Raw genomic sequence first — 57671 nt, 5'->3', positions numbered from 1 at the left:
ACGCGACAAGCTGATCAACGTCAGCCTGCGCGCCCCCGACAGCGAGCGGGTCGATCCGGGCCGCCTGGCCACGCTGGCCATGCCCACGCCCAACGGCCCGGTGCCGCTGGGCAGCCTGGGCCAGGTGCGCTACGGCCTGGAATACGGCGTGATCTGGGAACGCGACCGCCAGCCCACCATCACCGTGCAGGCCGACGTCAAGGCCGGCGCGCAGGGCATCGACGTGACCCACGCCATCGACAAGAAGCTGGACGCGCTGCGCGCCGAACTGCCGGTGGGCTACCGCATCGAGGTCGGCGGCCCGGTCGAGGAAAGCGCCAAGGGCCAGTCGTCCATCAACGCGCAGATGCCCATCATGATCGTGGCGGTGCTGACGCTGCTGATGGTGCAGTTGCAGAGCTTCGCCCGCGTGCTGATGGTGGTGCTGACCGCGCCGCTCGGCCTGATCGGCGTGGTGGCCGCGCTGCTGCTGTTCGGCAAGCCGTTCGGCTTTGTCGCCATGCTGGGCGTGATCGCGATGTTCGGCATCATCATGCGCAACTCGGTAATCCTGGTCGACCAGATCGAGCAGGACATCAGCGCCGGGCACAAGCGCGTGGACGCCATCGTCGGCGCCACGGTGCGGCGCTTCCGCCCCATCACGCTGACGGCGGCGGCCGCGGTGCTGGCGCTGATCCCGCTGCTGCGCAGCAACTTCTTCGGCCCCATGGCCACGGCCTTGATGGGCGGCATCACCAGCGCCACGGTGCTGACGCTGTTCTTTTTGCCCGCGCTGTACGCGGCCTGGTTCCGCGTGCGCCACGACGAGCGCGAGGAGCCCGAAGGCGTGCCGCCCGGCGCCCACGCCGGCGACAACGTAGAACGAGGAGCCTGACGATGTCCCTCCGTCTCCCGACCCCGGCCTGGCGCCTGGCCACCCTGCCGCTGCTGCTGGCGCTGGGCGCCTGCGCCTTCGCCCCCGACAGCAAGCCGCCGGCGATGGCGCAGCCCGCGCAATACGGCGTCGAAGCGCTGCCCGCCGCCGGCGCGCCGGCGCAGGGCGTGGCCCAGCGCTATGCGCGCGACGGCCGTCCGGTGCCCGAGTGGTGGAAACGCTTTGGCTCGGACGCGCTCAACGCCATGGTGGAAGAAGGCCTGGCCAACAGCCCGGACCTGGCCGCGGCCGAGCGCAATCTGGCCGGCGCGCGCGAACAGTTGCGCGGACAGGTCAATTCGTCGCTGCTGCCATCGGTGGATGCCGGCGCCGACGTCTCTCGCAAGCGCGCGCTGACCATGCCGAACCTGCCGCAACCCACGGCGCTCTACAACGTCTTCACCGGCCAGGTCCAGGCCAAGTACGACCTCGACCTGTTCGGCGCGGCGCGCTTCGAGAACGTGTCGCGCGCGGCCCAGGTGGAACAGCAGGCCTATCAGCTCGAATCGGCGCGCCGTTCCCTGGCCGGCAACATCGTCACCGGCGCCATCACCTCGGCGTCGCTGGCCGAGCGGGTGGCGTTGACCGAAAAGCAGGTGGTGCTGGCGCGCCAGGTGGCGCGCGACACCCAGCGCCGCTACGAACTGGGCTCGGCCTCGCAGAACGACGCGCTGCAGGCCGACCAGGACGCCGCCACGCTGGAAGCCTCGCTGCCGGGCCTGCGCGCGCAATGGCAGGCCACGCGCCACGCGCTGGCGGTGCTGATGGGCCGCAGTCCGGATCAGGCCCCGCCGGACCTGGCCTTCGCCATGATCGCCGTGCCCGAGGAGGTGCCGGTGCTGGTGCCGTCCGAACTGCTGGCGGCGCGGCCCGACATCCACGTCGCCGAGGCCGTGCTGCGCGCGGCGGCGGCCGACGTGGGCGTGGCCACGGCGCAGTTGTTCCCCAGCCTGTCGCTGTCGGCGTCGATGGGCAAAGGCGGCTTTAGCTGGCCGACGGCATTGTCGGGCGCGGGCTCGATCTGGGCGGTGGGCGCGTCGCTGACGCAGCCGATCTTCCACGGCGGCGCGCTGCTGGCCGAACGCAGCGCCGCCAAGGAGCGCTATGAGGCGGCGGTGCTGCAATACAAGCAGACCGTGCTGACCGCCTTCCGCGACGTGGCCGACACGTTGGCGCAACTGGAGGCGGACGGTCAGGCGCTGGCGTCGGCCGAGGCCTCGCGCCGGGCCGCGGAGCAGTCGCACCGCAACACCGCCAACCGCGTGCGCCTGGGCGCCCTGGCGCCCTACACCGCGTACGCCAGCGAACAGCATTACGTCGCGGCGCGGGTGCGGGAAGTGGAATACGCCAATGCCCGCCTGACTGAAACGGCGGCGCTGTTCCAGGCGATGGGTTCGCCGGTGCGCGCGCCGCAAGCGTCGGCGCAACGGCCCAACGAAGGTGCGGCGGCCAGTCCGCAAGCGGCTCAACCGCAGCAGCAGCAGCAGCAGCAGCAGCAGCAGCAGCAGCAGCAGTAGTGACCGCTACGCCGCGCTGCCCGCGCGGCGCCCACAGGCCCCCGGCGCCTACGGCGCGGGGGCCTGTTCCTTGATGCGGGTTGCCAGCGCCAGGGACTCGATGCGCCGCGCCGCCGCCTGCAGCAGCGCCGTGGTCTTGTCCTGCGCGATGGTGTTGAGCCGGGTCGCCAGGAAGGTCACGGTCAGCGCGCCGAAGATGCGCCGGTCTTCCTGGAACACCGGCACCGCGATGCCGGCGCGTTCCGGCGAAATCTCGCCCACCCCCAGATACGCCCCCCGCACCCGGATCTCGTCCAGGTGGCGGATGAACTCGGCCTGCGTCGCGCCCAGGCCCGCGGCCTCGACGTCGGCGGCATGCCCTTCGTAGAGTTTGCGCTGGTCCTTGCGCGGCAGGAACGCGAGGATGGTCTTGGCGGTGGCGCCGCGGAACAGCGGGTGGGCGCGGCCGCGGCCGTGCGGGATGCCGAGCGCGTCGGGACCGCGCTCGTGGTGGATGTTGAGGATCCGCAGGCCGTGGATGACGCTGAGCAGCACGTCGCCGCCGACCTGGTCCACGACCTCTCGCATGATCGGACGGGCCACGCCCAGCACCGGATCGCCGTCGATGATGAGATGGTCCAGCTCGATGATGCGCGGTCCCAGCTTGTAGCCGCCGCCCGTCATGCGCAGCAGGTAGCCCAGGTCCGACAGGTCGCGGATGTAGCGATAGCCGGTCGGCGCCGAGTAGGACAGCTTGGAGATGATCTCTTCGGCCGTCAGCACCGGCGTGGCCAGGCTGAAGAGGTCGAGGATCGCGAGGGCGCGCTTCAGGGTGGACATGGAATCGGCGGACATCGGGCGAGGCGGAATCGGCGCAGCGTATCACAGGGATCCCGGAGCCCCGCAGCGCCATAACCCACGGCTATCAGCCCAAGCGCGGCACTTCGACTCATACTATCAGCTTCGTTATTTTTATCATTTATAGATAAAAACTAATTGGTTAAGATTGTTTTTTATCGAATAATGATACTTAAGCAGCAGACCAGCAGACAGAAAAAAGTCCGCGGCCCGCCTCGCCCGGCATGCACATCCAAGGGGAAATCGCATGAAGCAGTCCAGCAGCAGGCCCGGCGGCATCAGCCGCCGGCAATTCATGGCGGCGTCGGCCGCCTCGTTGGCGGGCGCCGCGCTCGCCCGTCCCGGCGCGGCCCGCGCGGCCGGCTACCCGTCGGAACACCCGATCCAGTTCATCGTGCCGTTCCCGGCGGGCGGCGGCACCGACCTGGTGGCGCGGCCGCTGGCCCAGGGCATCGGCGAAGCGCTCAAGCAGAGCGTGGTGGTGATCAACAAGGGCGGCGCGGCCGGCATCATCGGCACCCAGCAGGCGGCGCGTTCGGCGCCCGACGGCTACACCGTCGCGCTCGGCTCCACCGGCACCCACACCGTGAACCAGAGCCTGTACGAGAACATCGCCTACGACCCCATCAAGGACTTCGAGCCGGTCTCGATGGTCTGCTACTACAACAACGTGCTGGTGGTGCACCCGTCGTTCCCGGCCAGGACCCTGCAGGAGTTCGTCGCCCTCATCAAGGCCAACCCCGGCAAGTACTTCTACGGCATCACGCAAAACGGCAGCTCGGCGCACCTGGCCATGGAACTGCTCAAGGCCACGGCCGGCCTCGACCTGCCCGGCGTGCCCTACAAGGGCGCGGCGGCGGCGGTCAACGATTTCCTGGGCGGCCAGTTCCCGGTGCTGATGGACGTGGTGATCAACCAGCAGCAATTCATCCAGGGCGGCAAATCGCGGCCGCTGGCGGTGACGTCCGCCGCTCGCTCGCCCGCCCTGCCCGACGTGCCGACGGTGGCCGAGTCCGGCTATCCGGGCTATCAGGCGATCGGCTGGAACGGCGTGTTCGTGCCCGCCGGCACGCCGCCGGCCATCGTCCAGACGCTCAACGGCGCGGTGCAGAGCGCGCTCAAGCAACCCGCCCTGGCCCAGCTTACGCAGAACGGGCTGGAACTGCACGGCGGCACGCCGGAAGAACTGCGCCGTTTCGTCGCCACCGAAAGCGAGAAATGGCGCACCCTGATCAAGAACGCCAATATCAAGGCCACCTGATGCAAGCCATTCCCTATGGCGTCCCGCTGGACGCCGACGCCAATCCCTGGCTGGCGCTCGACCATGAACTGCGCGCCGAGCGCCGGCGCGCGCCATCGGCCCCGCCGGTGCGGGCCGTGGTGTGCGTGACCGTGCACGTCGACGGCCCCGCCGTCGAGGTCGGCCGCAAGCAGTTCCCCGGCGGGGGCATCCATACCGCCGGCCGCTACGCCATCCGCCGCGGCGTGGCACGCCACCTGGAGATCCTGGCGCGCCACGCCATGCCGGCGACCTTCTTCGCCTGCGGCTACGACGTCGAGCATTACCCGGACACCTTCCGCGCCATCCTGGCCGCCGGCCATGAGATCGCCGCCCACGGCTACCTGCACGAAGCCTGGGACCTGGGCGAGGACGAACCCGCGCTGTTGGAGAAGACCCACAGCCTGATCCAGCAGCGGCTGGGCGTGACGCCGGTGGGCTGGTGTTCGCCGTCGGGCCGCAAGAGCCACCGCACCCTGCCCACGCTGCGGCGGCTCGGCTACCGCTACGACGCCAGCGAAAAGGACCGCGACCGCCCTTACCTGCCGGCCGGCGGCAACGATGACTTCGTCATGCTGCCGAACAACACGGTGTCGCTGGATGACTATCCGTTCTATTTCACCGGCCACAGCCTGGCCGCCGAGGCCTGCGACAACTGGATCGAGGAATTCGAAGCGCTGCGCCAGGCCGAGGGCTACATCCACCTGACGGTGCACCCGAAGGCCGCCGGCGGCTCCGGCACGCCGGCCCGCGCCGCCGCCATGGACCGCTTCCTGGCCTACGTCGGCGCCCAGCCGGACGTGCACTGCATGACGCTGGATGCGCTGGCCCGCCACTGCCTGGCCCGCCCCGACGCCTGGAGAACCGCATGATGGCCACCAAGACCGTACTGGTCACCCTCAACGTGCAGGGGATCGGCCCCGAAGCCGCCGCCCGCCCGGAACACGAGCTGCACGGCCGCGACGGTCACGGCCGCTACACCTATGGCGGCGGCCTGGCGCGGGTGCTGGACATGCTGCGGCGCCAGCAGATCCGCGCCACCCTGTTCTGGCCGGCCTTCGAGGCCGAACGCTGCCGCGACCTGCTGGACCAGAGCCTGCGCGACGGCCATGAGGCCGCCTCGCAGGGCAACGCCTTCGAAGACCTGGCCACGCTGGGCGAGCGCGAGGCCGAGGTGCTGCAACGCGGCCGCGACCGCCTGGCGGCGCTGACCGGCCAGGCGCCGCAGGGCTTTCGCTGGACCGGCGGCGGCTTCAGCCCGCGCACCCTGCCACTGCTGCGCGAGCTGGGCTACCGCTATGACAGCAGCGCCATCGACGACGACGCGCCCTACGCGCTGGACGCCGACGGCGCGCCGGGCATGGTCGAACTGCCCTGGAGCGAAGGCCTATGCGACGCCAGCCATTTCAGCCGCCGCGTCACCCAGGACCGCGCCTATGCGCACCTGGCCGAACAGGGCGAAGCCCTGCTCGCCGCCGAGGGCTACGCCTGCCTGACGCTGCACCCGCGCGCCGACAACGGCGTGGGACGCGCCGCGCGGCTGCAGATGGTCGAGCGGCTGCTCGACCGCCTGCGCGCCGCCGGCGCCGGTTTTGCGCGCTGCGGCGATCTGGCGCGCGAACACGCGGCGCGCCCCTGACGATGCTGCGCGCCCCTGCCGACACGCCTGTCCGCCCGCCCGGCGGGCGGCACCCCGGCAATGTGGCGGCGGTCTGCGCTCACGTCGTGCCAGCGCTTCATCCTCGGGCAAACCCTCGGTAATATTGGCGCCAAAATAAGCTAATATTTTTGCAACATTCTCCCCTTCCCCGACCTCACGGCGCCGCGCGCCGCTATCCGTCCATGACCCAGATCACCCAATTCCCCTTCGTATCGGTCTCCGGTACCCCCGAGGCCCGTGGCCGCGCCTATGGCCAGCAGGCCGCCGACCGCGTGCGCAAGAGCGCCGCCATGTACGGCCAGACGCTGGTCGATCTGGGTTATGACGCCATGGCGCGCACCCGCCTCATCGAAAGCTTCGCCCGCGAGATCGAGAACTTCGCGCCGCACTACCTCGAGGAAATGCGCGGCATCGCCGCCGGCGCCAACGTGCCCTTCGAAGACATCGTGATGGTCAACGCCCGCACCGAAGTCATCGCCAAGGCCCGCGCCGAAAAGAAGAAAGCCGCCGAACTCGAACCGGGCGACGGCTGCACCGGCGCCCTGATCCTGCCGACCCGCTCGGCCAACGGCCGCCTGATCCATGGGCAGAACTGGGACTGGCGCGCCGAATGCGCCGAGACCGCCATCGTGCTGCGCGTGCGCAACGACAACGGCCCGGACATTCTGACCTTCGTCGAGGCCGGCGGACTGGCCCGCAGCGGCCTGAACAGCGCCGGCGTGTCGATCACCGCCAACTACCTGGAATCCGACCGCGACTTCCGCCAGTTGGGCGTGCCGCTGTCGCTGATCCGCCGCAAGGTGCTGGAGCAGGAGCACTTCGCGCTGGCCATCAAGGCTGTCAGCACCACCCAGAAGTCGTGCTCGAACAACATCATGATCGGCATGGCCGCCGGCTTCGGCGTGGACTACGAGTGCACCACCGATGAAGCCTTCCCGATCTACCCGGGCGCCGATGACCTGATCGTGCACGCCAACCATTGGGTCAGCGAAGTCGCCCTGGGCAAGCTGCGCGACACCGGCCGCGCCAGCACCCCGGAGAGCGCCTACCGCGACTGGCGCGTGCGCCGCCTGCTGAACGAAAAGGACAAGCTGACGCGCGAAGACCTCAAGCGCGCGCTGTTCGACGACTTCGGCACGCCCTACTCGGTCTGCCGCCCGCCGCGCCCCGGCAGCCACGACAATCTGTCGGCCACCGTCGCCATGGTCGTCATGGAGCCGGCCGCCGGCCTGATGGAAGTGGCGCCGCTGCCGGCGCTGAACCGCACGTTTACCCGCTACAGCCTGGACGCCGATCCCGAGCTGCTGGCCGCGGCCTGAAGCTTTCCCGGTCCACTGACCGCCGGCGGCGGCCGGATCCCTCCGCCGCCCTCGCAACCCCTGGAAACGCATCGATGAAAACAAAACTCCTGAATACCGCGGTTGCCCTGGCGCTGGGCGCGCTGGCAGGCTCCGCGCTGGCCCAGGCGCCCGCGCCGCTGCGCATCTCGTTCACCGCCGACATCCGCTCGACCGAGCCCGGCGTGAACCGCGACAGCAACAGCGACGCGGTGGTGCTGCACATCGTCGAGGGTCTGGTGGCCTACGGCGAGGATGCCGAAGTGCGCCCCCTGCTGGCCGAATCCATCGACATCAGCCCCGACGGCAAGACCTACACCTTCAAGCTGCGCCAGGGCGTCAAGTTCCACAACGGCGCGCCGCTGACCTCGGCCGACGTGCTCTGGACCTGGCAGCACTACACCGCCGCCAACGGCGGCTGGCGCTGCGCCAGCGAATTCGATGGCCGCGGCACCGTCAAGGTCACCGGCGTCGAGGCGCCCGACGCCCAGACCGTGGTCTACCACCTGGAAAAACCCAGCAGCCTGTTCCTGGCCTCGCTGGCGCGCGCCGACTGTGGCGGCACCGGCATCCTGCAGAAAGCCTCGGTCAAGGCCGACGGCACCTGGGACAAGCCCATCGGCACCGGCCCCTTCGTCTTCGCCGAATGGAAGCGCGGGGAATATGTGCGCCTGACCCGGTTCGCCGACTACGCCAACCGCGACGGCAAGCGCGACGGCTACACCGGCTCCAAGCGCCCCCTGGTCGATGAAGTGCGCTTCGTCATCGTGCCCGACGACTCCACCGCCAAGGCCGCCCTGCAACGCGGCAATATCGACATCATCGAGGACGTCTCCAACAATGACGTGCCGGTGCTGCAAGGCACCCCCAACGTCAAGGTCGCCTACGCGCCGGTCATGAGCATGACCGCGCTGCTGCTGCAGACCAGGGACCCGCTGCTGTCCAATCCCAAGCTGCGCCAGGCCCTGGCCCACGCCATCGACTACGACCAGTTGGCCGCCGCCGTCACCGAAGGCCTGGCCAAGCCCAACAACTCCATCGTCCCGCTGGTCTCGCCTTACCACGACGCCACCCAGAAGGAAGGCTGGAAATACGACCCGGCACTGGCCCAGAAGCTGCTCAAGGAAGCCGGCTACAAGGGCCAGGAGATCGAGCTCATCACCACCAAGCGCTACCCGCAGTCGTACAACTCCGCCGTCATCATCCAGGCCATGCTGCAGGCCGTCGGCATCAACGCCAAGCTGTCCGTGTCCGAATGGGCCACCCAGCTCGACCGCTACAACGCCGGCACCTACCAGATGATGACCTTCCCGTACTCCGCCCGCCTGGACGCGGCGCTGAACTACGAAATGGTCACCGGCGACAAGGCCAAGCAGCCGCGCAAGGTCTGGGACAATCCCGACGCCCAGAAACTCCTGGACGCCGCCTCGGTCGACACCGACCACGCCAAGCGCCAGGCCTCCTTCGACCAGCTGCACAAGCTGTTCCTGGCCGACGTCCCCAGCATCCCGCTCTACAACGGCCTGGACATCGGCGCCTTCCGCACCGACATCAAGGGCTACACCCCCTGGGCCGTGAAGAAGCCGCGCGCCTGGGAAGTGGAGCGCGTGGCGAAGTAACCCGCGCAACGCCAAGCAAAGAGGCCGCGAAAAGCGGCCTCTTTGCATTGCAGCACATGATAGAAAAAAACCGCCCCGGCAACCGTCAAGCTTCAACGGTGGAGTCCGGGGCGGCGTTGGCCTGGCGTGCGCGGGGCGTGTAGATGCGCCCGAGGGAATCTGAAGGAACAGCCGCAGGCTGTGACGAAGATGACGAAGGGGAAGTCCGGAGCGAACGCTCCGGACCGCAATCGTAGCCCCGCGCACGCCAGGCCAACGCCGCCCCGGACGGCCCCAAAAAGAGACCGCCCGAAAAAAGCGACTTACTTGCCAACGATCTTGGTCTCCCAGGCCCGCGGCTTCCCCTCCCAGACCGAAAACCCCTGCACCCGCTTGTTGGTCGCCCAAGCATCCGCCCCGTTATAAAGCACCAACAAAGGCGTCTGCTCCAGCATCAACGCATGCAGTTGGTCAAACAGCTTCTGCCGCTTCGCCGGATCCGACTCCAGGAAACTCTCATCGATCAGCTTCTGCGCCTCGGGATCATCCCAGACCTTGCGCGGCTGCTTGCTCTTGTCGCCCGCGAACTGCTCGAAACTCAGCGCCGGATCGATCCGCGACGAGAACGTGAACGAACTGATCTGGTACTTGCCCGTGTTGTAGCGGTCCAACTGCGTGGCCCACTCCAGCACCTCGATCTTGGCATTGATGCCCACCGCCTGCATCATCGCCTGCGCGATCACCGCCACCTGGTAGCTTGGCACATGCGCGCGCTTGTTGGCGTAGATCACGATCGGCTCGCCCTTGTAGCCCGCTTCCTTGAGCAACTGCTGCGCGCGCGCCGGATCGTATTTGTAGGTGCGCTTCTCGGCTTCCTGGTAATAGGCCGAGCCGGCATACACCGCCGAATTGTTCAACTGCCCCAGCCCTTCGGAAGCCGCCGCCACCACCTGCGGAATATCCAGCGCCGCCGCGATCGCCTGGCGCAGCTTGACGTTCTTTAGCACCGGATCCTGCGTCTGGAACAGCAGCGTGTGCTTGGTGGCGTCGTGCGGGCTCATCACCGACACCGCCACATTGTTCTTCAGCTCGGCCACGTCGGTGATGGTGATCTGGCTCGCGTCGATCGCGCCCGACACCAGGCCGGCCTTGGCGGTCGACGGGTCAGGCACCACCAGGAAGCGGACCTCGTCGGCCAGCGGACGCTTGGCGCCGACGTAACCGTCCGGCTTGTCGCCCGCGCCGGGCGACACGTAGTCCTTGAACGCCGTCAACAACACGTACTCGCCGCGCTTCCATTCCTTGAACTGGTACGGGCCGGTGCCGACCGGCTGCTTCCAGGAGCCATCGGCGTTGACCGAATCCTTGCTCAGGATCGCCGTCATGCCGCAGTCGGTGCGCGCCAGCGAATCGAGAAACACCGCCGACTTGCGGTCGATCTTGATGACGACCGTCTGCGCGTCCGGCGCGGTCACGTCCGTGACCTTCAGGCCGTTGCGGCCGTCGAAGTCGCTGCGGCAGCGCCAGTCCGTCTTCGGATCCATGTAGCGCTGCCAGCTCCAGAGCACGTCGGCCGAGGTCAGCGTGGCGCCATTGTGGAACTTGACGCCGTCGCGCAGCTTGAAGGTATAGGTCAGGCCGTCTTCGGACAGGTCGACCGACTTGGCCAGCAGCGGCGCCACCGTGCCGTTCTCCCGGTAACCCACCAGGCCCTCAACCATGTTCAGCACCACGCCGTCGGTGGTGTTGTCGCGGTTGACGCCCGGATTGGTCGAGCGGATGTCGGCCGGCTGGGCGATGGTCAGGGTGGCGGCCTGGGCCGCGCCCGCGGCGGCCAGGGCCAGGCTGAGCGCGAGCGCTCGGGAAACAGGAAGGTGGTGCATTGTGGAAATCCCCCGGGGGCATGCGGCGCCGGATTCATAACTATATTGGCGCCAAAAATAGCTGCCCATTATGAAGACTTGCGGCTGGGGCGGTATCCGGGGTATCCCTGAAGACGGCCCCGAAATGACCGCGGCGGCCTCCTTTTCAGGAAGGCCGCCGCGAAAACCGGGCCATCGCGCCCACGGGGGGTCAGGAAATGTCCTGCCCGACGTGCTGGGCGATGATCTTCTGCAGGCGCTTGACGTCGCGCGCTTCCAGCGCCTCGACCATGTCGAAGTGCTCCCGCGCCGAGATCTCGATGCGCGAACGCGTCACCCATTCCTTGGCGGGGGCCGCCGGGCCGCGCGCCCGGGTTTCCTGGATCAGCGCCGCCAATTCGCGGTTGGAGCACATGTCGTACATCCCGGCGTGGAACGCCAGGTTGACCTCGTACTGCTCCAGCAGGGTGCCGTCCTGCAACAGCTTGGAAAACCGCTCGGCCAGCGCGCGCAGGGCGCGCACCTTGGCCGCCGTGACGTTGGGCATCAGGTCGGCCGCCGCGCCGGTTTCCAGCAGCACGCGGATGTCGCGGATCTGCAGGTGCTGATCGGGGTCCATCGTATAAACGTGATAGCCCCGGTTCGGGATGTGGGCGATCAGCCGCTTGGCGGTCAATTGATCGAGCGCCCGCCGCACGTCCAGGCGCTTGGCGCCGTAGCGTTCCTGCAGATCGATCTGTTTCAGCCACGCGCCAGGGCCGTATACCCCCGACTGAATATCCAGGGCAATACGGTCAACCAGGCCCGGCTGTGTCGCCGCCGCTTTCGGCATGGACCACTCCCGTGAATCAAATCCAAACCGCGTATTTTATGCATAAGTCCGCGCCGCAACGGAACTTCCGCCCGGCGCGGACCCGTCCCCTCAGGCCGTAACTCGCGACGGCTCCGGCTGGTCCAGCCGCCAGCGCAGGCGCACGCCGCCGGTTTCGGTCGATTCCAGCGCGGGAATCGCCGACAGCAGGCTGCGGGTGTATTCCTCGCGCGGCTGATCGAACACCGTGTCGCGCGTGCCCTGCTCCACGATGCCGCCGTCGCGCATCACCACCACCCGGTCGGCCACCTGTTCCACCACGCCCAGGTCGTGGCTGATGAACAGGCACGAGAATCCGTGGCGCTCCTGCAGGTCGGCGAACAGGTCCAGCACCTGTGCCCGCACCGTCACGTCCAGCGCCGACACCGGCTCGTCGGCAATGACGAAGGACGGCCGCCGCACCACCGCCCGGGCGATGGCCACGCGCTGGCGCTGGCCGCCGGACAGTTCGTGCGGAAAGCGCTTGGCGTATTCCGAGCCCAGGCCGACTTCGGCCAGCACTTCGTCGACGCGGCGGCGCTTGTCGGCGGCCGGCATGTCGACCAGCATGCGCAGGCCCTCGCCCACCAGCTCGCCGATGGTCATGCGCGGGTCGAGCGACGAATACGGGTCCTGGAACACCATCTGGCAGTTCAGGCGGTAGTCGCGCCAGGCCGGGGAACGGCGGCTGACCGGCTGGTCGCGGAACAGGATCTGGCCTGATGTCGGCGCCAGCAGGCCGGCGATGGCGCGGCCCAGCGTGGTCTTGCCCGACCCCGAGCCGCCCACCACCGCCACCACTTCGCGCGGCTTGACGTGCAGGTCGATGCCATTGAGCGCGCGCTTGGCGCCGGTGCGCGAGAACAGGCGCTGGTGGCCGGCGTAATCGACCACCAGGTTCCTGACCTCGACGATCGGCGCTTCCTGGATCGGCGGCCGCGCCGGCAGGCGGCGCGGCATGGCGTCCAGCAGCTTGCGGGTGTAGGGATGCTGCGGGCGCTCGAGGATGCCGGCGGTGGTGCCGGTTTCCAGCACCTTGCCATGCTGCATCACCACCATGCGTTCGGTGTAGCGCGCCACCATCGGCAGGTCGTGGCTGATCATCAGCACAGCGGTGTTGTGCTCGCGCGTCAGCTCGACCATCAGTTCCAGCACGTCGCGCTGCACCACCGCGTCGAGCGCGGTGGTGGGCTCGTCGGCGATCAGCAACGCCGGCTCCAGCAGCATCACCGAGGCCAGCATCATGCGCTGGCGCATGCCGCCCGAGAACTCGTGCGGCCACGCCTCGACGGCGGCCTTCGGATCGCGGATGCCGACGCGGCGCAGCATCTCCAGGATGCGTTCGCGGCGCTGCGCCGTCGACAGGTCGCGGCGGTGCAGCTTGAGGCCCTCGTCCAACTGGCGTCCGATGGGCATGGACGGATTGAGCGAAGTCATGGGTTCCTGGAACACCATGCCGATGCGCGCGCCGCGCAGCTTGCGCAGCTCGGCCGGGCGGGCCTGGGTGACTTCCACGCCCTCGAAGCGGATCGAGCCGCCGGCCACCACCAGCGGCGGCGGCGTCAGGCCCATGATGGCGCGCGCCGCCTGGGTCTTGCCGCTGCCGGACTCGCCGACGATGCCGACCATTTCGCCCGGCGCCACCTCGAAGGACACGCCGCTGACGATCTCGCGACCGCCGCGGCCGACGGTCAGGGACAGATTCGATACGGTAACCAGTGCGCTCATTGCACGCCCCTCATGCGGGGATCGAGACGGTCACGCACCGCGTCGCCCAGCAGGTTGATCCCGAGCAGCGCGAGCGCGATGGCCAGGCCCGGAAGAATGGAAAGATAGGAGGCCTGCGCCATGAACGGCCGGGCGGCGGCCAGCATGTTGCCCCAGGTGGGCGCCGGCGGCGGCACGCCCAGGCCCAGGAACGACAGCGCGCTTTCCGCCAGGATCACCCAGCCGAACATCGAGGTCGCCAGCACCGTCAACGGCGCGACGCAGTTGGGCAGCACGTGGCGCACCATGGTGTAGAGCTCGGAGTTGCCCAGCACGCGCGAGGATTCGATGAACTCCTTCTCGCGCAGCGACAGCACCGTGCCGCGCACGATGCGCGTCACCGACGGCGTATAGGCCAGGCCCAGCGCCAGGATGATGCCGTACTTGTTGGCGCCGACCACGGCCAGCAGGCCCAGCGCCAGCAGCAGGCCGGGAAAGGCCAGCAGGGCGTTGTTGAAGGCCATGATGATGCGGTCGGTCCAGCCGCGCACGAAACCGGTCAGGGTGCCGACAATGGTGCCGGCGATGATGGCGAAGCCCACCGTCAGCAGGCTGATCCAGACGCTGCTGGACGCGCCGGCGAGCAGGCGCGACAGTTCATCGCGGCCGAACTCGTCGGTGCCCAGCAGGAAGTCGCCGCCGGGCGGCTTGAGCCGCGCCACGAAGTTGATCTTGAGCGGGTCGTGCGGCGTCCAGAAGGCGCCCATGATGGCCGCGACGAGCATCGCCGCCACGATCACGCCGCCTATCAGCGCGTTAGCTGCAATTCGCTTTTTCATTCGGCGGTCACTCTCGGGTCGAAGATGGGATAGCAGAGGTCGATCAGCAGGTTGACGATCACGTAGATCACACCGACGAACAGCAGGCAGCCCTGGATCACGGGATAGTCGCGGGCGAAGATCGAATCCACCAGCAGCCGGCCCAGGCCGGGAATGGTGAACACGGTTTCGACCACGGCGATGCCGCCGAGCAGGTTGCCCAGCACCAGGCCGATCAGGGTCCAGGTGGGACCGAAGGCGTTGCGGAAGGCGTGGCGCATCAGCACCGCGGATTCCGACAGGCCCTTGGCGCGGGCGTGGGTGATGTAGTCCAGGCGCAGCACTTCCAGCGTGCTGGCGCGCGCCATGCGCATCAGCACGCCGATCTCGTGCAGGAACAGCGTCAGGATCGGCATGGCCAGGTACAGCAGGCCGGCCTTCCAGTCTTCGCCGATCGACACGTAGCCCACCACCGGCAGCCATTGCAGCTTCAGGCCGAAGAAGATCAGCAGCAGCAGGCCGAGCCAGAAGGTGGGAATGGACACCAGCAGCGTGGCGGTGCCGACCAGGATCAGGTCGGGCGCCTTGTTCTGCTTCCACGCGGCGATCATGCCGGCGGGCACGGCCACCAGGGCGGCGAACAGCACGGCCACCAGCACCACGCGGCCGCTGATCAGGAAACGGTCCCACACCAGCGGCAGCACGGGCTGGCCGGTGTTGATGGACGAACCCAGGTCGCCGTGCAGCATGTTGCCGAACCAGATGCCGAACTGGGTCGGCCAGGTCTGGTCCAGGCCCAGCCGCGCGCGCAGGTCGGCCAGGGCCGCCGGCGTGGCCAGGTCGCCCAGCAGCAATTGCGCGGGGTCGCCCGGAATCAGGCGGATCATGACGAACACCGCCACCGCCACGATCAGCAGTGTGGGAATGGCCATGACGATACGGGATAGCGCGAAACGCAGCATGGCCCTCTCCTATCGCGGCAGGCATGCGCTCGCGCGCCCGCCGATCGGGTTGTCGACGTTATTCATTGCGCAGCTTGCGCAGTTCGGCGGCCAGGAAGTCCTGCACCTGGCCGACGCACTTCAGGCCGTCGTGGGGCACGTTGTCGACCACGTCCAGCACGGCCTTGACGCCAGCCGCCTCGAACGAGCGGCGCAGCGATTCCAGGCGCTCGGGACGCGTGGCGCCGGCGGAGTTGGCCCCGGGCATGAAGAACTTGCCGCCTTCGCGGTGGGTGATTTCCCAGGTCTCCAGGTCCGCCTTGCCGACGATCATGTGCACCGCGACCTGGCGCAGGGCCTCGATGTCGACGGCCTTGCCGAAGCGGGCCTCGGCGCCGCGCACGCCGACCCACCAGTCCTGGGTGGGGTCGAGCAGTGTGACCGAGCCGGGCGCGCCGATCGAGGTGGCCCACAGGGTTTCGGGGTGCAGCAGGGTGTAGCGGTTGACGAACTGGCCGCCGCCCGAATAGCCGAACAGGGCGAAGCGGCTGAAGTCACGGCCGAATTTCTCGCCGACTTCGGCGACCATGCCTTGCAGGATGTGGTCGTAGCGGATGTCGCCTTCGATCAGTTGCTTGAAGCCGTCGCGGTTGCCGTCGCCGAGCGGGCTGACGGGGAACAGCGGGCACAGCACGATGCAGTCGTTCCAGCGGGCGAATTCGGCGAAGGCGTCGCGGTATTCGACGAAGGCGCGGCCGGTGCCGTGCATGATGACGACCAGCTCCATGGGGTGTTTGGCCTGGTCGATGTGCGGGGGGACGTACATGCAGTACGAGAAGCGCGGGTCGATGCGCGAGGCGAAGACGGTGCTGTGGCCGAGGTCGTAGATGGCGCGGGCGCGGGCGGCGTCGGGGGCCAGGGCGGGTGCTGCGGTGGACTGCATGGTTTCCTCGATTCCCGGGCGGGGTGTGCCGGGGGGGGTGTTGCGGGCGGGCATGGTTGACTAAATTGGCGCCAATTTTAGGAACCAGGTGTGGGTGGGGGCAAGCGGGGGGAATCCCTAACGGGTGGTTCGTGACGTTGCCCCGGGGGGATGGGTCGGGGGGCTAGGGTTGTGGTTCTTTTGACGCGTGGTGGCCGGGCCGGGCGGAGGGCGGGGCTACGATTGCGGTCCGGAGCGTTCGCTCCGGACTTCCCCTTCGTCATCTTCGTCGCAGCCTTCGGCTGCTCCTTCAGATTCCCTCGGGCGCATCTACACGCCCCGCCCTCCGCCCGGCCCGGCCACCACGCTGCGTCAGTGTCAAGCGAAGCGCCGCTGGGGAGTCTTGCTTGCTTGGGCTTCGTGGCGACGCTGGTTCGTTCGATGGAAGATCTTGCGGGGTCGCCCAACGCGGCCGCGCGGGCGGCCTTTTTGGGCGTTCAGTGGTGCGGCGTCGGCGTCCGGGTTTGCGGAGATGACGTAGGCGTCGTCAACAGGAAGGGCAGAGACAAGAGCGGCGATTTTGCGCTCTGGGAGGGACGGTCGCAAGGATGGGCGGCAGGGCTCAATCGAGCTTGTAGCTTTTCAGGTGGATGCTGGTTTCCGTGGCGGAGATGGCCTTGATGAGGCGGACGCGGTCCAGGACGCGGGACATTTCCTCGATGTTGGCGACGCGCAGTTCGGCCAGCAGGTCCCAGCGGCCGTTGGTGTCGTGCAGGGCGACGACGGCGGGATCGCCCAGGAGGATGCTGACGACGCGGCGGGTTTCGTTGCCGTCGACGGCGATGTTCATCCAGGCGCCGATCTGGTCGGGTTGGGATTCGGGGCGCAGCCGGACGGTGTAGCCCACGATGATGCCCTCGTCTTCCATGCGGGCGATGCGGTTGTTGATGGTGCCCCTTGATACGTCGAGCTTCTTGGCCAGGGTCGCGACGGTTGCGCGAGCGTCGGCGCGCAACAGACCCAGCAATTGCTGATCGAGTGTGTCCATGATTGTTCCCGCTAAAAATTGGCGCCAATTTCACATCTTATACGGATTCGACGCGATGCCGGCGCGCGCCATCGGGCGCACGGGCTTGGCGGGCGATGGCGTGTTTTTGCCACGACCCCAATTTACCGCGTTTGGATTGGCGCCAATTTTTGCTATATTTCGGGCCGGTCGGGCAAGGTCCGACTCGGCTCGTGAGCGCCCCTGGTAGTGGTCCGCGCCGAACCAGTAAAGATTCTCAATGTGATTGACGCTCGTATTAATGACGCGCGCCCTCCCCCGCTTCCTGGACTTCCGATGCCGATTCCTTTTCCCCCGCGACGCCTGGCGCTCGCGCTGGCCATGCTGACGCTGGCCGCCCACAGCCAGGCGCAGACCGCGGCAGACGCCACGCCCGCCGACAACACCCTGGGCGCGATCAGCGTCGTGGGCGACTGGCTGGAAAACCCGAATGAAGAGAAGGTGCTTGAACATGGCGGCGCGCGCACGATCATCGAGCGTTCGTCGTTCCAGGACACCGGCGCGACCAATGTGCGCGATGTGTTGCGCCGCGTGCCGGGCGTGCAGGTGCAGGAAAGCAATGGCACGGGCGGCAGCGATGTGTCGCTGAACGTGGGCGTGCGCGGGCTGACCTCGCGCCTGTCGCCGCGTTCGACCATTCTGATGGACGGCATTCCGCTGGCGGTGGCGCCCTATGGCCAGCCGCAGTTGTCGATGGCGCCGGTGTCGCTGGGCAACCTGTCGGCGGTGGACGTGGTGCGCGGCGCCGGCTCGGTGCGCTATGGCCCGCAGAACGTGGGCGGCATCATCAACTTCGTGACGCGCGCGATTCCGCGGGACTTCACCGCCGACGCCACGGTCGAGACCGACATGTACAGCCACGGCGGCGTGAAGACCTCGCCCAGCGCATTCATCGGCGGCACCAACGAACGCGGCCTGGGCGGCGCACTGCTTTATTCCGGCACGCACGGCAACGGCTTTCGCGAGAGCAACGACCGCGTGGACATCGATGACGTGATGCTCAAGGGCACCTATCGCATCGGCGCCGACGACAGCGTGTCGGCCGCGCTGCATCACTATGAAGGCCGCGCCGGCATGCCGGGCGGGCTGACCGCCCGGCAGTATTCCGAGGACCCGTTCCAGTCCACCCGGCCTTACGACAACTTCACCGGCCGCCGCACCGACGCCTCGTTCCGCTACAACCACGACGACGGCATCAACAAGTTCGAGCTGCTCACCTACTACACCGACAGCTTCCGCGGCAGCAGTATCGAGACGGAGGGCACCGGCGCCAACGCCGGCAAGCGCCGCCTGACGTTCAACCCGCGCAACTATCACACCTTCGCGATCGAGCCGCGTTATTCGCGCCTGTTCCGCGGCGCCGACGTGACGCAGGAGATCAGCGTGGGCTACCGCTACCTGAAGGAAGCCAGCGACGAACGCGCCTCGCGCACCGCGTTCTACGTGCCGGACAGCGGCTTCGACGCGCCCAACGCGCCCAATCCGCAGTACCAGTACCGCACCGGCGGCACCACGGCGCATGCGGTCTACATCGATGACACCATCAACGTGGGCAACTGGACCATCACGCCAGGCCTGCGCTATGAATTCATCGACTCGTTCCTGAACGACAAGTCCAATCCCGCGGCCAGGACCCATACCAGCATCAAGTCCGAAGAACCCCTGCCGTCGCTGTCGGTGGTCTACCACGTCAGCGAGCAATGGAGCGTGTTCGCCAACGCCGGCCAGTCATTCGGCCCGCTGCAGTACTTCCAGATCGCCTCGACCACCAACGGCCTGCATCCGGAGAAGGCCACCACCTATGAAGTGGGCACGCACTTCAATGGCGGCGGCTGGAAGGGCGAGCTGACGCTGTTCAACATCGACTTCGACGACGAACTGCAATTGCGCGGCGGCACCAACGGCGGTTCGGACGCCTGGACCAACCTGGGCGCCACCCGCCACCGCGGGCTGGAGACCGGGCTGTCGTACGACCTGGGCGAACTGTCGGCGGCGCTGTCGGGCCTGTCGTTGTACGGCACCTATACCTACACCCAGGCCACCTACAAGGCCGGCGTGTTCGAGGGCCGCGACCTGCCCTTCTATTCGCGCAACGTGGCCTCGCTGGGCGCGCGCTACACGCGCAATCAGTGGACCTTCAACGTCGACACCTTCCTGCAGTCCAAGCAGCGGTCGCCCGGCGCGCCCGACCCCGGCGCCCGCTACCAGACCGAGGAAAGCGCCAACGGCGCCTACGGCGACATTCCGGGCTACGGCACGGTGCACGTGCGCGCCGCCTACGACTTCGGCAAGCAGATGCACAACCTGAACATCGCGCTGGGCGTGAAGAACCTGTTCGACAAGCGCTACTTCACGCGCTCCACCGACAACAACGCGGGCAAGTACGTGGGCATGCCGCGCACGGTGTACCTGCAGGCGTCGCTGGCGTATTGATCGGGCGCCGGCGCATGCGGCGCCGCTTCGGCGCATGCGCCGGCGGCACGGCGGGCCGCCCCCGCGTGTTCATCGCGGGATCGCGGCGCCGCTATTTGCCCAACAGGCGCTTGACGCCAGCGACCACGCCCAGCGTCACCGCCCCGGCAACGATGCCGAACAGGGCGCTGAGCAGGGTCGACACCAAGGGCGGCAGCAGGCCGCCGCCGCTAGCCGCCGCGACGTGTTCGATGGCCGCGCCCAGCGGCGCGATGCCGTGCGTCAGGATGCCGCCGCCGACCATGAACATGGCGGCGGTGCCCACCACCGACAAGGTCTTCATCAGGTAGGGCGCGGCCGCCACGATGCGCTTGCCGAACCAGGCGGCCAGCGCGGCGCGGCGGGCGCTCAGGTAAAGGCCCAGGTCGTCGAGCTTGACGATGCCCGCCACCAGGCCGTAGACCCCCACCGTCATGACCAGGGCGATGCCGGCCAGCACCACCGTCTGGCGCAGCAGATCGGCGCCGGCCACCGCCCCCAGGGTGATGGCGATGATCTCCGCCGAGAGGATGAAGTCGGTGCGCACCGCGCCCTTGATCTTGTCGCGCTCGAACGCCACCATGTCCACCGCGGCGTCCTGCAGCGCCTCGACGCGGGCGGCGTGATAGCCCTCGGCGGTCTCGCCGTGCGGCAGGAACTTGTGGGCCAGCTTCTCGACACCCTCGAAACACAGGAACAGGCCGCCGGCCATCAGCAGCGGCGTCACGGCCCACGGCGCGAACGCGCTGATCACCAGGGCCGACGGCACCAGGATGAGCTTGTTGATGAGCGAGCCCTTGGCCACCGCCCACACCACCGGCAGTTCACGATTGACCGGCACGCCCGAGACCTGCTGCGCATTCAGCGCCAGGTCGTCGCCCAGCACCCCGGCGGTTTTCTTGGCCGCCACCTTGGTCATGACGGAGACGTCGTCCAGGATGGTGGCGATGTCGTCGAACAGTGCGAAGAAGCTGCTGCCTGCCATGGCGGATTCCGCAAAGTGGAGATGCCCGAGTGTACAGGCGCCCGCCGGCCAGCAGACGCGTCCCGGACATGGCCGTTTCCGCCCGTTACCTGTCCGGAGGCGGCGTGGGCGCCCACCCGCTGTCCGCGTATGCTGGCCACCAGTCCGCCCGAAGGAGACTTTCATGCTCGAATTGCGCCCTAGTTGTGAACACTGCGACGTCGACCTGCCGCCGGCCTCGACCGAGGCCCGCATCTGCAGCTTTGAATGCACCTTCTGCGCGCGCTGCGCCGACGAGGTGCTGGGCAACGTCTGCCCGAATTGCGGCGGCGGCTTCGCGCCACGGCCGGTGCGGCCGGCCACGGACCGGCGCAATGGCAATTTCCTGGGCAGGTATCCGGCGGCGGCCGAGCGCAAGCACCGCCCGGCCGACCTGGCCGCTCACGCCGCGCTGCGGCAGGCGCTGCGCGGCATCCTCGCGCAGGACCGCTAGCGCCCCATCACGTCGAACACAACGAAGGGCCACGCCACGCGTCCGCGTGCCGCAAGTGGCGTCGTCCCACCGTTGAACGACATGGCGCGGCCGGCGGGCCCCGGCGTTCAGGGACCCGGGATCTGCTTCAGGCAGACATTGACCACGGCCATCACCTGCGCGCCCAGCTTCTCGCTTTCGGCGTTGTTGACGTGCGTGGCCAGCAGCTCGTCATAGCGCAGAAAATCCTTCACCGGCACCTTGGACTGCAGGCCATCCATCACGCACTGGCAATAGCCCTTGGCCTTGGCGTCGACGTCGCTGGCGGCGATAGCGGGCGGCGCCTTCGCCTTGAAGGCTTCCAGGCAGGAACCGTAGGTGGCGCGCTGCACTTCGGGCGGGTATTCCGTCTTCTTGCCGCAAGCGACCAACAGCAGCAAAGCCGTTGCGCCCGCGCCCAGGGCGGCGCGGCGGGACCGGACTCTCATGGCGTTCCTCTGTATTCGATCGACCAGCGCCGATTGTGGCACGGCCCAGGCGCGGCCGCATGCCAGCGCGACCGCCTCGCCGGTGCGGCCTGAGAAGACGCCAGAACCGCCCCTTCAGGCCCGACCCGCCGAAAACGCAAGAACCGGATAGCGCGACCGACGCGGTCTGCCTATCGTTGCGGCTCATTTCTTCCAGGAGGAACCATCATGCAGCAACTGATCGGCAAGGTCGCCATCATCACGGGCGCCAGTTCGGGCATCGGTTACGAGACGGCCAAGCTGTTCGCGCGCGAGGGCGCGGACCTGGTCCTGGTGGCGCGGCGCCAAACCGAACTGGAACGCCTGGTGGCGGACATCGAACGCGACGGCGGCCGCGCCGTGCCGCTGGCCGGCGACGTGCGCGACGAGGCGGTGGCCGAAGCGGCCGTCGCCGCCGCCGAATCCCACTACGGCGGCCTGGACATCGCCTTCAACAATGCCGGCATGACCGGCGACGCCATGCCGCTGCACCAGGTTACGCCGGCGCAGTGGCGCACCATCCTGGACACCAACCTGGGCAGCGCCTTCCTCGGCGCGCGCCACCAGATCCCGGCCTTGTTGCGGCGCGGCGGCGGCTCGCTGGTCTTCACGTCCACGTTCGTCGGCCATACCGCGGGATTTCCGGGCATGGGCGCCTATGCCGCCAGCAAGGCCGGCCTGATCGGCCTGGTCCAGGCCATCGCCGTGGAATACGGCGCCCAGGGCATCCGCGCCAACGCCCTGCTGCCCGGCGGCACCGACACGCCGATGGGCCGCGCCTCGATGGACTCGCCCGAGGCGCGCCGCTACATCGAAGGCCTGCACGCGCTCAAGCGCCTGGCCACGCCGGCCGAGATCGCGCGCTCGGCTCTGTACCTGGCCTCGGACGCGTCCAGCTTCACCACCGGCACGGCATTGCTGGTGGATGGCGGGGTGTCGGTCAATCGGGGGTGAGCGCCGCCGTGGACATTCTCGCGCCGCAGACGCTCGGCGAAGAATCAGTCGATTGTCCTAGAAACACGCAACAAGCTTGATACGTGTGGGCAGGAACCTTAGAAAGTCTCAGGTTCCTGCTTCTTTTGCTTTGGCAGGGCGTAAACCTATATAGATTAAGCTATATACTGGACAGGCTCCGCATTGTTGTGTACGTCATCAACTGGGCAAAGAAGGCCGTCAGGCAATTGTTGAAACTCCCCGTCAGCGATCAACGACGCATCCTTGGAGAAGTCGCCAAACTGGAAGCCTTCCCGGCCATGCACAACATCAAGGCACTCAGCCAACACCAATATGGCTTCCGTCTGCGGATCGGCGCGTACCGCGTCCTGTTTGATGTCGCAACCGCCGTTCGCATCATTGACGTTCAGGAAGTGAAGCGACGCGACGACAATACCTATTGATACCAACCGTGGAACCTCCATGCGCCTGCACCCCACTATTCTCGAGTCCGACGGCAAGCCTGCGTTCGTCGTCCTTCCCTACGCGGAATACCTGGCGTTGACCGGCAAGAAATCGCGCCAGACCCGGCGCCCTGCGCGGGTGCCCGCGGATGGCTCGATTCCCCATGAGGTCGTCGCGTTGATGAGCGGAAATGGCTGGAGCATCGTACGCGCGTGGCGCGAGTACCTGGAGATCACCCAGATCGACATGGCCACCCGGCTGGGCATACGTCAACCCAGCTACGCGGCGATGGAAGCCCCCGATGCCAATCCTCGAAAGAGCACGCGTGAGCGCATCGCGGCAGCCCTCGGCATCCAGTTCGACCAGCTCGACGTGTAGCTCGGGAAAAGGAATGGCCCTTCAGGCGGGCCATTCCCCACAGTGATCACCGATTGCCTTAGGTCCGGACGACACCACCGACAGCAAACTCGCCAAGCCCCCTCAACTCATATACACGCCGCCATTGATCGCATAGTTCGCGCCCGTCACGAACGCCGCCTCGTCAGAAGCCAGCCAGGCGCACAGCCCGGCCAGGTCCTTGGCGGTGCCCAGGCGGCCCACCGGCACGCTTTCGATGATGCGGTCCAGCAGCGCCGGCGGGAAGGCCTTGACGGTGTCGTCGGCGATGAAGCCCGGCGACACCAGGTTGACGGTGACGCCGCGCGCCGCCACTTCCTGCGCCAGCGAGCGGGTGAAGCCGATGACGGCGCCCTTGGCGGTGGCGTAGTTGATCTGGCCGATCTGGCCCTTCTCGGCGGCGACCGAGCCGATGTTGATGATGCGGCCCCAGCCGCGCTCGGCCATGCCGTCGACCACCTGCTTGGTGCTGTTGAACAGCGTGTCCAGGTTGCTGCGCAGCACGGCCGACCAGTCGGCGTGGCTCATCTGGCGAAAGCGCATGTCGAGCATGGCGCCGGCGTTGTTGACCAGCACGTCGATCTCGCCGACCTCGCGCCGCACCTTGGCGAAGGCCGCCTCGGTCGAGGCCCAGTCGGTGGCGTCGCCTTCCGAGGCGATGAAGTCGTAGCCCAGCGACTTCTGTTCCTTCAGCCAGTGATCCTTGCGCGACGAGCGCGGCCCGCAGCCGGCGATGACGCGGTGACCGGCGCGGTGCAGGGTCTGGCAGATCGCGGTGCCCGTGTGGCCCATCCCGCTGGTGACGTAAGCAATGCGCAAAGCCATGAACGTGCTCCTTTCAAGAAACGTGGGAAAGCGCGGGCGTCAGGCGACGGAGCCGACCAGGGGGAACAGGCCGAACGCCAGCGCGGCCGCCAGCATCACCAGGCAGACCATCGTGGCCCACTTGAGCGAATAGCGCTGGTGGTCGCCAAACTCGACGCCCGCCAGGCCCACCAGCAGGTAGGTCGACGGCACCAGCGGGCTGAGCAGATGCACCGGCTGGCCGATCAGCGAGGCGCGCGCCATTTCCACCGGCGTGATGCCATAGCCTTGCGCGGCTTCGCTCAGGATCGGCAGCACGCCGAAATAAAAAGCGTCGTTCGACATGAAGAAGGTGAACGGCAGGCTGACCAGCGCGGTGATGCCGGCCAGGTACGGTCCGAGCGCGTCGGGGATCACCGCCAGCAGGCTGCGCGACATGGCTTCCACCATGCCCGTGCCCGACAGGATGCCGGTGAAGATGCCCGCCGCGAAGATCAGCGACACCACCGACAGCACGTTGCCGGCATGCTGCGCCACGCGGCGGCGCTGCTCGGCCAGGTTCGGGTAGTTGATGATCAGGGCGATCGCGAAGGCGATCATGAAGAGCACCGGCAGCGGCAGCACGCCCATCACCAGGCTCACCATCAGCGCCAGCGTCAGGCCGGCGTTGACCCACAGCAGCTTGGGACGGCGCAGGTCGTGGTCGACCTCGATCTCGGGCAGGTTCTTGGGGCCGTCCTCGTCGTAGCCGGCGTGCAGCGAGGCGCCGTCGGGCAGCGACAGCACGCCCAGGCGGCGGCGTTCGCGCAGGCCCAGGAAGAAGGCCAGCAACAGGATCGCGACGATGGCCACGCCCATCACCGGCACCAGCGGCACGAAGATGTCGCCGGCGTCCACGTGCAGCGCGCTGGCGGCGCGCGCGGTCGGCCCGCCCCATGGCGTCAGGTTCATGACGCCGCTGGCCAGCATCGCCAGACAGGTCATGGACAGCGCGTTCATCTTCAGGCGGCGGTACAGCGGCAGCATCGAGGCCACCACGATCATGTAGGTGGTGGAGCCGTCGCCGTCCAGCGAGATGACCAGCGCCAGCACGGTGGTGCCGACCACGATCTTGAGCGGGTCGCCCTTCACCGCGCGCAGGATGCGGCCGACGATGGGGTCGAACAGGCCGGCGTCGATCATCACGCCGAAGTAGAGGATGGCGAACATCAGCATGACGCCGGTGGGCGCGATCTTGCGGATGCCGTCGAGCATCATCTTGTCGATGCCGGCGCCGAAGCCGCCGAGCAGGGCGAAGAGGATGGGGACGAGGATGAGCGCCACCAGGGGCGAGAGGCGCTTGGTCATGATCAGCGTCATGAACGTGATCACCATGCCGAAGCCAAGCAGGGTCAAAAGCATGAGGGGGTATCTCCGGGCTCGTTGTTATTTGCACGCCGGTGGGGCGCTGGGGCGGAAGACTAGGAAGAAAAGCTGTCTGGAACCTGTCGTTTTTGGGGGGGCCGGGGTCGGGTGGGGAGTGGGTGACAAAGGAGATGTAGGCCGTCCGGGGCGGGCGGGTGTCGCGGGGCGCGCCTGCGATTGCGGTCCGGAGCGTTCGCTCCGGACTGCCCCTTCCTCATCCTCGTCCTCGCCTACGGCGACTCCTTCGGATTCCGTCGGGCGCATCTGACGGCGCGCCCCGCGACACCCGCCCGCCCCGGACTACCGGAATCTTGGTTTGGTGCTTTGCTGAACCTCGGCGGCATGGGAGCGGTTTGCGGGGCCCGCCTTTTTGGGCCGCGCGGGCGGCCCAAACGGCTTACGCGGTGGGGGATGGCGTGAGGTGTCCGCTGCGCGTGGGTGGAGGGAAATGCCAGCCTTAACAGGGGGTTACAGGGGGACGGATGCGTGGTGAGGGTGGCGTGGGACGCTATGCGACAATCTCGCGCATGCGGATTCTGGTGATCGAAGATGATGAGGACCTGGCCGACGCGCTTGTGCGTCGGCTGCGTCGTCTTGGGCATGCCGTTGATTGCCAGAATGATGGGTTGAACGCGGATGGGGTGTTGCAGTACGAGACCTTTGACCTGGTGATCCTGGATATCGGATTGCCGCGCATGTCGGGGTTCGAGATCCTGCATCGGCTGCGGGATCGGGGCAGCAAGACGCCGGTGCTGGCGTTGACGGCGCGCATCGATATCGAGGATCGGGTGCATGCGCTGGATACGGGGGCCGATGATTACCTGGCCAAGCCGTTCGACTTTCGCGAGCTGGAGGCGCGCTGCCGCGCCCTGCTGCGGCGGCCCAGCGTGCAGGCGGCGGGGGTGCTGCGGTTTGGCGAACTGGTGATCGACAGCGCGGCGCGGCAGGTCAGCCTGGCGGGGCAGCGCATCGATCTGCCCAAGCGCGAGTACAGCCTGCTCGAGATTCTGTTGGCCGGTATGAACCGCGCGGTCAGCAAGGCCGAGATCGCCAACAAGCTGTTCGCGTTCGATGACGACGCGGCGCCCAATGCCATCGAGGTCTACATCGCGCGGCTGCGCAAGAAGCTGGAAGGCTCGCCGCTGCGCATCGAGACGCAACGCGGCACGGGTTATCTGCTGACGGCGGCCGGGGATGCCGACGCCACCGCGGCGCCAAGGGACTGAAACGGTGCGGTCCCGCCGTATTTCCGTACGCCGGCGCCTGCTGGCGATGCTGCTGGGACTGTTCGTCGTGGGACTGGGCGCGCTCTACCTGCTGGTGCGCGGCTATGCGCAGCAGAACGCCGACACCACCTATGACCAACTGCTGCGCGCCTCGGCGCTGTCGATGGCCGACAGCCTGCAACTGGTGCAGGGCGAGTGGCAGATGGACATGCCCTACGCCGCCCTGGCGCTGCTGGAGCAGGCGCCGCGCGACCGCGTGTTCTATCGCGTGGCGGCGGCCGACGGCGCGCTGATCTCCGGCTACGCCGACCTGTCCGCTCCACCCGCTCACGGCGCCGACGCCGGCGCCGCGCCGCAACTGTTCACCGCCGACTACCAGGGCCAGGCCGTGCGGGTGGCGTGGATGGAGCGCAAGATCGCCGGTCCGCGCGCCACCGAGACCGCGCTGATCCAGGTGGCGCAGACGCGCGAGGCGCGCAATGCGCTGGCCGAGCGCATCCTGTGGCAGGGCACGCTGGCGCTGATCGGCTTTACCGCTGCGGCGCTGGCGCTGGCCTACTGGGGCCTGCGGCGCTCGCTGTCGCCGATCCAGCGCATCGAACGCGAGCTGGCCGCGCGCAGCGCCGCCGACCTGCATCCGATCGCCGCGCCGGTGCCCGAGGAACTGGACACGCTGGTGCATTCGCTCGACGGCTTCATGGCGCGGCTGTCCGAGAACCTCGACACCCTGCGCCTGTTCATCGCCGAGGCCGCGCACCAGTTGCGCACGCCGCTGGCCGCGCTGCACGCGCAGATGGAAGTGGCGCTGGACGAGGAAGACCCGGCCGAACAGCGCCGCAGCCTGCTGGCGGTGCTGCGCAACGCCGAAAAGCTGTCGCGGCTGGTGAACCAGTTGCTCAGTGACGCCAGCGTCATCCACCGCAGCAACGTGCGCAAGTTCGGTCCCGTGGACCTGGCCGAGCTGCTTTCGCAGGCCGTCTACGACACCGTGCCGCAGGCCGACCCGCAGCCCGACGTGCGGCTGCGCCTGCCCGCCGCGCAGGAGAACGCGCCGCCTTGCATCGCGGGCGACAGCCTGATGCTGCGCGAGGCCTTCAAGAACCTGGTCGACAACGCCCTGCGCCATGGCGCCTCGGCGGACGGCCACATCGACGTGCGGCTCGAACGCGACGACGCCGGCTGGCGCATCACCGTGGCCGACCAGGGGCCCGGCATCCCGCCCGCGCTGGCGCAAAGCGCCTTCGAGCGTTTCTCGCGCGGCCCCAATCCACGCACGCCCGGCGCCGGCCTGGGACTGTCCATCGTCAAGCGCGTAGTCGATATCCACCAGGGCCGGCTCAGTCTCAGCAATCGCCCCGGCGGCGGCCTCGAAGCCGTCGTCTACCTGCCCGCCAACGTTCATGACGCCTAGATTTCCCCTGCTCGCGCGCCTGGCCGCGGCCGGCGCCGCCCTGCTCCTGGCCAGCGCCAGCCCCGCCGCCGAGACCAGCGCCGACGGCCTGACGCTCGGTCCGGCCGACAGCAAGCACGTGCTGGTGCTGCACGCCTCCAACAGCGTGCGGGTGTTTCGCGGCGTGCTGGAGGACTTCAGCCAGCTCAATCCTGGCGTGCGCCTGGAATACACGGAACTGTCGACCCAGGCGCTGTATGCCGAAGTGGCCGCCCGCGCCGCGCAGGCGCCGGGCGAGAAGGCCGGCCCCGACCTGGTCATCAGCAGCGCCATGGACCTGCAGACCAAGCTGGTCAACGACGGCCATGCGCAGCCGCACGTGTCGCCGGACACCCGCGCCCTGCCCGCCTGGGCCAATTGGCGCGACGAGGTCTTCAGTATCGGCACCGACCCCATCGTGATGGTCTACGACACCCGCACGCTCGACGCCGCGCGTGCGCCCCGCACCCGCCGCGAGCTGCTGGCGCTGCTGCAGGCGCCCGACCAGCCGCTGGCCGGCCGGATCTCGACCTACGACGTCGAAGGCAGCGGCATCGGCTACCTGGCCGCCACCCAGGACGCGCGCCTGGACAGCCTGGCCGGCGCGCTGCTGGCCGCCTTCGGCCGCAACGGCGTCAGCGTGCACGAATCGACCGAGCATGCGCTCGACAAGCTCGAACGCGGCGAGATCACGCTGGCCTACAACCTGCTGGAATCCTATACCCGCCACCGCATCGACCAGGGCGCGCCGCTGGCCATCATCTACCCGCAGGACTACACCCTGATGCTGTCGCGCTCGGCCATCATTCCACGGCAGGCGCCGCGCGCCGACCTGGGCGCGCGCTTTCTCGACTACCTGCTGTCGCCGCGCGGCCAGGACATGCTCGCGCGCCAGTCCGGCATGCGGCCGGTCGGCGCCTCGGTGGTGCCGGCGGCGGGCGTGCGGCCGGTGGCGCTGGGCGTGGGCTTGCTGGTGTACCTGGATCCGCTCAAAAAGCGCCACTTCCTCGACCTGTGGCGCGCCGCGGCCCAGCCGCCGGGCAAGCCGGACTGAAGCGGGCCGGCCGCCCGCTCGCGGCGCATGGCGCCTGCCGATGACGGGGCGAGCCCTTCGTCTCCAGGCATTGCGCCTCGACGAGCGCCAGCCCAATGAGCGCTAACCGCCCAGTTGCCCGCCCGCGCGTACCAGGTCCGCCAGCGTGCGCACCTGCATCTTGCGCATGACACGCCCGCGCCGCACCTTGACCGTGATCTCGCTGACATTGAGTTCGGCCGCGATCTGCTTGTTCAGCATGCCTCGCACCACCCGCTCCATCACCGCCTTCTCGCCGTCGGTCAAAGTATCCCAGCGGGCCTGGACCTCATCAGAACCCGATGCGCTTGCCAGTTGCGCGCGATCCTTCTCGACCGCCGCGTGGATGGTGTCCAGCAGGTCCTGGTCGCGAAACGGCTTGGTCAGGAAATCCACCGCGCCCAGCTTCATCGCCGCGACCGACATGGGAATGTCGCCGTGGCCGGTGATCATCACCACGGGCATGCGCCGCCGCGCCTGCTGCAGGCTGCGCAGCAGGTCCATGCCGCTCTGCCCCGGCAGGCGCACGTCCAGCACCAGGCAGGCTGGGCCGGTGCCCGGATCGGCGTCCAGGAACTCCCGTGCCGACCCATAGCCGCGCACGGGCAGTCCGACCGAATGCATCAGATCCTCCAGCGACTCGCGCAGCGAGGCGTCGTCATCGACGATGTGGATGGTGGCGGGCTCGGGCCGCGTGCTTGCGATCATGAAGACTCATCCTCGGCCGCCGCTGGCAGCATGAAACAGAACACCGCGCCCTCGCGCGCGGCGGGTTCGGCCCACAACCGGCCGCCATGGCTTTCGATGATGCCGCGACTGATGGTCAGCCCCAGGCCGGTGCCTTCGGGCTTGGTGCTCCAGAAGGTGTCGAACAGGCGTTCGCGCGCCTGCGGCGTCAGACCCGGGCCGGAGTCCGTCAGCGAACACTGCACCTGCCCCGCCTCATGGCACGACAGGCGTAGCGTCAACTGGCGGGCGCCCGCCGGGGTCTGCTGCATGGCCTCGATGGCGTTGAGCACCAGGTTGACCAGCACCTGCCCAAGCTGGACGCGATCGCCCAGCACCGCCGGCACACGCTCCTGGATGCGGGTGGACACCACCACTTCGTTGCGCGCCAGCTCGCCGCCGGCCAGCTCCAGCACCTCGCCGATGACGTCGGCCAGGTCCAGCCGCTCGCGTTGCGGCGCGGCATTGCGCGCGTCGCGGCGGATGCGCGCCACCACTTCGCTGGCGCGATGCACGTCGCCGGTCATGCGCTGCAGCGCGCGCAAGGCCCTTTCGATGTTGGGCGGATCGTGCTCCAGCCAGCGCTGGCAGGCGCTGCCGCTGGTGGCGATGGCCGCCAGCGGCTGGTTGATCTCGTGGGCAATGGACGCGGTCAGCTCGCCCAGGCTGTGAATGCGCGCCATGCGCGCCAGTTGCGTGCGCGCCTCGAATGCGGCGTCCTCGGCCGCCGCCCGCTTGAGCGCCAGGTAGGTGGTCACGCCAATGGCGGCAATGCTGATGAGCGCGTTGATCAGCCCGAGTTCGCGCAGTGCGCCGCCATTTGGCGTGAGGTACAGGCTGAGCAGCGTCAGCGCCGCGCACGCCACCGCGACCAGGGTGACGCCCTGTCGCGGCAGGAAGCTCAGCGCCGCCAGGATCACCGCCACGTAGAACACGGCCACGGCGATTTCCAGGCGGGTGAAGGTGTCCGCCAGAAACACTATCGCCATCAGCGCCACCAGCAGCGCAACGCCCGCGCGGGGACGCTGCTTCAGATACCTGGCCGGCTTGAGGAACATGGCGCTACCACCCCGTTGAATGGACGCCGGCGCCGGGCCCCGATGGCCCCGCGCCGCGAGCTGCCATTGTAGAGACAGGCGCGGGCCGTGGCGCACTTTCGGAAAGCCGGCATATACCAAGGTATAGGTCCGCCATCCCAATGGCGGCTCGCCCGCGCGGGGGTCGGTTCCTATAATTTTCGGATCCCTCCCGGGCGCGTCCTTCGGCCGCGCCGCCCCGCCAACGCCTACTGGCAGCCTCCCCATGAAACCGTCCATCAAAGCCCTCTGGATCGTCCGCGGCGCCGTGCTCGTCGGCATCTGGATCGCGCTCGGCGTGATCCAGGCGCTGCACCGCGTCGCCTGAGACAATCGGGCGGCGCCCGGCCGCCCGATCCTCCCTCCCTTCAGGGCAGGAAACACAGGATCCCGCCCACGCCCAATGTCCACGCCAGCAGCATCGGCACCAGCAGCCGCAGCGGGATCAGCGGGCCATCCGGCAAGTCCGGCGCCTGCCCCGCCTGACGGAAGGCGGCCCGTTCGATCTCGTAGGCGTGCATGTCACGCGAGAATTTGCGCATTTCCTCGAAAGCCTTTTCCATGTCGTCTCTCCCGGCATGTCAGTACCACCGGCCGTAGCGGCGGATGTAGAGGGTCTTGACCTGCTGCGTCAGCGCGATGTAGCCCAGGATAGTCAGCGCCAGCCAGCCGAAGTAGATGGGCGGCAGCGACACGAATCCGATGGACTCGGCGATCGGCGAGAAGGGCAGCCAACATGCCAGCGCGATCGCGGCGGTGGTCGACAACAGCACCGGCAGCGACGCCGTGCTCTGCAGGAACGGGATCTTGCGGGTGCGCAGCATGTGCACCACGAAGGTCTGCGACACCAGGCCCTCGATGAACCAGCCCGAATTCATGATGGTCTGGCCGCGGTCGCCGCCATGCAGGGCATAGGCTGCGCCGGCGCCGAACACCGTCCACATCAGGAAATAGGTGGTGATATCGAACACCGACGAGGTGGGCCCCAGCCACAGCATGAAGCGCTGGATGTTGCCCGCTTCCCACTTGCGCGGCTTCTTCAGGAACTCATCGTCCATGCGGTCCCACGGCAGCGTCAGTTGCGAGATGTCGTACACCAGGTTCTGGATCAGCAGTTGCAGCGACAGCATCGGCTCCCACGGCAGCCACGCCGACGCCACCAGCACCGAGAACACGTTGCCGAAGTTCGAGCTGGCGGTCATGTTCAGGTACTTGAGGATGTTGCCGAAGGTCTCGCGCCCCTTGATGACGCCTTGCTCCAGCACCATCAGATCCTTTTCCAGCAGCACGATATCGGCGGTTTCCTTGGCGATGTCGGCGCCGCTGTCCACCGAGATGCCGACGTCGGCGTCGCGCAGCGCGGGGGCATCGTTGATGCCATCGCCCAGGAAGCCCACGGTGTGACCGTTGGCCTGCAGCGCCTTGACCACGCGCGACTTCTGCAGCGGCGTCAGCTTGGCGAACAGCACCGCGGTTTCGGCGCGGCGGCACAGCGTCACGTCATCCATCTGCTCGATGTCGGCGCCCAGCAGCACCCGCGCGTCGTCGTCACCCAGGTCCAGGCCCACGTCGCGGCAGACCTTGGCCGCCACGATGGGGTTGTCGCCGGTCAGCACCTTCACCGCCACGCCGTAGTCGTTGAGCGCACGGATCGCGGCCTGCGCCGAATCCTTGGGCGGATCCAGGAACGTCAGGAAGCCGCGCACCACCAACCCGCTTTCGTCGCTGGCCTGGAACTGCGTGCGGCCGCTGTCCTCCAGGCGGCGCGAGGCCACCACCAGCACCCGGAAGCCATCGCGGTTGTAGGCCTCGGCGCTACGCAGCAGGCGCTTGCGCATGGCCGCGTCCAACGGACGTTCCTGCCCGTCGATCATCACGCCCGTGCTCACCGCCAGCATTTCCTCGACCGCGCCCTTGGTGATCATCTCCAGGCCGCCGTCGACGCTGCGCACCACCACCGACAGACGCCGGCGCACGAAGTCGAACGGGATCTCGTCGACCTTCTCGTGATGCGCGCTGCGGTCCCAGCCGCGCAGCTCCCGCGCCCGGGCCAGGATGGCGCGGTCCATCAGGTTGCGCTGGCCGCTCTGGTTGGCGCTGTTCAGCCACCCCAGACGCAGCACCTGGTCGTCGACGTCGCCGTCAACGTTGAAGTGATGCTCCAGGATGATGCGGTCCTGCGTCAGCGTGCCGGTCTTGTCGGTGCACAGCACGTCCATCGCGCCGAAGTTCTGCACCGAGTTGAGCCGCTTGACCACCACCTTGCGCCGCGCCATCGCCACCGCGCCCTTGGCCAGGTTGGCCGAGACGATCATCGGCAGCATTTCGGGCGTCAGCCCCACCGCCACCGCCAGCGCGAAGGTCAGCGCGGTGACCCAGTCGCCCTTGGTGACGCCGTTGATGACGAACACGATCGGCACCATCACCAGCATGAACTTGATGAGCAGCCACGACACGCTGTTGACGCCGCGGTCGAAGCTGGTCTCGACGCGCTTGGTCGACACCACGTTCTTGGCCAGCGAGCCGAAATACGTATTCGGCCCGGTCCCCACCACCACCGCGGTGGCGGTGCCGCTGACCACATTGGTGCCCATGAAGCAGATGTTGGCCAGGTCCAGCAACTCGGCGTTCTCGCCCGCTTGCGCCTCGGCGCGCTTGGCGCTGACATTGCCCAGCGTGTCGTACTTCTCGACCGGCAGCGCTTCGCCCGTCAGGATGGCCTGGCTGATGAACAGGTCGCGCGACTGCAGCAGGCGGATATCGGCCGGGATCATGTCGCCGGCCTGCAGTTCGACGATGTCGCCAGGCACCAGTTCGTTCATCGGCAGTTCGCGGCGCACCGGCTCGCTGGACTGGCTGTCGCGGCGGACCACCGTGGCGGTGCTGCGCACCATGGACTTGAGCTTCTCCGCGGCGCGGCCCGAGCGGTACTCCTGGATGAAGCGCAGCAGGCCGCTGACCGTCACCATGGTCAGCATGATGACGATGCCGGTCCAGTCGCGGTCGGCGGGCGCGGCGAACTGGATATCGGTGAGGTACGAGACCGCCGCCAGGCCCAGCAGCACCAGCACGAAGGGGTTGCGGAACGCCCGCAGCAACTGCAGCCAGGCCGGCGCGGGCTTGTCGTGCGCGACCTCGTTCAGGCCGTCGACGGCGCGACGCGCGGCAACCTCGGCGTCGCTCAGCCCGGCGCGTTGCGTCTGCAGCGTCTGCAGGCTTTCGTGCACCGACAGGCCGGCATGTCGCGCCACCGGCATCGTGCGATTCTTGCCCGACGCGGCGCCGGCCGCGGGGGTCTTCTCGCTGCGAGGCCCGCGCGGGGCCGGCAACGAGGCTTCTTGGACTTGCTTCATGTTCGCTGCTCCCACCCGCGCACCGCCGGTGGGAGCCCGCCGTTTTTACGGCGCGAGCGTCCCCCGTCCACGGCCCGCGCGGGCTTGGTGGAAATTGAGAATCGGGTAAGGCGGAATCAATGCGGGACGGGAACGGCCGGCGCCTGCGCGCGCGGCGCTGGCGCCACGCCGACACGCAGCGTATGCACGCCAAGCTCGCGGCACAGGTCGCTGAGCCAGGTAATCACGGGCCAGGGATTGCCGCTGTCGCTGCGCAGGCTGATGGCGGTGCAGGCCTGTTCGCCGTCGGTCGAGTAACGCACGTCTGCCACGGTTTCCGACCGCTGCCGCAGTTCCTCGTAGAGGCGCTTGCGGATCAGGGCCAGCACCGCGGGGCTGCCGTAGAACGTCAGGTTGATGAAGGCCGGCGCGGGGGCCGCGCGGCGCACGGGATTGGGGGAAAGGGTATGGAACAACATGCGCGTCTCCTGGAAACGGGCGATTCCGCCCGCAGGGGTTCGGATGGCGCATGCAAGCCGTCGCGGCTCCGGATCGACCCGGACGGGCGTGGCGGCTGACAAAAAAATGCAGACCCGCTAGACCCGGCGTGCGCCGTGGGTTCTGGTACTTCCGTCGTCTTCCACGGCGGGCTCCTATAGGGTTGCAACAGGCGGCAGTGTAGGTCCGGGGCGGCGTTCCGAACAGATCATGGGGCGTATACCTTGGTATAGATGCCGGCGCGGGCAGGCCTCGCGTGCGGACTGCCCGCCCCCGGACGCCGCGCGCTCAGAAACGCGTCTGCATGCCGATCCGTACCGTCCGGCCCGGCGCCGGCATGAAACTCTGCGCCAGCGGATCCAGGTAATAACGGTTCGTCAGGTTATGCACCGAGAGGCTCACCATCACCCGTTCGCGCAGCCGGTAGGTCATGAACAGGTCGAACAGGGTCACGGGGTGGTACACGAGCTGTTTCGTCGTCGGTGTTTCCTGCCACGGCTGGTCGGCCTTGACCGTGGGGCCCGAGGTGTAGGCCATGCGCCCGCCCAGCGTCAGCGCTTCATTGAAGAAGCGCAGGCCGGCGGTCAGGCTCAAGGCCCGCCTGGGCGGATTCTGAGCGTTGGTATACGAACCCATGAAACTGCCAGGGGTGCACGTCGGCGTGTTTTCCGTATGCCGCATAGCGCTGGGGTTGTCACGCAAGTGCTGCGCGAAGGCGGCGTCGCAGGTCTCGGTCTTCAGGTAATACGTGGCCGCCAGATCGGCGAACACCCGCCCGGCGTCATAGCGCGACTGGAATTCCAATCCGCTGGTCTTGTAGCGGTCGGTGTTCCGCATCTGCAACGCCTTTTCGGTCAGCTCCTCCACCCCGTCATAGTCGTAGTAGCGCACGATGTAGTTCTTGATGTTGTTGTTGAAATAGACCACCTTGGCGGCGACCGTGTCGCCATCGGCCAACAGGTTGCCACGCACCGTGCTGGCGCCGAATTCCCAACTATTGGAACGCTCTGGCTTGAGCCCCCTGCCCGGTGACAGGCTCATCGTGCCAAGGCTGGTCTCGAACAGCGATGGCAACCGCAGCCCCTGGGTGTACGAGGCATAGACGAAAGTGTCCGGCACCAGTTCCAGGTTCAGGCCCACCGATGGGGCAAAGCCGCCGCCGCGGCTGCGCAGCCTGGGGGCATGCGCATAGCCGGTGACGACCTCTTTCACATCCTCGTCATAGACGCGGGTCGAGCCCGCCCCGAAGTCGTCGTACGGCACGCCGACCTCGGGGCGGTTGCTGTCCTGAAACACGATGCCGTTATGCAGGCGCGGGTCGGTGGCGTCCGTGTACAGGCCTTGCTCGTCCGGCCACCACGTCTGGTAACCGAAGTTGCCCGGCCACCACCACTCACCCGGCTTTTTCACCATGATGGGGCGATAGGAGCGCGGTTCGCGGATGGCAGTGGAATACACGCCGCGGTCCCTGACGTCAAAATGGCTGTAGCGGCCGCCGCCCCACAACGTCAGCGACGCCACCGGCCGGTATTCCAGCTTGCCATTCAGGCTGAACTCCCGGCGCGAGGCATCGCGCAGCACGCGGTTGCCGTCGATGTCCTGCTGCGTCGTCACCACGCTGCGCTGCGGCCGGAGATCCTCGACCTGGAATGAGCCGCCCAGGTTGAGGCTGACATCGCCGCGCGCCGTGCGCCACCGCGAGGTATTGGACAGATCGCCGCCAATGCGGCGGTCGGCCTGCCGGGTCCATCGGCGGTCCGTCACGTAGGCCTGGGACGCCGGCGCCCACACCGAGGTCAATTGGCTGGTCTTCGCATCCGTCATCCACAGGTTCACGCCCAGGTCCAGCAGCGGATTGTCCGCCGGCTGGAACTGATAGCGCGCCGTATAGGTGTCGATACCGATTTCCCCCAGCGGATACTGCGTGATGCCCGCCGTGCCGGACCGGATGATGTCCGACGGCATGATTTCGCCGATTTTGCCGTCGTAGCGGCGATAGCCCAGTTCCAATGCGTGGCCTTCGGCGGGTCGCAGCGTCAGTTTCAACAGCGTCGACTCGGTTTCGGCCGACGAATTCAACACTTCCTCGCCAGGGTTGTAGGACTTGGCCACGCTGTTCATCTCGTAGCGACCACCCGGGTAGTACATGCGATAACGCTCCCGCCCCTTCTTGCCCGAGAAGTAGTTGCCCTGGTTGCGGTGCGCGTAGGCCGCCACGAAGTCGAGGCGGTCGTTGGCATAGGCAAACGCCAGGCTGCCCGATTCCGCGCGCGACCCGAACAGGCTGCCATGGCTATCGTGCGGAACGGCACTCAGATCATTCGCCGAGGGCTCCCCTGTGGAGGACGATGGCGGATTGACGCCACGATGTGGCGGCGCCACGCCGTTGTTCCATAACTCGCCCTTCAGGCGCAGGCCGACCCGGCTGCCTTCCGTGAGGATGTCCCGCACGCCCAGCGTGCGCATTTCCACCGAACCGCCGATGGCGCCGGACGTCACGGAGGGACCTTTGTTGACGGTCACGTCGCTGATCAGGTCCGGGTCGATATAGCTGCGCTGGGCCGTGCCTCCGTATCCGCGGTACACGTCCAGCGCCTGCTCGGAGCCATCGACCCGCACCGCCACCCGGCTCTGCCCCTGGATGCCGCGGATGTTGACGTCCAGCGCGCCGCCGTTGCGGCTGTCGCCAACCTGCACCCCCGGTATGCCGGCCAGCAGGTCACCGACCGACACCCGGCCGAAACGGTCGAGGTCCCGGCTGGACAGATACACGGATGAACGTGGCGCGGCATAGACCTCTTTCCCGGCCACCGCATCGCCCTCGATCTCGACCGGCGCCAGGGTGACGGCTCCCGGCGACACCACCAGCACATAGCCGGATGCGCTGCGCCGGACCTGCAGGCCGCTACCGCGCAACAGCGCCGCGAAGCCTTCTTCCAGCGCGTAGCGGCCATGCAGCCCCGGACTCTCGCGACCGGCCACCTGTTCGGCAATCAGCGACAACGCGATGTCGGACTGTTGCGCATAACGGCTCAAGACGTCCGCCAGCGAGCCGGCGGGAATGTCGTATTGCCTGTCGACGCGCTGCGCCTGGGCAATCAGCGCGATCGACGCGCCCAACCCGGCCAGCACCAGGCGGGCGGCGGGGGGCAGGCCGCGGGGCTGCGGCGGCGGTGAAAATCGGAAACGGCGGCGCGGGCCTGCCGGGTGGAGCTTGTGCATGATCGTGGTCCTCAGCTCGGGCGCCGGGACCTGTCGATACGTCCCGGATCATCGCCATTCAGAAGACATGACGCGCCGGACTCCAAAACACGAACCACCCATCGCAGGGAATCTTCCCGGACTAGCGGGCGGCTTCGCCACCGGTCCTCCCCACCCACACGAAATAGGACGAGGCGAACCGCAGCGTCAGGCCGGGTACGCTCTCGGCCAGCAATCGCAACGCCCGGCCGGTATCGTCCAGTGGCAACACCACCGTCATGCGGATCCCCGCCAAGGCGGCCTCGTCATAGAAAATGCGGCCGGACCGGTGCCGATTCAGCTCCTCCAGCACGTCCGCCAGCGGCTGGTCCCGCGCCGCCAACTGATGGAATCTCCAGGCGTCCTCCACCTGGCCGGGATCGACCGCCGCAATCGGCCCGACGCCCTGCGCCGTAACCGCCACGCGCTGCCCGGCCCGCACCACCAGCGCCTGCGTCGGTGGCGTGCCGGCCGCCTCCACCCGCACGCGCGACTCGATCATTGCCAGCTTCGTCACGCCGTCATGCCGATCCACTGCGAAGCGCGTACCCAGCGCGACCAGCCGCGCCTCGCGCGTGCGCACCACGAAGGGACGCAGCGCGTCCTTCGCCACCTCGATCAGCGCCTGTCCCTGCACCAATTCCAGCTCCCGGCGCTGGCGGTCGAATCGCAGGTTTACCGCGCTGTCACCGGCCAGGGTGACGCGCGAGCCGTCCTCCAGCAGCTCGACGCGCCACTCGCCGGTCACGCTGCGCACATCCGCCATCAGATAGGACGCGGGATACACCCGCAGTGTCATCCCGCCCGCCGCGGCCACGAGCAACGCCGCACCGATCGCGAACAGCATCCGGCTCGCGCGGCGCTTGCCCGAATGGGCAAACGCCGCTTCGAATCCCGCCCGCGCCGGCGCCCCCGATTTCGCCCCCGATTTCGCTCCCGATTGCGCCGCCGAGCCGCGCAGATCCTGCATCCGGTCCACCACCAGTCGCATGCCCCGCGCCGCCGCCTCGTGCATGGGACTTTGCCGCACCCACGCCTCCAGTTCGCGCTGCGCGGCGTCGCGCTCGGCCGCGTCGTCAGAACTCAGGCGCACGACCCACCGGGCGGCCTGTTCGGCGATGGCATCGGGGATCGGCACGCGCCTCATGCGGCGGCTTCCGGTTGGCGACCGGATCGCCCGGCCATCATCAGGCCAGCACCCGGTGACAACGCAGCAGCCCCTGCGCCAGATACTTCTGCACCATCCGCACGGAGATTCCGAGACGCTCGGCCACCACCAACTGGCTGTGGTCTTCCAGGTAATGCAACAGGAACGCCTCGCGCCCTTTCGGCGCCAGCGCAGCCAGCGCGGCTGCCAGTTGCTCCACCACCTGTATCGCGCTCATCAGCGCCTCGGGTGATGGCGCCCCTTGCGGCAAGGCATCCGCCGCCAGCGTCATGGCTTCGAGATAGGCCTGTTCGACGCGCTGGCGCCGCAGGCGGTCGAGCATCAGCCGGCGCGCGGCCGTGGTCAGCCAGGCCCGCGGCTCGACCAGTTCGGCGGGAGGAACCCTGGCCGTCAGCAGCCGCAGGAAAGTGTCATGGGCCAGATCCGCCGCCTGCTCCGGACATCCCAACCGGCGGCGCAGCCAGGCAGTGAGCCAACCGTGATGGTCGACATAGAGCGCCTTGACGGCCGAGACCAGGGGATAGGCTGCAGTCACGATCCACTTCATTCCGACGCGAGCGACCGGCGAGCGTCTTGAGGAACTCAAATAAAAATGAGTTTCAATACTATGTGGATGAAAAGCGCTGCGCAAGACAAGAGAAACATCCGTCGCTCATCTGTTGCACCGCGTCGTGCCGGCCGCCCGCCGCCTTCGTTGGCCCGGCGCCGCCGCCTGCCGCTCAGGTCAGATACGCCACTACCTCATCCGCCGTCAGATAGCGCACGAACGTCATCGACGGCTGCTGCGCATCATGGATCGCGCCGTTGAAGCCGGACCAGTTGCGCTGCATGCCGTCCTCGGTCTCCAGCGCGATCAGCACCCGCTTGCCGTGCCTGGCCAGGTTGTCGCGCAGCGCCGCCTCGCCCCAGGCAAAGCGCATGTCGTTGACCAGCTTTCCCTGCGCATAGGCATCGGCCTGCAGCCACTGGAAATCGGCGCTGTCGCGCTCGGCGTCGGGCTCGCGCGCGGCGATCTCGCGGCGCACGCCCAGGGTCCGGACGTGGTCGCGCATCAGGTTCTGCAACAGCGTGAAGGCGTGGAAATTGTTGTTGATGCCGTGCGCCCGCGCCACGAAGCCCGTGCCGGAGGTGGGCAACACCACCACGAGCTCTTCCTCGTAGCTGATGCGCGAGGCCAGCCACAGGTAGTGCAGTTGCTCGAACGGCAGGTTGTCGTTGAGCGTGGTCATGGCATACAGCAGGTCCATCAGATCGGCGTCGGCGACGAAGGCCTGGTGATTGCGCTGGTCGCGCATCAGCATGGCCATCATCGGCAGCACCAGGGTGTCGATGGCGGCGACCTGCGCATCGAGTTCCCAGCGCCGGTCCTCGGGAATGGCTTCAAGCCGCGCCACCGCCTCTTTCCAGGCCAGGCGGTCGGCGTCCTCGACTTCGGCGTCGTCGTCCTCGACCTCCAGCGCGCAATACGGTCGCAGGGTCCGCAACCACGGGCCCAGCAACGCCTGCAACGCGGGGAATAGCAGCACGGGATCGGCGCCGTCCTCCACCAGCGAGCCGCACATCAGCGCCAGCGCCGCTGCCCGGCTGGGGTGCAGGGACGGCAGCAGTTCGGCGCAGAACCGCAGGCTGGCGGCGGTGTGCGCGGACGCCAAGGCATCTTCGTAGAACGCGCGCACCTCAGGCCGCTTGAAAAAGCCGTCGAGGGTTTCCGCGTCGTCGGCGGAGACGACCGGGGTGCGCAGCGCGGTGGCAAGCGTGGCGTGGGCAGCGGGCATGGCAGGGAATCCGTGGAATATCGTTGGCGCAAGGGCGGACGCCCCGCCCGCGTGGCTGCGGCGCGCCTCGCGGGAGGCAACCGCCCGGAGATCATCGCACCGGCAAGTGTACTGAATGGCGCGTCCCGTCCCGGGCAACCTGGCGGACCTATCCTAAACCGCGAGGACCGCGTCCCAATAGCAGACCTATCCGATGGCATCGCCGAAGCCTGCATCGCTACGATCCGCGAAGCCCTTCGTTAGCCGTTCCCGAGATAGTCCGATGTCGCAATTTCCCTCCCCCGCCCCTGCGGGCACCCACGCTGCCAGCGGCACGCACCCCCTCCCATCGGCGCCCGACGAAGCGTCACAAGCGCTGCCGCTGCAGTTCCGCGGCCGCGCGCGTGATTACTTTGGCGTGTGGGCGGTGAATGTCCTGTTGACGCTATGCACCTTGGGCATCTGGTCGGCCTGGGCCAAGGTCAGGACGATGCGCTGGTTCCGCGGCCACACCTACCTGGCGGGCGCCGGGTTCGACTATCACGCCACGGGCGGGCAGATATTCAAAGGGCGCCTGCTCGCCATTGCAATCATCGCCGCTGTCTCGCTCATCGGCGCGGTGTGGCCGCTTGCCGAACGGCTGCTATCGCTTTTCATCCTGTTGGCCGTACCATGGCTGGTCAATGCCAGCCTGGGTTTCCGCGCGTACATGACCTCCTGGAGCAACGTGCGGTTCGGCTTCCAGGGCAGCTACGGACGCGCGCTGCTCGTCTTCGTATTTCTGCCGCTGCTCTCTATCTTCACGCTCGGGCTGCTGACCCCGCTGGCCACGCAACAACGTGCCAGCTATGTGGCGGGAGGCCACCGTTACGGCTACGCCGCCTTCTTCAGCGCCCCTCGCCTGGCGATCCTGTATGCCGGGTTGCTGCGCGGCATGGGCATATTCATAGTCGTCTGCCTGGTCGGAATGTTGGCCGCGCAATGGGTCGGTCAGGCCGCAAATCCCGAGTTCTCGTTTAGCGAAATGCTGCGGGGGCTTACCGACCCGTCGCATCGCCATCCTTCGGCCGGACCGCACATGTTCCTCTCCGTTTTCCCCGTTCTGCTCGCGACACTCTACGCCGCGCTGATCGTAGCCGCGTTGTACTACGGCGCCTGCGCCCACAATGAAATTCTCAACCGATGCACGCTACAAGGCAGGCACCGGCTGCACAGCGCCGTGGCGCCCTGGCGCTACACCTGGATCACCCTGTCCGGCATCGCGGCCAGCATATTGACGCTGGGGCTGGCCTACCCCTGGGCGCGCGTGCGCCAGTATCGCTACGTGACGCAGCGCATCACCGTGCTGGCGGCGCCTGGCCTGGATGAATTCGTGTCACGGCAACTGGCCCATGTCCCCGGCGCCTTCGGTGCCGAGTTCAGCCAGCTCGAAGGTTTTGCCGGTGTCTCGGCCCTCTGACCACACGGATGAGCCGGCGGGCTCCCCGGCGTCGCCAGGCGACGCCGTATCGGTCATCATCCACGGCCGGCTCTACGCCGCCGGCAGCGCGGCCAGCCATCCGGCGAGCCTGCGATGGCAGGCGGATGGCTCCGTGTCGTTGCTGCACGGCCAGGCGCGCCGCACGCTGCCGGCCGGCGTGCTGCGATGGTCCAGCCGTATCGGCACGACAGCCCGGCGTGCCACGCTGCCCGACGACAGCGTCTTCGAAACCGATGACAACGATCAGGTCGACCGCCTGGAACGCCTGCTCGGCCGCCGCAGCCATCTGCTGCATCGCCTGGAGCGCCTCAATCTGGCCGCGCTCGGACTGGCGGCTTTGGCTACCCTGGCGTTCGTCGTCAGCCTGCGCTGGAGCATTCCCTGGCTGGGCGACAGCCTTGCACGCACCGTTCCCCCCGCCACCGAAGCGCGCATCGGCGCCAACGTCCTGCATACGCTCGATCGCCTCGTGCTGCGCCCTAGCCAACTCGCCCCCGACACCCGGCGGGCCATCCAGGCCGTATTCGATGAACTCGTGGCGCACGCCGACCTGGGCGCGACGCCACCGCAGTTGTTGTTCCGCCAAGGCGGCCCGTTGGTGGGTGCCAACGCGATGGCGCTGCCGGGCGGCCCCGTCATCGTCACGGACGAACTGGCGCGCCTGGCCGGAACAGCCCAGGCCCTTGCGGGCGTGTTGGCCCATGAACTCGGCCACATCCAGCACCGCCACGGCATACGCCGTCTTGGCCGCCTGGCGGGCCTGTCGACCGTGGCGCTGTTCTTCACCGGTGATGCCTCCAGCCTGCTGCACCAAGCCAGCGTGCTGGGCACGGGGCTGCTGGACCTGTCCTACTCCCGCGATTTCGAGCGGGATGCCGACGCGACCGCCGTCGCGCTCATGCGCAAGACCGGCAAGGACCCTGCGTTGCTGGCAAAGCTGCTGCAAGACCTGGCGGCGCAGTCCAGAGTGGCCGGCACCACCCCGAACTGGCTTTCCAGCCATCCATCGACCGAAGAACGCACGCGCCTGATGATGGAAGGCCGATAACTCGCGTATTGCAAGACAATCCGATCAATACCGGTAATTCACCCCCAGCATCGCGCTGAACGGCGCCCCGTAGTAATTGCTGTAGACGTTGGTGCTGGCGTAGTACTTCTTGTCCAGCACGTTGTTCAGGTTCAGCGTGGCCGACCATTGGCGGTTGAACTGGTAGCGCGCCATCAGGTCCACCAGCGCATAGCTGCTTTGCGAGGAATCGAATTGCTGCCCGCCGGGGCCGCGGCTGGTGAAGCCGCTCTGGCTTTCCCAGCGCACCCCGCCACCCACGGTCAGGGCGCTCCAGTCGCCCGGCAGGCGGTAGGTGGTGTACAGCTTGGCGATGTGGCGCGGCAGCCCGACCTGGGTCGAGAAGCCCGTCGGCAGGCGGCGGTCGACGTAGGCGTACGACAACTGCATTTGCCAACCGGGCGCGAGCTCGCCGCTGAGCTCGGCTGCGACGCCGCGCAGCACGGCGCCGTTGGCGGCGACATAGGCGTTATCGCCATTGGGGGCCAGCTTGTCGCCGTCCAGCATGGCGTAGTTGTCCTGGCGGGTGCGGAACAGCGCCAGCGCGCCATTCAGGCGGCCGTCCAGCCAGGCGCTTTTGAGGCCGATCTCGTAGGTATTGCCCTTGATCGGCGCGACGCCGCTGCCCGACACGGTCTGGGCCTGCTGCGGCAGGAAGATGCTGGTGTAGCTGGCATAGGCGGACAGCGTCGGCGTCAGGTCGTAGACCACGCCGGCATACGGCGTGTACACGCCCTGCTCGCGCATGTTGTCCGGATAGGCCGAGCCGTCGTTGTAGGTGTATGAGGCCTGCTGGTCCCACCAGGTGACGCGCGAGCCCAGGATCACCGACAGCGCCTCGGTCGGGCGCAGTCGCAGTGCGCCATAGACCGCGTTCTGCTTCTCGGTGTAGTAGCGCTTGCCCGTCGCCTGCCATTGGGGTTGCGGCATGTCGCCATCCCAGGCGCGCACGTCCGGGATGACCGGGTCATAGCCGGGCGCGGTCCACAGCGGATAGGTGTCGTAGTCGCCCCGGGTGCGCGACAGGCTCACGCCCAGCACCAGGTCGTGGCGGCGGCCCAGCGCGTCGAAGGCGCCGCTGAGGCTGGCGTCCAGCGCGTTCTGGGTCTTGGGGATCGGCCATTTGGCGACCCAGACCGAGGCGCCCTGCCCGGTCTGCGGATTGGCCCAGCCGTTGCTGCTGAACCAGCCATAGGTGCGGTCGTTGTCGTCGCCGGTGCGCGACAGCGTCAGCGACCCCTTCCACGATGACGAGAACTCGTGGTCGAGCGTGGCGAAGACGTTGTAGCGCGTGCGTTCCTGGCGGCTCCAGTTGGTGGCGGAATTGAACCGTTGCCGAAAATCGGTCTTGGAGCCATCGGCGTAGTACGCGGGAAAGCCGAAGTACGAGCACGCCGTGCACTTCTTGCGCTGGTATTCCGCGCCCAGGGTCAGCAGGGTGCGCTCGGTCAGGTCCGCCTCGACCACCCCATACAGCAGTTGCGAATCCTGCTTGACGCGGTCGATGAACGAGCCGCCTTCCTGCCAGGCGCCCACCAGCCGCCCGCGCAGCTTGCCCGACGCATCCAGCGGGCTGCCCAGGTCGAACTCGGTGCGCTTGTAGTCCCACGACCCGATGCTGGCGCCCACGCCGGCCTCGAACTCGCGGGTCGGCCGCTTGCGCACCAGGTTGATGGACGCGGCCGGGTTGCCCGCCCCGCTCAGCAGCCCGGTGGAACCGCGCACCACTTCGATGCGGTCATACAGCGCCGTGTCCAGCCCCAGGGCATTGAAGTCCTTGTGGGTCGGCACGCCGTCGACCTGCATGTTGGTGATCTCCATGCCGCGCGCATACAGGCCCTTCTCGTTGTCGTCGGCCGAGCCCTTCTTCTTGAAGGTCAGGCCCGGGGTGTTGACGATGGCGTCTTCCAGCGTGTTCAGGCCCTGGTCGGTGAGCCGCTGGCGCGTCATCACCGAGACCGACTGCGGCGTCTCGCGCAGCGTCATCGGCAGCCGGGTGGCGGTGTTCGACACGCCGACCGTGTACGAATCGGTGCCTTCGCTGGGCGCGGGTTCGCGCGCGCCCAGCACTTCGACCGGCGCCAGGGTCTGCGCATTGGCGGCGCGCAGGCCATAGCGGTTGCCGCCCTGGTTGACGGCCTCCAGCCCGGTGCCCGACAGCATCGCCGCCAGGCCCGCGGCCACGCCATAGTCGCCCCGCAGGCCGGCGCTCTGGCGGCCCTGGGTGAGCGTGGCGTCGAACGACAGCACCACCCCGGCCTGGGCGGCGAACCGGCTCAGCGCCAGGCCCAGCGGACCGGGCGGCACATCATAGTGACGCGACGCCTGCGCGCCGGGAACGGCCTGCGCCTGCGCGGACGGCGCAGCGCCCAGGACGGTCAACGCGATGACAACGGCGCGCGCCAGGGGCGCGAGTGTGGCGGAGTGACGAAGCAAGGGTACAGAAGGCATGGACTCAGGTTTCCGTGTGGCAGATCCGACGTAATCCCTGCTAAGTCGGACGAGCGCGGAAAAAGGACAATGCCGAGCGAAAAAAAATCAGTGGCGGGCGACGATGCGGACGTAATAACGGGTAAAGCGCGCGATGTTCACGGGCAGCGCGCGCGTCACGGCGGCCAGCGCCTGGTCGGTGTCGTCGACGGGAAACGCCCCCGACAGGCGCAGCGCCGCCACGGCATCGTCGCATCGCAACAGCCCGGGCCGATAACGGTCGAGCCGGGCAACGAAATCGTCCAGGCGCCAGTTGTCGACCACCAGCAGGCCGCGCGTCCAGGCGTCGGGTTCGCCGGTGATGGCGCCGGCCGCCTGCGCCCCCGCGAGCGCAAGCGTGCCCTGCTCGCCCGCCTTCAGGATCACGGGCGCGCCGCCCGTCGCGGGTTCCAGCGCCACCGCATGGCGCAGCACCGCGACCCGCGTCAGGTCATCCTGCCGCGTGACGATGAAACGCGTGCCTAAGGGTCGCACCGCGCCGTGCGCGGTGCGCACGCGCAAGGGCGGCAGGCCGGGACGGACGTTGTCGGTATCGACCAGGATCTCGCCGGCATGCACGAAGATGCGCCGCTGGCCGGCGTCGACGGTCACGTCGACCGCGCTGGCGCTGTCCAGCCAGAGCAAGGTGCCGTCCGCCAGCCGCAGTTCGCGGCGCTCGCCCGCCCCGGTGCGGTAGTCGGCCAGCATCCGCTCCGTCGGCAGGGTGCGCCAGGCCGCCAGGCCGCCGGCGCCCAGCAGCGCCACCGCGCCCAGCCCGTTGCGCAGCGCGGCGCGGCGGCGCGAGAAGTGCTGGTCGGCACGATTGAGCGTGTCCGCAGCCAGGCGCGCCGGCGCGGCTCCCAGCGTGCCGCGCAGCCGTTCCACCTGGCCCCAGATGCGCGCATGTTCGGGATCGGCCGCCAGCCAGCGCCCATGCGCCGCCACGTCGGCCGCGCTGACGTCGTCTGCGCAGAGCCGCGCGTACCATTGCGCCGCCGCGGCGATGGTCTTGTCCGCCATGGCCGCCTACTGCCGGGCCAGCGCGTACACCAGGCAATGCTCGGTGGCGCGCGCCATGTACTTCTTGATGGAACTGACCGTCACGCCCAGGCGGGCGGCTATCTCGGCGTAGCTGGCCCCTTCCAACTGGGACATCAGGAAGGCGCGCCGCACCTTGTCGCCCAGGCCGTGCAGCATGGCGTCGATCTCGCGGATGGTCTCGAGCAGGATGGCCCGGGTCTCGGGTGAAATGGCGCTGGCCTCGGGCTGCTGCGCCAGGGTTTCCAGCCAGGCGCGTTCCAGCACCTGGCGGCGGATGTGGTCGACCAGCGTGCGTTGCGCCACCGTGGCCAGGAAGCTGCGCGGCTGCCGCACGCCCTGCAATTGCGCCATCGATGCCGGCGAGGCCAGCAGCCGCAGGAAGGTGTCCTGGGCCAGGTCGGCGGCCTCGGCCGGCACGTTCAGCCGCCGCAGCAGCCAGCCGCGCAGCCAGCCGTGATGGTCGCGGTACAGCCTGCCCAGCTCGCGGTGTTCCAGGGATTCCGTGGACGACATGGCCGTCGCGTCAGCGCCTTGTGAATTTCGGGAATGGGAATTGTAATCATTATTGATGAAGGCGTTCAATCCGCCTCCTTCCCTTCCCTTTCCGCGATCGGGGCGCGCGGGGGAGCCGCTTGAGACGCCGCGCCCGAATGGGCGCGGCCGGCGTTTACTTCTTCTTGCCCGAGGCGTCCTGCTCGACCACCATGTCCAGCACGTACACCTTCGAGGGCGCGTCGGCCGGCGGGTTCTTCCAGTCGTAGCGCTTGACGCGCAGCACGGTGCGCACGCCATCACGGTGATCGTAACCTTCGATCGACTGGTACAGCGGGTGCCAGTCTTCCTGCGGCGGCAGTTGCACGCCGGCCTCGTTGTAGCGGCGCTCGCGCACCATCAGGCACTGGTAGCGTGGAATCATGGGATGGCTGCAATCGGCGCGCTTGGGCGCCACTTCCAGGAACATGATTTCGCCGGCGCTGCCGTACAGGGTTTCCGGCGTCGGCTCGCCGACGAACTTCAGCACGCTGCCGTCCTGCGCCACCAGTTCCAGGGCCGGTTCGGTGGACTCGCCGCTGAGCGTGGCGCGCAGGTCGCCCTTCAGGCGCTGGCCGATCTCGGCATCCAGTTTCATCAGGCCGGGTTCGCACGCCTTCATCGTCGAAGCGAGGTTGGCGACATGCAGCACGCCGTCCTTATACGTGTAGCCGCCGAACTGCGTGTTGCAGCCGCCGCGGATGTTCATGCCATCGGCCGAGAACGACAGGCGCAGCGGTTGTTCGATGCCCTTCTGCAAGGCGGGGATGGTCTTGCCCGAGGCATCGGTGGCGGACGCCAGGCGCCAGTGGTAGGCCGGCAGGCTCAATGCGTTGGCGGCGGGCGTCGAGGAAGAGGTGGACATGGTGGAAGATCCTTCGCCAGTGTGGGAAACCGGTGCGCAAGCCTGCAGCAAGGCGGCGCAGACCGACGCCAGGAGAATCGTTTTCTTCATGGTTTGTTCCTATCAGCCGTGTGGCACTGATGAAAACCGCGATTCTACGTCCGCGCCATGGACGAAATGGGCGGGTCCTGCCCACGGTCGTATCAAAATCTTGCCGTCCGATTGAACACAAGCTGACACCAAAAGCTGCGTCCGCCCCGCGCCGCCCCTGCGGCGGCGCCACGAATGGCGCGGCGCGGGCCGCTCGCGTCCCGCCGTGTGATTACAGACTGACACTTACGCGTCGCGCCAACCGCAACATTGCACGCAGTGATGCGGAGTTTTGCGGCGTCCTTCTTGCCCGCGGCGCGCCGCGGCGCCTCAATCCACCCGCAGCATCCCCGCCTCCTCGCGCACCCGGCCTTGCGCCAGCAGCGCCGCCAGCGCCAGGCCCAACCGCGCCTCGGCGTCCGCCGGGGTGCGCGACTGGCCCAGCAGGCGGCAGACCGACTTGATCACATCCGCGCGCGGGGCGTTGCCGGTCATGGCCAGCACCCGCAGCACGCCGTTGGCCAGTTCCTCCAGGCAGACGTCGTCGACGCGGCGGCGCGAGGCCTCATCGTCGCCCGCGCCGCGAAAGCCCGCCCAGTCCGCCGCCCGCGTGCCCGCGGGCCAGAGGAACGTGACCTCGCCTTCTTGCGTGCGGCCGCTGTCTGCCGGCGTCAGTTGCCGCAGGCGCTCGACGATGCGCGTGCCGGTGCGCTCCAGGCCCCAGGCCCGCGCCACCCGGCGATGCAGCACGCTTTCCGGCAAGGGGCCTTCGGTCTCGATCACCTGGCGCAATTCGGCGCTCAGCCGCGCGTTGCTGGCCTGGACGTAGAACGCCTGCGCATCGCCCGCTGGCAGCGCGGCCACCGCGTAGGTCTCGATGCCACTCGCCGGCGCGCCTGCCGGATCGGCCTGGCGCGGCTGCGCCTCGCCCTCGGTGGTGATGCTGAATGCCACGTCGTCGTCCGCGGCGTCCGGCGCCTCGGGCGCGACTTCCGGTTCTGCCGCGGCCTCCTCCTCCTCGCGCGCCAGTTCCGCCTCCAGGCGCGCCAGCAGCTTTTCCACTTCGCGTTCGGGATTGATCCACCAGTCGGTCGACCAGATCCGGTGCAAGCGCCACCCCAGGCCTTCCAGCACCACTTGCCGCAGCCGGTCGCGGTCGCGCGCGGTGGCGCCGGCGTGGTAGGCGCGGCCATCGCACTCGATGCCCAGCAGGTAGCGGCCAGGCGCGCGCGGATCGACCACGCCCATGTCGATGCGGTAGCCCGAGCAGCCGACCTGCGGATGCACCACCCAGCCGCGCTCGCGCAGCACCTTGATGACCTGGGTCTCGAAGGGGCTGTCGGGTTCGCGGCCGGTGGGCAGCGACTGTTCCACCAGCGCGCGCGGCCCCTTCAACGCAAACTCCAGGTAATGCTTCAGGTCGCGCACGCCGGCGGCGCGCACGCGCGACAGGTCGATCTGCTGCGGCAGCAGCGTGCTGTAGATCACCACGCCTTCGCGGGCCCGCGAGATCGCCACGTTCAGGCGGCGATGGCCGCCTTCGCCATTGAGCGGGCCGAAGTTCATCGTCATCTTGCCGGCCGCGTCGGGGCCGTAGGTGATCGAGAAATAGATCACGTCGCGTTCATCGCCCTGCACGTTCTCCAGGTTCTTGATGAACAACGGCTCGCGCGCCTGCGCCGAAATCGCCTTGTCCAGGGCGGCATTGGCGCGCCGGCGCGCGTCCAGCAGGGTTTCGATGAGCGACTGCTGCGGCTGGTTGAACGTCACCACGCCCAGGCTCTGGCGGCGGCGCGCCGGGTCCAGGTAATGCTGCTCGATACCCTGGACGATGGCCTCGGCCTCGGCGCGGTTGCTGCGGCTGCCGCCGCGGTCGTAGACCCCGGCCACGCGTTCCAGCCGCACCGCCACGTCGTCCGTGACCGGCGACGGGAAGGTGATCAACTGCGAATCGTAGTAGGTCACGTTGCTGAACGTGATCAGGCTTTCGTGGCGACTGCGGTAATGCCACTGCAGCCGCAGGCGGTTCATGTCGGCGCCCAGGCATTCGTCCAGGATGCTCTCCAGGTCTTCCACCTGGCCATCGTCGCCGGCGCCGTCGTCATCGTTGGCGGACTTGCTGAAGAAACTGGTGGGCGGCAACTGCTTGGTATCGCCCACTACCACCAACTGCTGGCCGCGCGCGATGGCGCCGATCGAATCCCACACCGGAATCTGCGAGGCCTCGTCGAACACCACCACGTCGAACTGCGAGTGGCCGGCATCGAGGTATTGCGCGACGGACAGCGGCGACATCAACAGGCAGGGCTTGAGGCGCGGCAGCAGCGAAGGCAGGCGCTGCATGAGCTGGCGCACCGGCACGTGGCGCGTCTTCTTCTGCAGTTCGCGGCGCAACAGGCCCAGCTCACTGTCGGGACTGACCAGGACGGCATTGTTGGCAGGCACCTTGCCGGCCAGCAATGCCGCGATATAGGCCGAGGTGAGCTGCTGGAAGCGGTCATCGGCCAGGCGGAACTCGCGGATCTTGCGATCGTGGTCAGCGCTGGAGAACGAACGCAGCAACGGCGACCGGTCAATGACCTTCTTGACCCACCAGTTGCGATAACTGAATTCGAAATGCGCCTCGACCCCGGCCAGCGGCACGCGCCCCGCCTCCAGCGTGGCCACAAGCCCCTGCAACTGCATGCCAACCGCCTGTTCGCGCGCCTGGCGCCAGACGCACCACGGCATCAGGCTCTGTCTGTTGAGCCGCCATCCGGCCAGCACGCCCTGGAGGCGTTCGAGCGCGCCGCTGTCCTGCGGCAGGCCTGCCAACGGTGCGGTGGGATGCGCCAGCGCCTCCACCACGGCGAGTTGATCGCGCAGCCCGCGCCACGCGTTGCGGGCGTCGAGCAGGCGCTGGCCGAGCGCGGCGCCCGGCTGCAGCAAGGCGCGGTTCTCGCCCACCAGCGGCTGCAGGCGCGTGCGCAGCGCGGACGCCATGGCCGGGTCGCCGGCCATCAGCGTGACCGCCTCGGCGAAACGTTCGGCCCACTGCTCGTGGCGCCCGACCTGCTCCCAATCCGTGTCCAGGCCGGCATAGTCATTCTGCAACAGGCGCTCGGCATCGGCCTTGAGCGCCGCCAGTTCGCGGTCCTCGGCGTTGACCCGCGCCAGCGGTTCCAGCATCGCGGCAATGGCGGCGTCGTTCGGACGGCGCGCATCGACGCGCAGCGCCGCCAGGCGTTTGCGCACCCCACGCCTGGCGAAGACCGACTTGGGCCACCAGGCGGCGCAGGCGGCCTGCCATTGCGCCCGCAGCGCCGCCGCGTCCAGGTCCGCCAGGCGCGCCTGCCATTGCGCGCCGACCTCGGCCCAATGCGCATTGCGCGCCAGGCCATGGCGGGCCAGGGCCTGCACCCGCAGGCGCGCGGCCGGGTCATGCGCCTGCGCGGCCAGGCCGGCGGGCACCTGCGGCGCGGCCAGCAGGACGTCGATCAGCGTGTCCAGGCGCGCGTAGGCGTCCAGGCTCAAGCCCGCGGCCGGCACGCCCAGTTCCTCGCCGGCGGCCTCCACGCAGGTCTTGAACGCGTCCACCGCCTCGTCCAGCGCCTGAGCCGCCGTCAGCAGCGCGTCCTGCCAGCTCGGGCTCCACTCGGTCATGCCGATGTGCGCCAGCGCGTGGCCCTGCAGCGCTCCCAGCTCGCCGGACAACGTCGACATGCGCCGCGCCGCCTCGCGCAGCCGCTCCAGGTCCTTCTCGTCGTGCGCCTGGGCATCGGGCCAGTACATCGGCGACGCCTCACGGCCAGCGTGCTGGATGCAGGTGCCGATGGCGTCATAGACCGTCAGGCCATTGGCGTGACGCTGGTGCAGCGCTTCGACCAGTCCGTTCAGCTCCTGGCGCAGCACGCCCAGGCGTTCGGCCTCGCGGTTCCACTCCTCGCTGGTGCGCTGGCCACCCAGTTCCAGCGCCCGGCCAAGCTGCTGCAGCACTTCGGATTTGCGCGCCTTGGACGAATGCAGCTCCAGGCAGAACGGCGCCAGCCCGATGTTGGCCAGGCGCCGGTGCACCACCTCCAGCGCCGCCATTTTCTCCGACACGAACAGCACCGTCTTGCCGCGCGCCAGCAGGTGCGCGATCAGGTTGGTGATGGTCTGGCTCTTGCCGGTGCCGGGCGGGCCTTCCAGCACCAGGTCGCGGCCGGCGTCCACCGCGCAGATCGCCTTCAATTGCGAGGAATCCGACAGCAGCGGCGTCAACAGGTCCTGCGGCCGGTAGCTGTCGTCCAGGCGCTCGAAACGCGGATCCCAGGACTCCTGTGCGAAGGCCTGGCCGGGATGGTCGATCAGGTGCCGCACCACGCGGTTGGCCTTGAGCTGGCCGCTGCGGTCCTGCAGGTCCTTCCACATCAGGTACTTGGTGAACGAGAAGATCCCCAGATGCACCTGCTCCAGCACTTCCCAACCGGCGATCTCGCGCACCGCCAGTCGGAACGCCTGCAGCACTCGCGCCACATCCACGCCCTTGTCGTCGGTCGGCAGCACGTCCAGGCCGGGGATGCGCAGCTCGTAGTTGTTGCGCAGCATCTGCAACAACGTGGGGTTGATGATGGTCTCGTCATCGTGGCGCACCAGCCGGAAACCGCTGCGCACCGACTGGCGATGCAGCGACACCGGCATCAGGATCAGCGGCGCCAGGTGGGCGCTCTCGGCGGCGGGATGCTCGGTCCAGCGCAACATGCCCATCGCCAGGTACAGCGTATTGGCGCCCCCCTCCTCCAGCCCGGTGCGCGCGGCGCCGAAGAGGGTCAGCAGGTTGGCATCCAGCGCCTCCTGCGGCACGCGCGCGATCAGCTCCTGGTTGCCCAGGGCCTCCAGCGCCATGTCGTCCAGCGGTGCGCGGCCGCCACGGTCGACATGCACCTGCGCCACGCGCGGATCGCCGCCCTCCATCAAGGCCGCCGGCAACGGACGGATGCGGAACTCGCTGCCATCGGCAATGGCGTCTTCCAGGCGGGCCAGGTCGGGCGCCACCAGCGGCAGCGTCGACTTGGTGTTCTTGAAATTCAGCAGCCGGTTGCGCAGCGTCAGGTCCAGCAGGCGCGACTTCCATTTGGCCAGGCGGCCTTCGGGGCTGTCGTCGGCCGGCTCCAGGCTGATGACGAATTCCGGGTCCAGCGGCGGCAGGTCGGGCGTCGGCTCGATCGCTGCGGGCGCCTCGGTGGCGTCGCCCCCCTCCGGCGCCGTGGCGCCGGCGCGCGACGGCAGCGGCTTGATCTGCAATTCGCGTGCGCGATGCACGTCGATGGCATAGCGGAAAGCCTCGTCTTCACGCAGGTGGGCCGCGCCCTGTTCCAACGCCAGCCGCAGCGACGGCCGGAAATTCGGATGCTGGGCGATGCCCGTGGTTTCGAACGCCAGGAATTCGCCGCTGTCCACGCGCTTGCGCACGGCCTGCACGTCGTCGGTCAGCGGATCGGCGAAGCAGGCCGGATGCAGCCACACGCCCACCCAGGCGTGGCCTTCCTTCATCAGGATCACGGGACGCAGCCCGGCCTGCTCCAGGCAGGACGAGAACAACATCGCCAGATCCAGGCAGGTGGCCACGCGGGCCTCCAGGATGCGGTCGGGCGTGCGGATCTTCTGGCCGTCGACGCCGAACGACGCGGGCGGCTCGGCGTAATGCAGCGTTTCGGCCGCTAGCGTGCTGTAGATGGCCGACACCTGCTTCCAGACCAAGTCTCGGCTCTTGGACTGGTAGCCGTTCATGGTCAGGTCGTTGTGCTGCTCGCGCAGCAGCCGGGCGGCCTTGCCGATGAGCCCGTCCACGGCCGGGTTGTTGGGCATGGAAAACGCGGCCAGCAATTCCGGCAGCGCGCGGGTGCCGGCCCACTGGTCATAGGCCAGCACCGCCACGGCCTGCGCGGCCCGGCCCACTTCGCGCCCGCCGGCCAGCGCCGTCACCTCGATGGCGGCGCGCTGCGCCTCCTGCAACTCGGCCAGGTAGGCATGGTCGGGCGCCAGGTCCAGCGGCGCAATGCGGCGGATTTCGCCCGGCACCAGCGCGTCGAAGCGCAGCCGCACGGGCTGCGCGAAGGCCGGATTGCAACGGATGTGGACCTCGACGTCCTCGAACGTCTCCTGCGAGCGGTTGATCAGTCGCAGCGAGCGCAGGACCGGCACCGCGTTCTGGATCGACGCGTAGCCCAGCGTCGGATCGGCCTCGATCTCGATCGCGACCGCGTCTGGCGTGCCCGGGGCCGGGCCGGCCGGCCCGGTGGCATGCGCCGCGCCTTCCTGAATCGCCGCGGGTTCCAGCTCTAGTCGCTTGTCCATCGATCGCTCTCTGCTCGGTTCATCGCCATTGGGCAGGGACTATAGACCGAATCGAGGGAATATTCGCGGCCGCCCCCAACGTTCACAGCAGGCGGAAGCTGCGCCGCCCGCGCGCCACGCCCCCCCCTGCCAACCCGCGGGCGCAGGCCTTCATCGATTACCTCGCCTGCGCCGAGGGCCGCGCGATCTTCAAGAAGGGGGAGCTGGAAAACAGACTGACGCCGACGGCGGCGTGTCAGCGGCGTTCAGCGATAATCGCGCAACCCCACTACCGCCCGGCTCGCCGCCGGGCCACGCCGATGCGTATCCGCGCCGCTTTGCTGCTCTGCCCGCTGGCCCTTGCCCTGCACGCCCCGATGGCGCGCGCCGACACCCGGGTGCAATCCCTGGACCAGGTGCCCGGCGCCATCAAGACGCAGGACGCCCGCAAGATGTACGACAGCCAGATGAGCGGCGCGCCCCGGCCCGACGGCCTGGGCGCGCAACTGCCGCCGGGCTTCAGCGACGCGTTCCTGCTGCAGGAGCTCGCGCCCGGCCAGAATCCCAAGCGCCTGCTCGTGGCCGGCGCCAAGGCCTGGCCGCAGCGCCCCGGATCCTATGTCGCGCTGGTGTGCCTGGCGGCCAGCGCCGAACGCGCGGAACGGCTCAAGCAGTTCGGCGGCGGCGATTGCGCCAACCTGTCGCGCGACCAGGACAAGAATGAAGTGTGGGTCGGGGTATTCGAATCGGCGCCCGGCGCGACGCCCCGGCTGGTGGCCCGCACCGAGGCGCCGGTGACGACGCCGACGGACTGGAGCGACACCGACATCGACCCGCCCATGGACCTGGCGATGCAGGATGCCGGCGCGCCGATGCTGTCCACGCCTGAAAGCTGGAAGCGCTTCGACCTGGCGCCCTACCGGATCTCCCCCGACGCCACCGCCTTCGGCCTGCGCGCCGGCTGGAGCGAAGGCTACGCTGGCGGCGGCGCCGACTTCGAGGCGCTGTACCTGTTCCGCATCGAGGGCGCGGCCCTGGAAGTGGTGTTCGCCCAGCCCATGTCGTTCGTCAAGAGCATCGCCGGCGACTGGAACCCGGACGGCACGCGCGAACACGACGAATCCGACGCCAGCAACGCGCTGGTGCTGCTGCCGGGCAAGACGGGTGGCTACTTCGACATCCAGTTGCGCCAGCAGGGCGGCAAGTGGAAGCGCACGTTCAAGTGGTCAACGCAGAAGCGGGCCTACGAGTAGACCCGCGCCGGCCCTCAGGCCGCATCCACGTAATTCGGTTTGCCGCCCAGGAACTTCAGCAGTTCCTCGGGCTGGCTGACCTGCGCCAGCGGAATGAAATACACCTCGTCCGGCACGTCCTGGCGCTGCACCGGAATGATCTGCAGATAATCCGGCGTCAGCGCGATCAATTCGATCTTGTCGTTCTCGTAGGCGGACTCGAAATGGCTGCCATTCTGATCCAGCACGAAGCGGTCCGCATAAAAACGCGCCGATCCCTTCAGGCTCGCGGCGCCCTTGAAGATGGTCTTGCGGATCATGCGCTTGAGCACCCACTTGGGCGTGGGCTGGCCGTTGCCCAGGCCCTTGATGATGCGGCGCGTCTTGGCGGCGGCGATGAAGCTCAGCGCCATCAACAGCATCACGCTGGCAAACACGGCGGTATGGGCGCCCACCTTGCCGGTGGTCAGCTTCTCGATGCCGACGATGACGATGGACGCGAGAAACGACCCATGGCGGATCCAGGTCCACGTGCGCGTGGCCGCGTTGACCACGTCGGCGGCGCGCTGGCGCTGCGCCAGCAGATGGGCCTCCAGCGTCTCGAGCGGCAGGTCGTAGTCGGCTTGGCTGATGGGTACGGCGTCGGTCACGGCAGGGCCTTTCTGGATACGGACAAAACCTCGGATTATGCCTGTCCGCAGCCCCGGCAGGCCCCAGGCCGCTGGCGTGTCCGCAGGGCCCGCGGGTTTTCCCGACCCATGCCGGGCGCACGCATTGCATGAAAAAACCCGCAGACCCCGTGAACGGGATGTGCGGGTCTTGCGGTCCGAAGCCGGGCGCGCCAGGCGCCCGCCGGATCAGCCGATCACGCGGAAACGCTCGGCGTCGTCCATGAAGCCCTTTTCGCCGAAGCCGTTTTCGTTCGAGCCGAACGGCATCTGCGCGCGCAGCTTCCAGCTTGCCGGGACGTTCCACTCGCGCGCCACGGCGGCGTCGATCAGGGGATTGTAGTGTTGCAGGCTGGCGCCCACGCCAGCGTTGGCCAGCGCGGTCCAGACCGACAACTGGGCCATGCCGCCCGCCTGTTCCGACCACACCGGGAAGTTGTCGGCGTACAGCGCGAATTTCTCTTGCAGGCTACGCACCACGTCCTGGTCTTCGAAGAACAGCACGGTGCCCACGCCAGCGGCAAAGCTCTTGAGCTTGGCTTCGGTCTTGTCGAAGCCTTCGGCCGGAGCGACCTTGCGCACTTCCTCGATGGCCAGGTTCCACAGCTTGTCGCTTTCGGCGCCAAACAGGATCACGGCGCGCGAGCTCTGCGAATTGAACGACGAGGGGCTGTGCTTGATCGCTTCCTGGATCAGGGTCGCCAGTTCCTCTTTCGAGGCGGACAGGTTA

46 protein-coding genes (2 of these 46 running past the window's edge) are annotated in these 57671 nt (G+C 68.2%); 18 read left to right on the top strand and 28 right to left on the bottom strand.

The genetic code is table 11. The annotated features are described in order from the left end of the window. Positions 1 to 874, top strand: the end of a protein-coding gene (locus ACUDCK_RS05940; protein ID WP_116792040.1) for an efflux RND transporter permease subunit. Its footprint begins 2300 nt before the window's first position; 874 of the gene's 3174 nt are visible here — the last part of the coding sequence; its start codon lies off the left edge, out of view; it ends in the stop codon at positions 872 to 874. A 2-nt stretch (positions 875 to 876) separates the two neighbouring features. Beyond that, entirely contained in the window at positions 877 to 2430 is a 1554-nt protein-coding gene (locus ACUDCK_RS05935) for an efflux transporter outer membrane subunit (RefSeq protein WP_445659298.1), read from the top strand. A 48-nt stretch (positions 2431 to 2478) separates the two neighbouring features. Here ACUDCK_RS05935 and ACUDCK_RS05930 read toward each other — a convergent pair whose 3' ends face one another. Then, complete coding sequence (locus ACUDCK_RS05930; protein WP_082401890.1) at positions 2479 to 3249, bottom strand: IclR family transcriptional regulator; 771 nt, start codon at positions 3247 to 3249, stop codon at positions 2479 to 2481. A 265-nt stretch (positions 3250 to 3514) separates the two neighbouring features. Here ACUDCK_RS05930 and ACUDCK_RS05925 point away from each other — a divergent pair, with 265 nt between their 5' ends. The 5 genes from ACUDCK_RS05925 (at position 3515) to ACUDCK_RS05905 (ending at position 9162) form a co-directional block, all read left to right on the top strand. Further along, positions 3515 to 4528 carry a Bug family tripartite tricarboxylate transporter substrate binding protein gene (locus tag ACUDCK_RS05925; RefSeq protein ID WP_175167724.1) on the top strand — a complete coding sequence of 338 codons (1014 nt, stop codon included), beginning with the start codon at positions 3515 to 3517 and terminating at the stop codon, positions 4526 to 4528. Continuing rightward, positions 4528 to 5418: a polysaccharide deacetylase family protein gene (locus ACUDCK_RS05920; protein WP_175142140.1), complete on the top strand. Its 891-nt coding sequence runs from the start codon at positions 4528 to 4530 to the stop codon at positions 5416 to 5418. Before ACUDCK_RS05925 ends, ACUDCK_RS05920 begins: the two co-directional genes overlap by 1 nt. Further along, positions 5415 to 6185, top strand: a complete 771-nt coding sequence (locus ACUDCK_RS05915) for a polysaccharide deacetylase family protein (protein ID WP_054501625.1) — start codon at positions 5415 to 5417, stop codon at positions 6183 to 6185. Before ACUDCK_RS05920 ends, ACUDCK_RS05915 begins: the two co-directional genes overlap by 4 nt. A 203-nt stretch (positions 6186 to 6388) precedes the next feature. Next, the gene (locus tag ACUDCK_RS05910; RefSeq protein WP_054501626.1) at positions 6389 to 7525 is read left to right on the top strand and encodes a C45 family autoproteolytic acyltransferase/hydolase; all 1137 of its coding nucleotides are present in this window, start codon (positions 6389 to 6391) and stop codon (positions 7523 to 7525) included. 74 nt (positions 7526 to 7599) lie between these two features. Further along, the gene (locus ACUDCK_RS05905) at positions 7600 to 9162 is read left to right on the top strand and encodes an ABC transporter substrate-binding protein (protein ID WP_175167725.1); all 1563 of its coding nucleotides are present in this window, start codon (positions 7600 to 7602) and stop codon (positions 9160 to 9162) included. A 302-nt stretch (positions 9163 to 9464) separates the two neighbouring features. Here ACUDCK_RS05905 and ACUDCK_RS05900 read toward each other — a convergent pair whose 3' ends face one another. The 7 genes from ACUDCK_RS05900 to ACUDCK_RS05870 all read right to left on the bottom strand — a co-directional run bounded on the left by ACUDCK_RS05900 (position 9465) and on the right by ACUDCK_RS05870 (position 17289). Then, a complete protein-coding gene (locus ACUDCK_RS05900) occupies positions 9465 to 11024 on the bottom strand; it encodes an ABC transporter substrate-binding protein (protein ID WP_064522938.1) in 1560 nt (519 codons plus the stop codon). 190 nt (positions 11025 to 11214) lie between these two features. After that, positions 11215 to 11835 carry a GntR family transcriptional regulator gene (locus ACUDCK_RS05895; RefSeq protein WP_049071990.1) on the bottom strand — a complete coding sequence of 207 codons (621 nt, stop codon included), beginning with the start codon at positions 11833 to 11835 and terminating at the stop codon, positions 11215 to 11217. 90 nt (positions 11836 to 11925) lie between these two features. Then, a complete protein-coding gene (locus ACUDCK_RS05890; protein WP_064522936.1) occupies positions 11926 to 13581 on the bottom strand; it encodes an ABC transporter ATP-binding protein in 1656 nt (551 codons plus the stop codon). Further along, positions 13578 to 14399: an ABC transporter permease gene (locus ACUDCK_RS05885; protein ID WP_049071983.1), complete on the bottom strand. Its 822-nt coding sequence runs from the start codon at positions 14397 to 14399 to the stop codon at positions 13578 to 13580. Before ACUDCK_RS05885 ends, ACUDCK_RS05890 begins: the two co-directional genes overlap by 4 nt. After that, positions 14396 to 15340 (bottom strand): ABC transporter permease, encoded by a 945-nt coding sequence (locus ACUDCK_RS05880; protein WP_006393367.1) that lies wholly within the window; start codon positions 15338 to 15340, stop codon positions 14396 to 14398. Before ACUDCK_RS05880 ends, ACUDCK_RS05885 begins: the two co-directional genes overlap by 4 nt. A 58-nt stretch (positions 15341 to 15398) precedes the next feature. Then, positions 15399 to 16262, bottom strand: a complete 864-nt coding sequence (locus ACUDCK_RS05875; RefSeq protein ID WP_054501630.1) for a hydrolase — start codon at positions 16260 to 16262, stop codon at positions 15399 to 15401. 601 nt (positions 16263 to 16863) lie between these two features. Then, a complete protein-coding gene (locus ACUDCK_RS05870; RefSeq protein ID WP_047992161.1) occupies positions 16864 to 17289 on the bottom strand; it encodes an Lrp/AsnC family transcriptional regulator in 426 nt (141 codons plus the stop codon). A 294-nt stretch (positions 17290 to 17583) separates the two neighbouring features. On the opposite strand from ACUDCK_RS05870, the gene ACUDCK_RS05865 reads away from it, so the two are divergent. Further along, entirely contained in the window at positions 17584 to 19740 is a 2157-nt protein-coding gene (locus tag ACUDCK_RS05865; protein ID WP_175167726.1) for a TonB-dependent receptor family protein, read from the top strand. A gap of 91 nt (positions 19741 to 19831) precedes the next feature. Here the strand turns inward: ACUDCK_RS05865 and ACUDCK_RS05860 are convergent, their stop codons facing one another. Then, positions 19832 to 20743 (bottom strand): DUF808 domain-containing protein, encoded by a 912-nt coding sequence (locus tag ACUDCK_RS05860; RefSeq protein WP_175167727.1) that lies wholly within the window; start codon positions 20741 to 20743, stop codon positions 19832 to 19834. Between the two features lie 163 nt (positions 20744 to 20906). Here ACUDCK_RS05860 and ACUDCK_RS05855 point away from each other — a divergent pair, with 163 nt between their 5' ends. Continuing rightward, entirely contained in the window at positions 20907 to 21215 is a 309-nt protein-coding gene (locus ACUDCK_RS05855; protein ID WP_064523129.1) for a DUF1272 domain-containing protein, read from the top strand. 107 nt (positions 21216 to 21322) lie between these two features. On the opposite strand, the gene ACUDCK_RS05850 is transcribed toward ACUDCK_RS05855, so the two are convergent. Beyond that, positions 21323 to 21682: a hypothetical protein gene (locus ACUDCK_RS05850; protein ID WP_175142134.1), complete on the bottom strand. Its 360-nt coding sequence runs from the start codon at positions 21680 to 21682 to the stop codon at positions 21323 to 21325. 207 nt (positions 21683 to 21889) lie between these two features. On the opposite strand from ACUDCK_RS05850, the gene ACUDCK_RS05845 reads away from it, so the two are divergent. The 3 genes from ACUDCK_RS05845 to ACUDCK_RS05835 all read left to right on the top strand — a co-directional run bounded on the left by ACUDCK_RS05845 (position 21890) and on the right by ACUDCK_RS05835 (position 23476). After that, positions 21890 to 22654 (top strand): SDR family oxidoreductase, encoded by a 765-nt coding sequence (locus tag ACUDCK_RS05845; RefSeq protein WP_175142133.1) that lies wholly within the window; start codon positions 21890 to 21892, stop codon positions 22652 to 22654. Between the two features lie 188 nt (positions 22655 to 22842). After that, the gene (locus ACUDCK_RS05840) at positions 22843 to 23097 is read left to right on the top strand and encodes a type II toxin-antitoxin system RelE family toxin (RefSeq protein WP_054501956.1); all 255 of its coding nucleotides are present in this window, start codon (positions 22843 to 22845) and stop codon (positions 23095 to 23097) included. Positions 23098 to 23116: 19 nt separating this feature from the next. Continuing rightward, positions 23117 to 23476: a helix-turn-helix domain-containing protein gene (locus ACUDCK_RS05835; RefSeq protein ID WP_054433400.1), complete on the top strand. Its 360-nt coding sequence runs from the start codon at positions 23117 to 23119 to the stop codon at positions 23474 to 23476. A 102-nt stretch (positions 23477 to 23578) separates the two neighbouring features. Here ACUDCK_RS05835 and phbB read toward each other — a convergent pair whose 3' ends face one another. Continuing rightward, the gene (gene phbB / locus ACUDCK_RS05830) at positions 23579 to 24319 is read right to left on the bottom strand and encodes an acetoacetyl-CoA reductase (protein ID WP_175167728.1); all 741 of its coding nucleotides are present in this window, start codon (positions 24317 to 24319) and stop codon (positions 23579 to 23581) included. A gap of 39 nt (positions 24320 to 24358) precedes the next feature. Further along, positions 24359 to 25699 (bottom strand): CitMHS family transporter, encoded by a 1341-nt coding sequence (locus ACUDCK_RS05825; protein ID WP_064523123.1) that lies wholly within the window; start codon positions 25697 to 25699, stop codon positions 24359 to 24361. A 530-nt stretch (positions 25700 to 26229) separates the two neighbouring features. Between ACUDCK_RS05825 and ACUDCK_RS05820 the strand changes: the two genes are divergently transcribed. Genes ACUDCK_RS05820 through ACUDCK_RS05810 form a run of 3 tightly spaced genes read left to right on the top strand, consistent with a single transcriptional unit; the run spans position 26230 to position 29411 of the window. Then, complete coding sequence (locus ACUDCK_RS05820; protein ID WP_054501639.1) at positions 26230 to 26928, top strand: response regulator transcription factor; 699 nt, start codon at positions 26230 to 26232, stop codon at positions 26926 to 26928. A gap of 4 nt (positions 26929 to 26932) precedes the next feature. Beyond that, complete coding sequence (locus ACUDCK_RS05815) at positions 26933 to 28339, top strand: sensor histidine kinase (RefSeq protein ID WP_240317428.1); 1407 nt, start codon at positions 26933 to 26935, stop codon at positions 28337 to 28339. Continuing rightward, positions 28329 to 29411, top strand: coding sequence for an ABC transporter substrate-binding protein (locus tag ACUDCK_RS05810; RefSeq protein ID WP_064522661.1), 1083 nt, complete (start codon positions 28329 to 28331; stop codon positions 29409 to 29411). Before ACUDCK_RS05815 ends, ACUDCK_RS05810 begins: the two co-directional genes overlap by 11 nt. A gap of 102 nt (positions 29412 to 29513) precedes the next feature. Here ACUDCK_RS05810 and ACUDCK_RS05805 read toward each other — a convergent pair whose 3' ends face one another. The 9 genes from ACUDCK_RS05805 to ACUDCK_RS05765 all read right to left on the bottom strand — a co-directional run bounded on the left by ACUDCK_RS05805 (position 29514) and on the right by ACUDCK_RS05765 (position 41244). Next, positions 29514 to 30137, bottom strand: a complete 624-nt coding sequence (locus tag ACUDCK_RS05805; RefSeq protein WP_175142129.1) for a response regulator transcription factor — start codon at positions 30135 to 30137, stop codon at positions 29514 to 29516. Further along, complete coding sequence (locus tag ACUDCK_RS05800) at positions 30134 to 31213, bottom strand: sensor histidine kinase (RefSeq protein ID WP_175167729.1); 1080 nt, start codon at positions 31211 to 31213, stop codon at positions 30134 to 30136. Before ACUDCK_RS05800 ends, ACUDCK_RS05805 begins: the two co-directional genes overlap by 4 nt. Before the next feature lie 386 nt (positions 31214 to 31599). Continuing rightward, positions 31600 to 31794: a hypothetical protein gene (locus ACUDCK_RS05795; protein WP_054501644.1), complete on the bottom strand. Its 195-nt coding sequence runs from the start codon at positions 31792 to 31794 to the stop codon at positions 31600 to 31602. Positions 31795 to 31812: 18 nt separating this feature from the next. Further along, positions 31813 to 34584 carry a magnesium-translocating P-type ATPase gene (gene mgtA / locus ACUDCK_RS05790; RefSeq protein ID WP_175167730.1) on the bottom strand — a complete coding sequence of 924 codons (2772 nt, stop codon included), beginning with the start codon at positions 34582 to 34584 and terminating at the stop codon, positions 31813 to 31815. A 116-nt stretch (positions 34585 to 34700) separates the two neighbouring features. Next, positions 34701 to 35042, bottom strand: a complete 342-nt coding sequence (locus ACUDCK_RS05785; protein WP_054501645.1) for a hypothetical protein — start codon at positions 35040 to 35042, stop codon at positions 34701 to 34703. A gap of 307 nt (positions 35043 to 35349) precedes the next feature. Next, the gene (locus ACUDCK_RS05780) at positions 35350 to 38283 is read right to left on the bottom strand and encodes a TonB-dependent receptor (RefSeq protein ID WP_175167731.1); all 2934 of its coding nucleotides are present in this window, start codon (positions 38281 to 38283) and stop codon (positions 35350 to 35352) included. Positions 38284 to 38404: 121 nt separating this feature from the next. Continuing rightward, entirely contained in the window at positions 38405 to 39448 is a 1044-nt protein-coding gene (locus ACUDCK_RS05775; RefSeq protein ID WP_175167732.1) for a FecR family protein, read from the bottom strand. 40 nt (positions 39449 to 39488) lie between these two features. Next, a complete protein-coding gene (locus ACUDCK_RS05770) occupies positions 39489 to 40004 on the bottom strand; it encodes a sigma-70 family RNA polymerase sigma factor (RefSeq protein ID WP_336235783.1) in 516 nt (171 codons plus the stop codon). Positions 40005 to 40188: 184 nt separating this feature from the next. Next, on the bottom strand, positions 40189 to 41244 hold the full coding sequence (locus tag ACUDCK_RS05765) for a hypothetical protein (RefSeq protein ID WP_175167734.1): 1056 nt from the start codon (positions 41242 to 41244) through the stop codon (positions 40189 to 40191). Between the two features lie 262 nt (positions 41245 to 41506). Between ACUDCK_RS05765 and ACUDCK_RS05760 the strand changes: the two genes are divergently transcribed. Continuing rightward, positions 41507 to 42682 carry a YjgN family protein gene (locus ACUDCK_RS05760; RefSeq protein WP_167517666.1) on the top strand — a complete coding sequence of 392 codons (1176 nt, stop codon included), beginning with the start codon at positions 41507 to 41509 and terminating at the stop codon, positions 42680 to 42682. Continuing rightward, entirely contained in the window at positions 42666 to 43751 is a 1086-nt protein-coding gene (locus ACUDCK_RS05755) for a M48 family metallopeptidase (RefSeq protein ID WP_175167735.1), read from the top strand. The genes ACUDCK_RS05760 and ACUDCK_RS05755 overlap by 17 nt, the downstream gene beginning before the upstream one ends. Positions 43752 to 43775: 24 nt before the next feature. Here ACUDCK_RS05755 and ACUDCK_RS05750 read toward each other — a convergent pair whose 3' ends face one another. The 5 genes from ACUDCK_RS05750 to ACUDCK_RS05730 all read right to left on the bottom strand — a co-directional run bounded on the left by ACUDCK_RS05750 (position 43776) and on the right by ACUDCK_RS05730 (position 55062). Continuing rightward, positions 43776 to 46220, bottom strand: a complete 2445-nt coding sequence (locus ACUDCK_RS05750; RefSeq protein ID WP_445659297.1) for a TonB-dependent siderophore receptor — start codon at positions 46218 to 46220, stop codon at positions 43776 to 43778. A gap of 87 nt (positions 46221 to 46307) precedes the next feature. Then, entirely contained in the window at positions 46308 to 47258 is a 951-nt protein-coding gene (locus ACUDCK_RS05745) for a FecR domain-containing protein (RefSeq protein ID WP_175167736.1), read from the bottom strand. A 6-nt stretch (positions 47259 to 47264) separates the two neighbouring features. After that, positions 47265 to 47792 carry a sigma-70 family RNA polymerase sigma factor gene (locus ACUDCK_RS05740; RefSeq protein ID WP_006389156.1) on the bottom strand — a complete coding sequence of 176 codons (528 nt, stop codon included), beginning with the start codon at positions 47790 to 47792 and terminating at the stop codon, positions 47265 to 47267. Between the two features lie 154 nt (positions 47793 to 47946). After that, complete coding sequence (locus ACUDCK_RS05735) at positions 47947 to 48675, bottom strand: META and DUF4377 domain-containing protein (RefSeq protein ID WP_217481223.1); 729 nt, start codon at positions 48673 to 48675, stop codon at positions 47947 to 47949. Between the two features lie 399 nt (positions 48676 to 49074). Continuing rightward, positions 49075 to 55062 carry a DUF3320 domain-containing protein gene (locus tag ACUDCK_RS05730; RefSeq protein ID WP_175167738.1) on the bottom strand — a complete coding sequence of 1996 codons (5988 nt, stop codon included), beginning with the start codon at positions 55060 to 55062 and terminating at the stop codon, positions 49075 to 49077. Positions 55063 to 55361: 299 nt separating this feature from the next. Here ACUDCK_RS05730 and ACUDCK_RS05725 point away from each other — a divergent pair, with 299 nt between their 5' ends. Further along, positions 55362 to 56294, top strand: coding sequence for a hypothetical protein (locus tag ACUDCK_RS05725; RefSeq protein ID WP_175142118.1), 933 nt, complete (start codon positions 55362 to 55364; stop codon positions 56292 to 56294). 14 nt (positions 56295 to 56308) lie between these two features. Here the strand turns inward: ACUDCK_RS05725 and ACUDCK_RS05720 are convergent, their stop codons facing one another. Together ACUDCK_RS05720 and ACUDCK_RS05715 are read right to left on the bottom strand one after the other, a co-directional pair. Beyond that, positions 56309 to 56923, bottom strand: coding sequence for a hypothetical protein (locus ACUDCK_RS05720; RefSeq protein ID WP_054417559.1), 615 nt, complete (start codon positions 56921 to 56923; stop codon positions 56309 to 56311). Between the two features lie 207 nt (positions 56924 to 57130). Then, positions 57131 to 57671, bottom strand: partial view of a nitroreductase family protein gene (locus tag ACUDCK_RS05715; protein ID WP_064524610.1) — the 3' portion only. The gene runs 59 nt beyond the window's last position; 541 of the gene's 600 nt are visible here — the last part of the coding sequence; its start codon lies beyond the right edge, outside the window — the gene reads right to left on this strand; the stop codon is at positions 57131 to 57133.

This window comes from Achromobacter sp. CF-sbj1-Ac2-l, assembly GCF_052698165.1.
The sequence above is the reverse complement of the archived record's forward strand: the minus strand, read 5'-3'. Positions and strand labels throughout refer to the sequence as shown.

Coding starts and splice junctions, on each gene's coding strand:
- ACUDCK_RS05935 (WP_445659298.1), top strand. CDS start 877: ATGTCCCTCCGTCTCCCGACCCCGGCCTGGCGCCTGGCCACCCTGCCG.
- ACUDCK_RS05930 (WP_082401890.1), bottom strand. CDS start 3,249: ATGTCCACCCTGAAGCGCGCCCTCGCGATCCTCGACCTCTTCAGCCTG.
- ACUDCK_RS05925 (WP_175167724.1), top strand. CDS start 3,515: ATGAAGCAGTCCAGCAGCAGGCCCGGCGGCATCAGCCGCCGGCAATTC.
- ACUDCK_RS05920 (WP_175142140.1), top strand. CDS start 4,528: ATGCAAGCCATTCCCTATGGCGTCCCGCTGGACGCCGACGCCAATCCC.
- ACUDCK_RS05915 (WP_054501625.1), top strand. CDS start 5,415: ATGATGGCCACCAAGACCGTACTGGTCACCCTCAACGTGCAGGGGATC.
- ACUDCK_RS05910 (WP_054501626.1), top strand. CDS start 6,389: ATGACCCAGATCACCCAATTCCCCTTCGTATCGGTCTCCGGTACCCCC.
- ACUDCK_RS05905 (WP_175167725.1), top strand. CDS start 7,600: ATGAAAACAAAACTCCTGAATACCGCGGTTGCCCTGGCGCTGGGCGCG.
- ACUDCK_RS05900 (WP_064522938.1), bottom strand. CDS start 11,024: ATGCACCACCTTCCTGTTTCCCGAGCGCTCGCGCTCAGCCTGGCCCTG.
- ACUDCK_RS05895 (WP_049071990.1), bottom strand. CDS start 11,835: ATGCCGAAAGCGGCGGCGACACAGCCGGGCCTGGTTGACCGTATTGCC.
- ACUDCK_RS05890 (WP_064522936.1), bottom strand. CDS start 13,581: ATGAGCGCACTGGTTACCGTATCGAATCTGTCCCTGACCGTCGGCCGC.
- ACUDCK_RS05885 (WP_049071983.1), bottom strand. CDS start 14,399: ATGAAAAAGCGAATTGCAGCTAACGCGCTGATAGGCGGCGTGATCGTG.
- ACUDCK_RS05880 (WP_006393367.1), bottom strand. CDS start 15,340: ATGCTGCGTTTCGCGCTATCCCGTATCGTCATGGCCATTCCCACACTG.
- ACUDCK_RS05875 (WP_054501630.1), bottom strand. CDS start 16,262: ATGCAGTCCACCGCAGCACCCGCCCTGGCCCCCGACGCCGCCCGCGCC.
- ACUDCK_RS05870 (WP_047992161.1), bottom strand. CDS start 17,289: ATGGACACACTCGATCAGCAATTGCTGGGTCTGTTGCGCGCCGACGCT.
- ACUDCK_RS05865 (WP_175167726.1), top strand. CDS start 17,584: ATGCCGATTCCTTTTCCCCCGCGACGCCTGGCGCTCGCGCTGGCCATG.
- ACUDCK_RS05860 (WP_175167727.1), bottom strand. CDS start 20,743: ATGGCAGGCAGCAGCTTCTTCGCACTGTTCGACGACATCGCCACCATC.
- ACUDCK_RS05855 (WP_064523129.1), top strand. CDS start 20,907: ATGCTCGAATTGCGCCCTAGTTGTGAACACTGCGACGTCGACCTGCCG.
- ACUDCK_RS05850 (WP_175142134.1), bottom strand. CDS start 21,682: ATGAGAGTCCGGTCCCGCCGCGCCGCCCTGGGCGCGGGCGCAACGGCT.
- ACUDCK_RS05845 (WP_175142133.1), top strand. CDS start 21,890: ATGCAGCAACTGATCGGCAAGGTCGCCATCATCACGGGCGCCAGTTCG.
- ACUDCK_RS05835 (WP_054433400.1), top strand. CDS start 23,117: ATGCGCCTGCACCCCACTATTCTCGAGTCCGACGGCAAGCCTGCGTTC.
- phbB (WP_175167728.1), bottom strand. CDS start 24,319: ATGGCTTTGCGCATTGCTTACGTCACCAGCGGGATGGGCCACACGGGC.
- ACUDCK_RS05825 (WP_064523123.1), bottom strand. CDS start 25,699: ATGCTTTTGACCCTGCTTGGCTTCGGCATGGTGATCACGTTCATGACG.
- ACUDCK_RS05820 (WP_054501639.1), top strand. CDS start 26,230: ATGCGGATTCTGGTGATCGAAGATGATGAGGACCTGGCCGACGCGCTT.
- ACUDCK_RS05810 (WP_064522661.1), top strand. CDS start 28,329: ATGACGCCTAGATTTCCCCTGCTCGCGCGCCTGGCCGCGGCCGGCGCC.
- ACUDCK_RS05805 (WP_175142129.1), bottom strand. CDS start 30,137: ATGATCGCAAGCACGCGGCCCGAGCCCGCCACCATCCACATCGTCGAT.
- ACUDCK_RS05800 (WP_175167729.1), bottom strand. CDS start 31,213: ATGTTCCTCAAGCCGGCCAGGTATCTGAAGCAGCGTCCCCGCGCGGGC.
- ACUDCK_RS05795 (WP_054501644.1), bottom strand. CDS start 31,794: ATGGAAAAGGCTTTCGAGGAAATGCGCAAATTCTCGCGTGACATGCAC.
- mgtA (WP_175167730.1), bottom strand. CDS start 34,584: ATGAAGCAAGTCCAAGAAGCCTCGTTGCCGGCCCCGCGCGGGCCTCGC.
- ACUDCK_RS05785 (WP_054501645.1), bottom strand. CDS start 35,042: ATGTTGTTCCATACCCTTTCCCCCAATCCCGTGCGCCGCGCGGCCCCC.
- ACUDCK_RS05780 (WP_175167731.1), bottom strand. CDS start 38,283: ATGCACAAGCTCCACCCGGCAGGCCCGCGCCGCCGTTTCCGATTTTCA.
- ACUDCK_RS05775 (WP_175167732.1), bottom strand. CDS start 39,448: ATGAGGCGCGTGCCGATCCCCGATGCCATCGCCGAACAGGCCGCCCGG.
- ACUDCK_RS05765 (WP_175167734.1), bottom strand. CDS start 41,244: ATGCCCGCTGCCCACGCCACGCTTGCCACCGCGCTGCGCACCCCGGTC.
- ACUDCK_RS05760 (WP_167517666.1), top strand. CDS start 41,507: ATGTCGCAATTTCCCTCCCCCGCCCCTGCGGGCACCCACGCTGCCAGC.
- ACUDCK_RS05750 (WP_445659297.1), bottom strand. CDS start 46,220: ATGCCTTCTGTACCCTTGCTTCGTCACTCCGCCACACTCGCGCCCCTG.
- ACUDCK_RS05745 (WP_175167736.1), bottom strand. CDS start 47,258: ATGGCGGACAAGACCATCGCCGCGGCGGCGCAATGGTACGCGCGGCTC.
- ACUDCK_RS05740 (WP_006389156.1), bottom strand. CDS start 47,792: ATGTCGTCCACGGAATCCCTGGAACACCGCGAGCTGGGCAGGCTGTAC.
- ACUDCK_RS05735 (WP_217481223.1), bottom strand. CDS start 48,675: ATGTCCACCTCTTCCTCGACGCCCGCCGCCAACGCATTGAGCCTGCCG.
- ACUDCK_RS05730 (WP_175167738.1), bottom strand. CDS start 55,062: ATGGACAAGCGACTAGAGCTGGAACCCGCGGCGATTCAGGAAGGCGCG.
- ACUDCK_RS05725 (WP_175142118.1), top strand. CDS start 55,362: ATGCGTATCCGCGCCGCTTTGCTGCTCTGCCCGCTGGCCCTTGCCCTG.